Source organism: Peribacillus sp. NPDC096622 (genome assembly GCF_044762665.1).
GTDB lineage: Bacteria > Bacillota > Bacilli > Bacillales > DSM-1321 > Peribacillus > Peribacillus frigoritolerans_B.
In genome coordinates, this window is record NZ_JBIWES010000016.1 from 1 (window position 1) to 57,671 (window position 57,671).

Sequence of the window (57,671 nt, forward strand, 5' to 3'; positions counted from 1 at the left end):
CACGGTGTACCACCGACTGTCGCGCCCTTTATGGGTAGCACTCATGGGAGATTAATCCTTTTTTGGTCGTCGCGCTAGCCTCTACTTAATATGCTGTGGATGGAGGTTTTTGTTTAACGATTGACCAAACTCAATCAGATTACTCATAAGGCTCAGCCTTTTTTTAAAAAGCATTTTTACTGGGTCTATTTTGTTGTGGTTTTTTCTGGATTTTGAGCTTTTTTAATTTTCATGGGAGTTCAACAAGCATACGTTAATATTGCTATTGAGATATAAAAAACACTTGTAAAAGTACACTAAAGATTATGGCGAAAATTTTAATCCAAAGGTAATTTTTCTTTGATAAAACTGTCGAAGACCTTTCCATATATCCAACCACAACAAGCAATCCCAAAGCACCTATATATGGCTTGAAATAATTTAATTTCTCATTACTCCAATTTGTATCAATAAAACTATAAAAGAACAGAAAAAGAAAAGTATAAGTTCCAATTACGAATATAGTCTCTTTAATCTTTTCAAGTTTCATTACAATACCTACTTTTCTTGTTTTTATCAAAATTATAACTATAAATCTGCTCTTGAACAAAACTGCCCCGATTGTTGCATAAAGAAAGAGCTGCCTTAAAGACAGCTCTGATCTTCAGCTAACGCACCCGTTAGTTTTAATAAGAAATTCTTCTCTGTGACGCCCATTCTTTCGCTTTATCGGCTAATTCATTAACGAACTGCTGTTTTCCATCTTGATACTTGTGATGTTCGTTTGGAAACTGATTTGCTAAGTTGATTTTCAATTCTCCATATTTTTTAGCTTCCACAGGGTTCTTTATCAAGTATTCTTTAAAATCTAAATGGATTTTTATTTGTTCACTATCGACTTGGAAGATATGTAGATGATGTGTTCTATTATCCTTTCCTTTTGGAAAATATCTTCTTCCAGCAATCCCATTCTCACCTTTCGGTTCATACCCCAATTCCAACATTTCATTGTTGTATAAATCAACGTTCTCAATATCCTTTACAACAATTAAAATATCTATTATCGGCTTTGCGTAACCTATTGTTGGTATAGAGGTACTTCCAATATGAAAAATATCAACTAATTCATCTCTAAACACTTCTTTCAATATTTTCTCTTCTTGACTGTATGATTTTCCCCAGTCATCGGTCCAAGCAAGTATTTTGGCTTTTCTCAAAAGAAGCCCACCTTTTTTACATTATTCATTAAACATTACCATTACCTTATTTTATTCTCTTGTTCAACTATCCTGCCCCTTTAGTTCCATAAGGAAAAGCTGCCTTAAAGACAGATCCGTTATTCAGCTAACGTACCCGTTAATTGAATAACATTTGCCTGTTTACCAATAATAACAAAAAGGAGGGAATCGATGAAAAAGTTTTTGGTTTTAGCAATTTTGATGGTTTCTACGTGTCTCAATAACATTTCCGTTTGTGCTGAGAAACAGCATAAACACGATTCAAAAGGCATGGAACAAGCTATGGACCATTTTATATTAGACCAATTTACTGATGAAATGGTACAAGCAGTAAAAGATTTTTATAAAAAGGATTCAGTAAGGATTCAATATAATTGGTGGGATAAAAATTATGATGTTGTGGAATTAGACCAATCGGAAAAAGGAAGGGAATTAAGTCATCCCTATATAATAAAATTTACTGTTATAACTTACGATGGCAATAAAACGGGAAAACTTGGCACGGATACCATTACTTTTGGTGTTTCACCCCTTCAGTTTAACAAAGAACTGGATGAGAAAAATTTAGCTGCTACCAAGGTGGAGTTATTGAATTATAGTCACGTTGAACCTTCGAAAGGTAAAAAATAACTGTAAAGCACCGTATTGGTGCTTTTTTCTATAAATCTTAAGCTAAAGCACCCGTTAGCATTCCTGTAGAGCGTTAAATATCGGCTTTGAAAAAAACAGAGCCCCTCAGTATGATGAGAGTACACACAAACCAAAACTCATCTTAAGGAGGAAGCTCTACTATGAATTTTTAAAATGCAAAACAAACAAAATCAACTAATTGAAAGAATCACGAATCGTCATCTTGTTGTAGGAATTGATATTGCACAACAATTTCATGTTGCTCGAGCTGTTAACTATCGAGGAATTGTGGTCGGTCATCCTCTAACCTTTGAAAATAATGATGAGGGGTTTACTAAATTTCTAAGTTGGATCAAAGAACTTAAACGAATAAACCGTTTAGACACCGCCATCGTGGGCATGGAACCTACTGGTCATTACTGGTTGAATCTATCAAAATGGTTAGTTGAACAAAACGTTGAAGTTGTTACCGTAAATCCGCACCTTGTTAAAAGGAATAAAGAGAATCGAGATAATACCCAATCTAAGAGTGATAAAAAGGACGCTCTCGTCATCGCTGATGTAGTGAAAAATGGCTATTATACATTGATTCATCATAGCCCAGAATCCATAGAAAAACTTCGAGTTCTTATGTCTAACAGGGACATGATCGTTAAACGGCTTGTCAGCTCAATCAACCAAATAAATCGCTGGGTAGATATCGTCTTTCCTGAACTACGACAAGTCTTCAAAGATGTAACAGCTAAGGGAGCTATCGCAACCCTGCGCTTATTTCCCACTCCAGTCGAACTACGTTCGTTACAGCCTCAAGATATCATTATGGGATGGAAATCAGTAATGAATAGACATGCAGGTGTTTCAAAGGCTCATTCACTGATCGACTTAGCGAACAAATCGGTTGGTACAAAAAAAGCTCTTGATGCTTATAAACTTCATTTGAAGCAATTGCTTGAGGAATACGATCTTGTGACCGTCCAACTTGAAGCAGTTGAACAGGAAGTCACAAATATACTCATGAAAATTCCTTATGCTGAAAAAATACTAGCGATTAAAGGAATTAGCACGATTACACTGGCTGGTATTCTTGGAGAATCGGGTGATTTAAGTGGTTTCGCTCATGGCAATGCTTTATTACGTCACGCAGGACTGCACCTTTCCGAGGCAAGCTCTGGAAAATGGAAAGGTCAAATTGTTTTATCCAAACGTGGTAGGTCCCGACTTAGACGTTTCCTATTTCTTGCGACGATGAGTCTGATTATGAATAACCCAGAGTTCCAAGCCATTCACGCCACAAATGTTAAGGTGAAAAAAACAAAGAAAATGAAGTCTGTCATGAAGTTATGCGGTAAACTCGCCAGAGTTTTAGTGGGAATGGCCAGAAGTGGATCTGACTATTCCCCAGAAAAAGTTTACCCGATCACTCCAGAAGCAGCATGAAACTTACCTTTTGATATTGTCATTCACGAGCATTGGCTTATTCGTAAATTCAAAGAAAGCACGAGTACTGGATGTAATGAATAAAAGGGCAATGACCCGTTCCGTTAGCAAAACCGGCCTCCACCCCTTGGATAGGCATGACGAAGGAATGAAAGGGCATAGGAATATGACCCGTTGAGACATGGGAGGGAAAGCCTCCAGGGCAGCGTGGAAAATGCGTGCAGAATATGTAATAATATGGGATTTTCAACGGATCCCCTATTTCAATCTGCCCTCATCTTATCAAAACGGTCCTATCTCTTTCGTTCATCTAAAGTAACCTATACCATGTGGTTTGAAATCCTGCGAATAAGCGAGAATTCGTGAGCATTATTTATTAAACTGAGGGAGTTCATTAAGAAAAGCGATTCTTGAACAATATCCTTTATTACATAGATTTTCTACCATAATATATAGAAATATATCTTAATTTACTACAAAAAAATTTATTAGTTATTATAAAACAAATGATTTGACGAAAAAAATTGTTTATGCTATAATTTAAAGTTAAAATATTTGTGTGTATAATAAGGTTCTCCTGGCCAGGGGAATCTTATTTTTGTTTTATGGGAGGATTATTGTATGAAGAAAAATGAATCAAGTTTAACTTCCTTAATATCAGCCTTTGGTCGAGCATACCACAGTAAATATGACACACCCAAAATTTTTGATAATTTTATTGCAAAAGATTTAATTACCCAAAAAGAATTTACAGATATTAGTGAGAACATGATTAAAGGAATTCAATTCTTTAATCATAAAATTGCAAAGAAGTTTCAAGATCATCCAGAAGAAATTTTAAAATGGATTACACAAGTTCAACTTTCTCCAACTCCTTTAGCACGTGCTGCCTATTGCGAAAATGTATTATTTCATGAAATGTTGCTAGGCGTTAAACAGTATGTCATTCTAGGAGCTGGATTAGATACCTTTTGTTTCCGACACACAGAATTAAACGACAGCATAGAAATATTTGAAGTTGATTATCCAACCACACAAGACTTTAAAAAGAAAAGGTTAGCAAATGCTAATTATCAAATTCCGGATAATCTTCATTTTGTTTCAATGGATTTCACCAAAGAATTTACTTTTCAAAATCTTATTGAAGAAGGTTTTATGCCTAACAAAAAGACTTTGTTTAGTCTTTTAGGTGTTTCTTATTATTTAACAAAAGAGGAAAATGCCAACTTGATTAATAGATTATTTACCAAAGTTCCATCAGGAAGTTCTATCGTTTTTGATTATGCAGACGACAAACTTTTTGAAGAAAAAGGAATGTCTAATCGAGTTCAAAATATGGTTCAAATGGCTTCAGCTAGTGGTGAGCCAATGAAATCATGTTTTACTTATGATGAAATGGAGAAAATGTTAGAAAACTCAGGTTTACTCATTTTCGAACATTTATCACCTGTTACTATTAATTATGAATTCTTTCGTAGTCGTACAGACTATTTGTCTGCATTTGAAACGATTCATTACATCCATGCTGTAAAAAAATAATATTTCGGTTAATACCAGACTTACCTCCCAATCTCCCTATGATTGGGAGGTTGTACTCATTCTCATCTAAAATTTATATATTCTAATTCTCTTACTGCAAGTTATTCAACAATCTGGCCCGATTGCTGAACAAAAGGTAGAAAAGCAAACATTTCATAAATAAGTTATAATTTGTTCCATAACTCGTCCTTTTCTGAACACACCACTGTTCGATTTGAAAAGGACGTTTTTTTATTGCTGTCACTTCAGGATTTATTTTGCACCTTTTTTAAATGCTATTTTGCACATACAAGAATTCAAAAGATGTATTAATTGATAAAATTAATTTTTGAAGATTCATTTATCATCCATACAATAATCTAAACTTTATAAATGTTAAGAGCATGTTTAATCAGTTTTCAAAACATGCTTTTCTATTTGTGTACTATTGTATTAGGTTAATCAAACTTTATTTCATATGGGAAGGTCAGGACAAGAGTACCTAGGCGATAAGTAGATACAGTAAAACTTGATTTTTGGTATCATTTGTATTACCGTATTAGTAGGATGAAAATAGAAAATTTCATATGAAGGAGACTGGAGAATATGGCCAAAATACATATTCGTCAGTATCCAAATCTTGTTTTTACGGGGGAAGTAAAAAAAGGACTGGGGAACAAAGTATTATCCGAACAAGTTAGGAAAGAAATTCTTGAAACACTTTTTTTATTAGACAAGAATGGGACTAATAATGATTATTTAAGCAAAAGAATTGAAATGACACATAGGAATAAGATTTGGGAAATGAAGTTTAAAGACAAGTCTGCTACTGAGTGGAGAATTCTTTTTAAAAAAATCTCTCGTAATACTAAACCAGCACAGTATGGATTACTCAATATAATTAGAAAAACAACCCCTAAATTAATAAAACGAGATTTAGATGCTGCAGAAGGAATTGCAAAAAGAGAAGGATGGTAAACATCCTTCTCCATAGCAAGACTTTATCTGCTATCATATGAAAAAAATTAATAATCGATAAAATTGGAAGGAGTAAATTAATCTATGACCGAGAACAATGATGATAACATTGAGTTCCACGATATCTCAGAAATTATGGACATTCCTGAAGAATATTATGTAACCTCGGTTTCTAAGTTGAAAATATCAGAAAAAATTAAAGAGAGGATAGAACAAAAACAATTATCTATTCGAAAGTTATCTAAAAATATTGGGTTAAAACATCCTCAAATTATTCGTGTGACCAGTGCAAAAAATTATAATATAGATACCTTACTTAAAATATTGGACGGATTAGACTTAGAAATCGAAATTAAAGTAAAGGAAGATAAATAAAATTATAAAAAATACTTCAATAAATAATTACTTATATATATTGTAGATGCTATTAATTAATTTTAGAGAGGTTATTTCATGGAATATTGTATTATTAGATGTTATTCAATAATTGATTTTAGATAACGAGTAGAATAATTTTAAAACTCTATAAGAGATATGATTTTTTATTAAAAGTGAAAATAAATTAATTACTGTATTTTATTTCAGTAATTCAGCTGATTTGTAAGGAGATGGATGTTATCATCTCCTTTTTTAAATTTGAAACTGTGATTAAACTGTTTATCCTATGGGAAGTCACTAATATTTATGAATTAGGGCTTGAACAAAAACAAAATGATTGGAAAAATTCACCTCCTCTTTTAGATAATTTACTCTTTCTTTTTTAATCGATAAATAACCAAATGACTTTTGTATTATCTTCCAATTTATTCTTGAAGTCGATTTCTCCTTTTTTGTTTCGTCTGGTGTCTCTCCTTCGTTTAAACGTTAAAAGGATTGGGGGATCTACCCGGCACCAATCCTCTAATTACTCTTGATAAAATTTCGTTTCCGGATGTACAAGATCATGCTTCGTGGAGGCATAGTTAGATACCAGATTAGATAAAAAATTGAGTGAGTTTTTTATCATAGGTACGTTAACCTAAGACCATTATAGTTATATGTTATTAATCCATACATAAACAATTCTTTTCTCCTGATTAATAAATCATTTAATATAGTTGTATTTTGGGATTCGAGTAACATTTTACTAATTTATTAATTATATTTCCTGATATATAATCTATTAGTGTTTATTGGAAGGAGAGGGAATGATTTGTTTAGATTTAGAAAGTATTTTGCATCGATTATGATTCTGGCTTTATTATGTAGCATCTTACCTACGTATTCAGGTGCAACTGATAATCCTGAGGATAGTCAGGCAGTTCAAAAGGAAAAGGAACCAATCACCACTGATAATTTAGAGGAAGTTGTCAAAGAGCGAACGCCAAGTTCGAAAACATTCACTGATGGTGATGGAAATTTTGTTAAAGAGATTTATCAAGAAGAAGTACATAACAAAGTAGACGGAAAGTATCAGACGATTTCCGAAGATTTAGTGGAAAAAGGGAATAATGGTTATGTAGAGACAGAAACAACGAATTTACAATCTATGTTTCCTGAAAAATTAGGGGAGGATAAACCCTTAGTCTATCAGTCTGGTGAGCACAAGTTATCGTTTGAATTAAACTCTGCCTCCGATGGAGAGAAACAGACCAAACCTAATTATTCATCGGAGCTAGAAAAAAAGGAAAATTCTATAACCTATAAATCTCTATACCCTCAAATTGATTTAAGGCATGTAGCCTTAAATAATGAGGTAAAAGAAGATTGGATCATGAACGAATATAATGGAATTAATGAATTTCACTATACGATTCAAACGGATTTATACGGTCAAGTTGAAAAAGATGGATCGATAGGTTTTTATGAAAACGAATCTAAAGAAAAAACAGTTTTCACTTTACCTAAACCAGTAATGGTGGATTCAAATTATAATGAGACATTAGGCGATGGTATACGATCGACAGATATCCATTATAAGCTAAATAGAAAGTCAGACAATAGTTATGAATTAGTTTTGACTGCTAGTAAAGAATGGTTATCTTCGTCTAAGCGAGTCTTCCCTATTTATATTGATCCCTCAGTATCGATTGATTCATTGGGAGATACATTTGTGATGAGCGCCTATCCAAATAACAATTACAATAAAGAATGGGATCCATCACAAGGAGAATATGTATTAAAAACGGGATATTATGATAGTACAACAGGAACTAATTACCCGTTTATAAAATTTAGTGTAATTGGGGACTTAAAGGGAGCAACCATTGATTCAGCCCAATTAGCAGCCTATGTCACTCATTCCTATTATGCCGATATAAAAACAGGTATTTGGGTAGATGAGGTAAAAGGACAATGGTATGTAGATGAATTAACTTGGAACAATAAGCCTTCTTCGACCAATATAACCAGTACGACAGTTGCTAGAGATGAGTGGGCCTATTTTGATGTTAAGAATACCGTTCAAGCTTGGGTTAACGGCACAAGAGAAAACTATGGCTTCAAATTCCATACAAACGGAAATGGTAAAACATATTGGAAAAAAATAACCGCAGCTGAAAGTAAAAAAGCTAAACTTGTGATTGGTTATCATTATAATAAGATGACGAATCCAACGGTAAATTCTTACTCTTATGGGGAAGGAAAAGCTGATGGTTATATCGATGTAAAATGGAATGCCGTCTATGGAGCACAATCATATGATCTACAATTATTTGATGGTAAAGGATATCAAACCATTTATTCAGGTACAACTACAAGCTGGTCAACAAAAGGGAAAAAGATTTTCCCTAAATCACCTTATACAACCAGTTCTTCCTATAAAACGGATGGTACGGGTGTTGAGTTACCAGTAGATCCTAGTGATTTTTATAGTGCAAAAAGTGGAACAGCTACAACGAAAAAAGATTACGGGTTTCGTGTAGTAGCAAAGTTTGCAAGTGGTGATAGCCCAGTTTCAACAGTTATTTACAAAACTATCCCTGTTCTTCAAGTGGGGAGCCCTGAACTCCCAACCGTAACAGCTAATGCATACCCCGAAACAGATACGGTTAATAAAGGACGTGGATGGCTTAATATTTCGTGGAAACCAGTAACAAATGCAACGGGTTATAAAGTTCTCATTTGGAACGGTGAAAAGTATGAAGAGTTTTCAGTAGGTAACGTAACGAGCGTTAGTACAAAAGGAAAAAAAATCTGGCCTACTGATGCTGAAATAGCTGCTGGCAAGAACGAGCTCCATATTACGGATTTAAGTTCAACAGGAACTCCTTCTACCGGAGTAGAGTTACCGATTGATCCTGGTCCGACTTATAAAAGTTCTTCGAAACGATATAGTATTCGTGTAAAAGCCGTAACTAGTTTAGGAGATTCTCCGTCTTCGGATGTGAATTATGGATATATTCCACTACTATCACCGAAAAATGTGAAAGTAACCGGGAATGTTCTAGATTATGTACAGAATAAAGGGAAGTTAGATGTACAATGGGATGCAGTAGAAGGTGCAGGATCTTACCAGGTTGAAATAAATACAGGGGAATCCTATAAGGAGTTTACAGTAAAGGGAGATACTCACTTTGATACAACCGGTAAAACCTTATTTGATAAAATAGCAGATTTACCAGTTGATCCAACTAATTATTATAGTTCAGGCACACCTCAATCTTTAAAAGATAAAAAAGCCTACCAAGTTCGGGTTAAGGCTTATCGTTTTGATGATGAAGACGACAATGTACCTGTAACGGAAACAGAAAAAATGACAGGTCCCCGTGGTTTAAGTGCACCTTCATCCAATGTTTATGGATCGATCCCCTTTAAAGAGGATTTGATTGGATTAGAGGATTACTTTACCTATGGCGATCACCAATCAGGAAATGCCCAAACATCTGTTAATGTTACCACCGGTAATATGGTCATGGAGTTTACTGATCAATCCCTATTCACTCGAGGTGTCTTAGGATTTGATCTTACCCGTTACTATAATTCACGGTCCACTCGTGCCTCTGCTCTTGGACAAGGCTGGACATTTGCAGGAAATGAAAATTTGATTGAAGTAGCTAGTACTAGTAGTGAACCAGCAAAAGTCATATATTATGATGAAGATGGGACCAAACATGAATTCAGCTATGATTCTAGCAATCAAAAATACATCTCTCCAAAGGGTAAATACTATACGTTAACAAAGGAAACGGTTAATGGTGCTCAAGGATTTAGTCTAAAAGAAAAAGATGGATTTTCTAAAATTTTCGAGGCTAATTCAGGAAAAGCTAATGAGTATCGATTATATGCCTATAAAGATATTAATCAAAATACGATACGCTTCTTTTATAATCAAGATAAGTTATCCGAAATCTCTGAAGTAAATCAACAAGGCGAGAAAATTCGGACGAGCATTCAATTAACGTATAACAATGATGGATTAATTAATAAGATAGGATACGGAAGTCATTGGACAGAAATTGGATATGAGAGTAAGCGTATGGTATCCATAGTAACAAAAGATTCTCGGACAACGGATAGCATCACAGAAAAGCTTTCCTACAATTCACTTGGACAGTTAGCATCTTATATAGATGGCAAGGGAAATGAAACCAAATATCTTTATGATGATAATGAGTTGAAAGTATTCGATAAACAAGAAGAAAATGCGTCCATTTCTGTCTCTACTACGTACCATTATGATAATGGAAAAAATGAATTTACGGTGACAGATACTGATGACAATGAAACGGTTTATAAAAAGGATACGGAAAATGGTACGTTTGCTGTTAACAATATATTAAACAGTGATGGGACAAATTCCAGCTTCCGATATGATAATCAATATAATGTGTTAAATTCTGTTGATAAGGGGATAACGAGTTCTAATACCTATGATGCAAATGGAAATTTAAAAACTCACACTGAACCTAATGGGACAACTTCGTATGAATATGATGATAAAAATCGTGCAATTAAAGTCATCGATCCAACAGGTACTACTACGATAAACATTTATAAAGGAGAAAACCTGTCTAGTACAAAAATTGGGGAGGAAACGACTACCTATGAGTATGATTCGGTTGGTCGAGAAACGAAAGTGATCTCTCCAAATCAAACTTATGTGGAAACAATCTATGATGATGCAACAAATAAGGTAACAGTAAAAGATGCAGAAGGTCAATCCTCTAGTGCCTCTTATGACCAATTTGGTAACATAAAGAATACAACGGATGCTGGGGGAAGAAGCGTTTCTTACGACTATCACCCATTGCAGTCTAACGTAATTACTGCTGTATCGGATGGAAAAGGTAAAACAACTCAATATAAATATGATGCAAATGGGAACTTAAACACTTTAACGGATGCTTTAGGACGGAACAAAGTCTATGAATATAACGACAATGATCAAGTCATTCAAGCTACCTTACCAGGTATGGTTTTTAAATATCAATATAATTCGAATGGAAATATGGATGTAGAAGAAAAACCTTCTGGTAATACTTTAATCTATTCCTATGATTCAATGAATCAAGTTGAAAGTGTGACAGCAACTACTCCAGCAAAAGGAGAAGTATTAAAGTGGGATCAAACATATAAGGATGGACAACTATCAAGCGTAACCTATCGCGATCTAGAAAATACTAAAACACTTCTTGAAAAGGATTTAACCTATAATGATCATTCTCAACTTCAGTCTTATAATCAAGGGAAATACAGAATTGGATATACGTATGATGAAAATGAACAACCATTAAGTTCGACCATCCTTTATTCTGATGAAACAAAGCCTTGGAAGGTGGAACAATCACTAACGTATACAACTGAAGGGAAGCCTGATAGATTCACAGTTGGAGTTGACCAACAAAAATGGATGATTTTTGATTACGATGATAATCTGACTAATAATCAACAGATACTCACTGTTAATGAAAATCTATATTTAAGAACCAATACATTGAATAAAAGCAACCTTCTTGAAAGAATCGCATATACCCAAGGAACAAGTACGAAATTAAACTTTTTCTATAAATATGATGGTTCAGGAAATATTCTTGAGGAAAGAAATGAGAAAGGTTTAACAAGTTTTACCTATGATGAGAATAGTCAACTAATTCAAGAGAAATTACCAGATGACACGATTAATAAATATAGCTATGATGACGTTGGTAATCGCATTGAAAGCACACATGGTACCAAAAAAGATATTTTCACATACAACACAGCAAATAGAATCACTACCAAAAACGGAAAAGATTATAAGTATGATAATGATGGGAACTTGCTTCAAGATGAAACATACAAATATGAGTACAATGCCCTTGGCTACAACACAAGAATTACAGATTTAAATGACAATGAAGTAGCTCGCTATGAGTATGATGAAACAGGTTTGCGCACAAAAAAAATTATCGGTACCCAAATACATGAATACTATTATGATAACGATCAATTATCCCTAGAAATAGTAATTCGTAACGGATCTGTGGAACAATATCGAAATTACCAATGGGAAGGATACATTCCTTTAGGTATGGTACTTCGCGAAAAAGATGTAAGTGGTAACTGGAAGGAACAAGCATTTCATTACTGGACGAATCATCGTGGAGATGTAGTATCAATTATAGATAACGAAGGAAAAGAAGTAGGTTCTTATTCTTATGATGCTTATGGAAATATATTAACGGAAAACGGCGAAGTTGCTAAAGATAACTCAATTCGGTATGCAGGATATTACTATGATTTAGAAACAAAGAATTATTATCTCAAAGCACGTTATTATAACCCTGAGAACGGTAGTTTCTTAGCTCTCGACCCTCAACCAGGTGAAGATAATAACCCCATAACTCAAAATGGATATACTTATGCAAACAACAATCCTGTTAAATATATCGATCCTTCAGGTGAAGTATTTTGGTTAATTGGAGCTGCTATTAGTGGAGCAGTATCAGCAGTTGTTCCTTATTTTTGGGATTTATATTGGAAATACGGATATAAAAAGATGAAGAAAAAAATAGAGTGGAAAAAAGTAAGAAACATGGCCATAGTAGGTGGATTAACTGGTGCATTTGGTGGTGCTTTAGGAAGAGGACTTGCTAAAGGTGGATTTAATTTTGTGAGTAGATTAATGGGTAATTTTCAATGGGAATTGAAATCTCAACTAGCAAATCAGTATGTCTCAGATAATAAAATTAATTTTAGGAAAGCAGTTTATGATGCAGCATATGCCACTTTCCAGGGAGAAAGAAGAAACTTCATAAAAATTTCAGAAGCTTATAGACGGGGCGGTAAAAAATTAGCATATAGAGTAGCAAGGTCTGCCTAAACGAAAGGAGGGGGAAAAATGCACATAGATATTGGGTTTCTCTTTCTTATTATTTTATCATTAACAGCATTAATATTTGCTATTCGATACACTAAAGAGCAAGACAAAGAGCAAAGTGAAGTTATAAGTGGAGCAGGAATTTTCGGTAATTTCATGTATTTTTTGATAACTAAATTACCATTTAAAGTAAAAAAAACAATATATATTATAGTGTGCCTACTTATGGTCGTTCTATTTTCTATTGGTTTATGGCAACTATCCTAGTAAATGAATAACTATTTATAAAAGGAGAACGAGAGTTAATTTCGTTCTCTTTTTACTTTGAATATGATTTAATGGAAACTTCATCAAAAATCAGATAACAGTAAAAGATGCTGAATAAATGAATGGTTTATAATGGGGTACAGCCAGCAAAACGCGGAAAACGTACGCTAAGCAAAATTCAACATGAAAATAGCCATTCTTCTGTACGTTAAGGGTCACTGCCGACAAAAACGAGAGGATTATACGTTAAGCCACTTTTTTGGAAGTTAAACCCTGATTTTCCTACGCTCCCCAGCTAATCCCCTTGTCTGTAGGGGAAATTTGGAATAATAATTTGAACAGAAATAAAGCCCTTACCTCAGAGTAAGGGCCTTACCTTATTTATCGTTTATCTAGCTGTTAAAAAGTAACCGTCCAATTCCAAGTTTGAGTTGTTGCACTAAGGTTTTGGATACTGAAAGTATAGTTGCCAGACGATGTCACTGTTTTTTGACATCCTATACTACCTGCACTAGATTTAATAGAACTTAGAACAGTACCACTGCTATTCTTTATTGTATGTTCTCTTAGTTCGTCAATTCCTGTTGATCCTGTGTGTACTGTTGTACCACTAGAAGCATATTTCGTCCATAAAAGTTTCTGACCATTATACAGGGTTGCTGTTCTCGAATCTGTTGTTGCATATGTCCTAAAGCTAGGTATAGAATCCTCAACTAATTTTCCATCAGCAATCTTATACTTATGATCGTCTACAAAAATAGTCAAGTCTTCTTTATTTGCGTCATTTTTATTAACAAGCACTTCTAATTCATATGAATCTGGCACAATACTAGTATCTATGGTTACTAAATCATTTGTAGAATTACTAGATTTAGAAGCTTCAGCATTGGATGTATTAAAAACTAAGGAAATAAGAAATATGGTAAGACCCAATAAATAAAATGGTTTCTTCAAAACAAACACTCCTTCTAATTTAGAATTATTTTTCCGTTCTTCACTCCAACAGGATTTGCCATTGTCCCTAAAATACAAATAGAATAGCTTGAGTCTTCTGGAGATTTATAAGTAACTGTTAATTTATTATCAATAGACTCTGAATAAATCTTTTCTATTTCATATTTTAAATTAGAATCTGGAGAATAATCTTTAATTACTCCTATAGTCATATGATTAAACGGACTATTAGCTTGTAATTGAAACTCAATAGTTACTTTCTGTGACTTTTCTAAATACAGAGGCTCGAATATAATAACTCCAGCATTATCTAATTCTAAATCAGGAAGTTTATATTCACCTTTATCATTGTATTTTAATGGGATAAATTGGGAATACCTAAAAATGTCTAGCTTAAACCTTTCATTATTACTTTCATTTTGTTCTGATTCTTCGGATTTTATGGATTTTTCAGAATTTTTTACAGATGTTTTATTATCATCTGAATGTTCTATGTTATTTGAGGACTCACTAGGTGAATTGTTTATACACCCTGCTAATAAAAAAATACTGAGAAAATAAATAATTACTGTTTTTTTTTCACTGTATGAGCATTCAACCTCTCTAATACTGATTTTTTCATTTTTAAAAACCCCCTTTTTGAAATATAGTAAAATTATAACAATTTTAGGAATTGTAATCAAATTCTAACATAAATATCCATCGGATTAATCAAAATTGCCTTTTTACATCTAAGAAGAAATGGCTTAACGTATATTTCTTTGTTTTGTCGACAGGACCCCGTTAAGAAGAATGGCTATTTTCATGTTGAATTTTGCTTAGCGTACGTTTTCCGCGTTTTGCTGGCTGTACCCCATAATGCTTTTTTCAGTGGATAAATATAGATGTATGAAAAAGGGAAGATGCTATTAGTAGGTGATCCTTTTTTCGTTAAAAGTTTTTTTATGCCCGTAATTTTACTTGTGTAAAATCAAAATTAGTTACTTTTATTATTCAATATATTATTTTATATTTTTCAGTAGCTTCTGTTGATGACAACAATTGTACAGAAAGTCGTCCTTTTCTGAACACACCTAGATTCGAGTTAAAAAGGATGTTTTTTCTTGCTATAGACGTTACCAAACCCTGTTCATTATTCTACGTTCAATAACCTAATAAAACATATCCTATATTACAATGAAATCAAAGGAAAAATAAGAAAAGAGTAATTTTGGTGTTAATTGGATATGCACGTGTGTCAACAGGATTACAAAGTTTGGATTCAACAATTTTTCGTGATGCTTGCCCTAATTGAGTCTCTTCATTATAAAAACAGCTCTTATATATATATACCGTTTGGTTTATGTATAACTTCCACATATATTTCCAATTTGTGTTATAAGACTTCTGGCCCCGATAGTTCCATAAGAAAAAGCGATCCTTCTTAATGAAGAATCGAACCTGTTAGCTTAATAAGGAAAACATTATTTTTTCTGAATATATTTCAAAGCTCAAAACTACGAGTTACTAAAAATCCCTTAGATTCTAATCCAAGGGATTTCCAATACAACACTTATTAGCTTTCCCATTTAGTAAGTGAAGCTTTTTACTTTGCTAATAAACCGTCAATTGTAACAAATTCATAGCCTTCTGCTCTTAATTGGTCAATCATTTGGGGCAGTGCCTTCACTGTTCCTTCTAATTTTGAATTTTGGAAATTGTGCTGCAAGACAATTCCACCGGGTGATTTATCCCTATTCAAAATCGTTATAATTTCCTCTGCGGATGTACCACTCCAATCGAGTGTATCTACTGACCAAAGAATGTTTTTAAATCCTAGTCTTTTAAATACAAGGGCATCTGCAGGTGTAAAGTCGCCATATGGCGGCCTAATTAATGTAGCTTTTACGCCTGTTACTTTTTCGATTATTTCGTTCGTAGACTTAAGTTGCTGAATAACCTGGGATGTATATAGTTTGGAAAGTTCCGGATGATCCCAAGAGTGATTTGCAATGGTATGTCCCTCGTCTACCATTTGTTTTGCCAATTCTGGAAAATAGGAAACTTGCTCCCCAACAACGAAAAATGTTGCAGGAACACCTTTTTCTTTTAATATTTTTAAAATTTGAGGTGTAATAAGTTTGTCAGGACCGTCATCAAAAGTTAATGCAATTTGCTTTTTGGTTGTTTCGGCTTTTTCGTAAGCTATTGTCTTATTCGCTTCTGGTGTGTTTGTCTGAATAAAGGTTCTATAAATCTTTGGATCATAGGTAACGGTCATTCCCAATTTCTGTGCAGTCACTAATAACGGAACATATGGTCGTCCATCAATTGTGGTTGTTGTCGTAGCCAGGTACTCACGAATCCATTTGTTTTTTTCCTTATCGTAATAGTCCATATATTTTTTATCTAATGGTAGGGCAACAATATTATTTCTCTCAATAGCGATAGATTGATATTTTTCATTCCGGTCAACAGTAGCACCTGTATGTTTGAAAAATATATCTGGTACCATCAAACGGTCATTTTGCATATAATAGCTCGTTTTAATAAGCTTTCCATCAACAGAAATAGAAGCGAATGATACTGTTTCGGCTTGTGCTGGCGCTACACCAAAAAGGCCTGATACTATGAAGGAAAAGAGTAGAATTGCTAAAAGTGTTCTTTTTCCCTTCATTTTGTTTAATTTAAGCATGATTATCCCCCTGTTTTTTCTATCTTTATACAGGACTATATTATCAGGAAATTTGTCATTTCTATATAGAATATTAATGGAAATAAAAAAAGGAAACCAGGTTAAAAATGGCTGGATTAAGGTACTTAAAAAACGCTAATAACAACCTGAATAAGTGTAAGCCATAAATTCCTACAATTAGGTTTATATAAACAGATAATATAATTGTCATCTTATTCTGGCTGTTTAACATTAAAGAGTAAAGATCTGACCTTAATAGGGACAAAAACAATAAACCTTTCATTTGAGAGGTTTATTGAAGTAATCTATTTTATGTCTTGAGTATGTGCTGTTTAGACATGATTAAGACTTTTTTTGTTAAATTACGGAAGTGATTGCTATGTAATGTGGAATTATGCTATAAATTTGTAGTGATATTTTTTGACTTTTGACAGGAGGAATACGATGCACCAAGTTCGATTACTCGAAGGTACATTTAAGCCATTTATACATCTTGAAAAGATTAAGCAATCAGAAAAAGTAAAAGGATTACCTTTGAGAATAGCTGCGATAATTGGATTAAGTATATGGATTTCTGCAGTTGGTGCTTTTTTAGGAATAAGTACAGAAGAAATAATGAAAATGATGGATATAATTAGGAGAGATAAACTAGAATTTGCAAAATTATATTTTGGGGTTGGCGAGGTCTTATCAGGATTATTTTTTCCTTTATTTATCATAGTTTTTTTCTCACTTTTTTTCAGGATGTTTTTCAAACAAGTAGGATTCACCAAGCTTATTACTATTCAACTGTTTACAGCATTCGTATTTACAATTGAAAAAATGTTGACTTTTCCGATCTTTTACGTTCTTGGAATAAACTCAGAATCATCTCCATTTGGCTTAGGAGTTCTTATACAGCTCATTTCAGAGCAAACCTTTCTTGTGAATTTTATAAGTCACATAACTATTTTTCAAATATGGGCTGCTTGTTTACAAATAATTGCTTTCCGTAAGATGTCAGATAAAACAATGAAATCGATAATAGGGATTGTTCTCTTTGGTAATATTATCTTCATGTTGATATTAACTACCTCTACTATTTTAATTCAAGACCTAGGAACTTCGTTGTAGGGGGACATGATGAAAAAACAAACGTTTATAAGCCTTGTAATCATGATCATGATTTTAGCACTAGTTATAATAAATGTCGTTATTATATTAAGTACAGACCACATAAATCGTTCTAAAGCTATACTGGAGTATACAATTACTAACAAAGGAACCTTGAGGGAAGTATTACTAACTAAAGGAATTGTTATACCGGCAGCTCATTATTCTATTAAATATGATAAAACTTTAGGTTCGATAAAAGAAATTTCAGTAAAAGAGGGAGACACAGTTTTAGAAGGTGATACTCTAATTGAATACAATACTAGTCATATAAAGAATGAAATTTTATCACTTGATCAGCAACTAGAAAAATTATCAAGACAATTTAGTAAGGCTGAGGCTGATATTTCTACTTTAGAACAACAACTTAATGAGCCTGTTGATGTAGAGGAAAAAAAAGATATTGCTCAAAATAATAAAAATGTAAGCAGTCAAATTGACGAAAAAAAATACCAAATCCAGGAAATTGAAATGCAGATTGACGAGATTAACCAAAAAATCAAGCACTTACAGTTAGATAAAGAAAATTATAAAATCACAAGTAAGATTGCTGGAACAGTTACTAAAGTCAGGCCATTTGCACAAAGTGAAAATGACTTGGTTGTTTCTATTGAATCAAGTCAACCATATCTTATTGAAGGGAAACTTTCTGAAAAAGAAATGGTCAAAGTGCAAGAGGGGCAAAAAGTAATTGCATCCGCATTAGTTTTACCTAATCAGAAAAAAGAGGGTACCGTAAAAGAATTAAAAATGGCCCCGATCGGAAACCCATCTGTTGAAGATAAGGAAAGTTATTATCCATTTGTTTTAGAAATGAATAAAGCCGTACAAAATTGGCATCACGGTTATCATATGAATGTTGAAATCGTTCTTGAAGAGCGAAATGGTATTATTATCATACCTGATTCTACTATTCAGAAAGAGGACGATAAATCCTATGTTTATGTCATTAAAAATGGAAGATTAGAAAAAAGAATCATACAACTAGGAATGAAGTTAAATCACCGGCAAGAGGTTGCGAAAGGTTTAGAACTGGGTGAGAGAATTGTTAGCAAACCATCTAAAGATTTAGATAATAAAATGGAGATTTTCATGCCTATAAACCATTTTTATCTGAAGAAAGAAACAACGAAAGCTTTTACGAAAGATCAAACGATTCGTTTAGTTTTAAAAGGATTGTTTCAGTAAGAGTGTAACAACTCTCTAATACAGATATATTAAACAAATGAAAAGAATCGTTTAAAACTGAACTATATCCCAATATGAATGGTTTTATAAAAAAACTACATGCTGTTAATAAATGACCTCGGTTTCCGAGGTCATTTTCTTAAATTATCGCAATAATGTACTTGCAATTACGTAACCTGTGCTTGAGCTTTCATGCTCTATTAACACTCTACGGCCACATAGGGTATAAAACACTGTAATTTTCCTACGTTAAATAAACAATAATAAAAACATTTTTCTAATTCAGCTTATCGTAAGGTGCGTTCAAAAATGAGGTTCGGTAATATGCTTTTGTTCATGATTTAAGTAGGTTTGGACGGAATAGACCAGAAATGCGCAATGATTGGGAACCAATGATTGTGATATAGTGGTAACTCTTTAAGCTGTCAATATAAGCAAAAATCATTTGTGTTATTCTCCCCCCTTTATATTTAAAATGAGTCGGTAAACTAGCGTTAATTTCTTCAATAATTGTTTTAGCAGTCTTTGATTGTCAAAGAAGTTCTTTTTCTTCACAATTACTGAATTTGCAAATTCATATTCTTTCTCATCAGAGTAAATGCTTTAACCAAGCATTTCATGTTTTTCCTCCTTATCATTTGAACAATAAACATTCACATTTAAAAATACCATTATTTGCTCAATATCTACTTTCTGATAATTGATATATAATTTTCTAGGCTATCCAGATAGTACATAGATTGAGAGAGGAAGAAAAATATTTATGCCAATAGAATTTCGATTGTTTTATCGTTATGTTGTCATGCTATTATCAATTTGTCTTATTGTTAGTTTAATAATGCCAAATTTTGCAGAAGCAACACCAGGTGAGACAAAAAGGGTATCTAAAAAAGAAAAAGTAACAGCAAACATTGGGGAAATCCCAAATAAGCTTCCAAAGGAAAAAGTGGAGTTAACCAGTAAACGTACCCCTTTTTCAAAACGTTACTTAAATCCAGATGGAAGTTTTTCTGAAGAAATCTTCATGGAACAACAATTTTACCAAGATTCATCTGACAAAAAGTGGAAGAAAGTCAATAACAAACTAAAAAAGAGTACTAAAAGAACAGGGAAGTTTGAGAATACCTCAAGTAATGTAAGCACTTTTTTTGCGGAACAATCGGGAAATAACGAACTTGTAACGGTGGATAAAAATGAAAAAAGTGTTAGCTTCGTACCTGTAAAAGCCAATAAGGTAAAGGGAGCTATCAAAGATAACGAAGTCACGTTTAAGGAAATATTACCAGATGTAGATTTCCGTTATAGTGTACATGGCAGCGCTGTTAAAGAGGATATTGTCCTTCATCAATATCAAAACGAAAATACATTCAGTTTTGAGTTGAAGATGAAAGGTGTTACACCTCATAAAGAAAAAAACGGTACGATTATTTTCAAAGATTCAAAGGGAAAAACAATATGGTTCTTTGAAGAACCTTATATGACAGATGCAAAAGGGAAATATTCTGAAAAAGTTTCCTTGGAACTGCGTGCAGAAAAAGGGAAAACGTTTGTTGATGTCATCGCCAACCAAGAATTCTTAAAAGATCCAAAGACAGAATATCCAGTAACGATCGATCCAACCATTAATGATTGGGATGTTATTCGAGATTCATTTATTGCAAGTAGTTTTTCAAGTTCCGCCTATTCAAGCGAAACATTTATGAATACAGGATATCATGGTTATTTTGGCTCGAGTCGTGCACTGATCCAATTTGTTCTACCTAGCCTTCCTAGCGATAGTGTCATTTCAAATGCTACTTTCAATGCATATCAAGCAAAAAGTGATGCATCAACGGCTTCTATAGATTTATTCCGAGTTACAAGTAACTGGTCAGCAACTACAGCAACTTGGAATGCCCAGCCCTCCCTTGGAGGATCTCCAGAGTCTACCACGACAGACAATAAAGTAAATGCTTATTGGCAATGGGATATTACGAAATTGGCTAAGGACTGGTATAACGGAGTCCAGGCGAACTATGGAATGATGTTAAAACAGCAAAACGAAACAACTTCTCCCTATCGCTCATTTAATAGTGTCAATAGTGGAAATAATACACCACGAATTACCGTTAATTATACGGTTGCAGGCATTGGTTTGGAGTCATTTTGGATGACTACGAAAAATGGTGTAAACCCTGCAAATGGAAACCTTGTCTATCAGGATACGGATGTGGAGATTCCGGGACGTGGTCCAGAAGTAAGCCTTGCCCGAACCTTTAACAGCCGAAAATCTTCTTTTAAGGGTCTATTCGGATATGGATGGATAACGAATCTTGAACCGTTCCTCGTTGATTCGGGAAGTGGACCAATCACGTTCATTGATGGTGATAACACCCGTCATATTTTTGGAGAAAAATTGGGAGGCGGATATGAAGCAGCCGGCGGGATTTACCTTGATTTAGTGAAGAATAATGACGAAACGTATACGATTACCGAAACGGACGGAACAAAAACGAATTTTAACAAGAATGGAAAAATCAGCTCGATTGTTGACACAAATGATAACAAAACTACTTTTGTGTATGACACTTCTGGAAAATTAACGAAAATACAGGATGCTTCTGGGCGAGAAACGACTGTTACTCACAATACTAACGGATATGTATCAAGCGTCACCGATCCAGCAAACCATACAACTAGCTATGAATATGATGCCTCTGGTAACCTGACAAAAGTGACAAACCCAGAAGGAAAAGCAACAACCTTCTCGTATGATACAGATCATAACATCACAGGAATCACGGATGCTCGCAACACTAAAACAACCGTCGGTTACGATGCGTCAGACCGTGTTTCTAGTATTAGTCATCCTATTACGATTAACGGTGCTACTGAAACAAGTAAAACGACATATAGCTATGATTCCACAAATCTGGTTACATCGGAAACAGATGGAGAAGGTAAACGCATTGACTATACTACAAATACGAATGGTAATGTCGTGCAAACAACGGAAAATCCACTTGATACGGTAAATAAAGTTGTTACGACGTATAGCTACGACAATAACAACAATCTCACAAAAGTCGTCGATGCCAATACCAACAAAACAAATGGAACAGCAGCATATGTGTACACATATGACGAGAAAGGCAACATTACAGGAGTCCAATTGCCTGAAAACCAAAATTCTACTTTTGAGTATGATAGCCAAAATAACCTGACAAAAGAACAGAATTTCAATCAAAATGTCAGTTCATACGATTACGATGCGGATAACAATCAGACAGAATCGACAGATCCAAATGTACAAACGTCAGCAAGTCGGTATGATTCGAAAGGAAATCTCCTATATGATACCCATCCCATGTCAGCCGTAGATAATATGCTGGCAAATTCAAGCTTTGAGTTTGATCAGAATAGTGACAACTGGCCTGATAACTGGGAACAGCTAAAAGACACCGGCAGCACAGCCAATTTTGCTTGGTCAAGTACGAGTAAGTTTGGTGGAAAAGGTGTCAGCATCGCTAATCCAACAAGTTGGGCAGTGGTTCGTTCAGATAAGTTCGACTATACAACTGGAGAAAAATATATAGCGAGTGCTTATCTAAAAACTAGCAGTACAGTTGGTAATGCCTTATTAAAAATCGAATTTTTCGATGATCAAAATAATTGGTTAGGGCAGGAATTTTCATCTGGATTAAAGGGAACACACGATTGGACTCGCCTTCAGACCGTTATTGATAACGTACCGGCAAACACAAAGAAAATTAGTGTAGCTGTTGGGCTAAATGCGGGATCTGGAACTGCTAATTTTGAAGGGGTACAATTAGAGAAAGGAACAAACCTTTCTGCTTATAACCTTGTTGATAACTCAAGTATTGAAAGATATCAAGATGGAAAACCCACTAACTGGGTTACAAGTAGTAATTTATCTGTAAATGATAAGGTCGTTCAGAACCAGAATTCCGAAGATGACAATGTCTTTATCGGAAAATCATCCTTCCAAATGACAGGAGAAGCTGGAAAAAATAAGTATATCAAGCAGCATATTAATGTATCTGGTGATGCTAATTCAAAATACACGCTTTCAGGATGGTCCAAACAAGTTAGTGCTAATTCCAATGGTGGAGATTATGCAATACAAGTTGCGATTAATTATAAAGATGGAACTACAGATTGGGATTACGGTAACGACTTTGATAAAGCAGCATCAGGGTGGCAACACGTTGCTGCAGAAGTAAAGGCGAAAAAAGAGTTTAATTCTATTGACGTATATTATTATTATTACAACCAATCTGGAACAGCATGGTTTGACGCTATGCGTCTGGAAAATGGGGCGTCTATTAGCTCAAACACATATGATGCTAACGGCAACTATGTAATCAGTGTAAAGGACCAGATTGGGGAAAGTGTTTCATACAGTTATGACACTGTGGGTAATCGAACAAGTATAAAAGATAGCAAGGGACAAACAACATCGTTTGATTACGATTCCCGCAATTTGCTTACTAAAGTTACAGATGCCAACCTTGGTGTAATGTCTTATAGTTATGATGGTAATGGCAACCGAACAGCGGTAAATGATGCTAAAGATAATCTAACGAAGTATGATTATAACGAGTTTAATCTTTTGTCAAAAATAACTAATCCATTAAATCAGGTTACTCAATTTGAGTATGATAGAAACGGTAATCAAACAAAGGTCGTATTGCCGAAAGGTAATACCATTTCCAGTAGCTTTGATGCCCTTAATCGTTTAAACAGCACATATGTAAATGGAGTGAAAAAATGGGATTACGCTTACGATTTGAATCGCAACCTGACTTCAGTCATCGATGCATCTGGTAAACAAACAACATTTTCTTACGATAAAAACAATCTTTTAAAGCAGGAGGTCAAAGGATCTATAAAGACCGATTATGGTTACGATCCAAACGATAACTTGACTTCCGTAAAATTCACGGCCGGAACCACAAGCATTTCAACAGAATTAGCTTATAACAAGCTGGATCAGCTCACTGAATTGGCCCGAAATGGGGTAAATCAGGTGAAACTTGTTTATGATGAGCGCGGAAAAGTGACTTCCATGAAACGGGCAAACAACACCTATACCTCTCAAAACTATGATGATGCGAACCGGTTAATAGAGTCAAAAAACTACAAGAAAGACGGAACCGTTTTGGATTCATACAAGTATAGCTACGATCCAAATGGGAACCACATAAGTATCGTCACAAATAATGGAAATGTTTCATATGAATATGATTCGTTGAACCAGCTAAAAAATGAAATATTAACGGACGGAACAGTGATTTCCTACGAATATGATGCTGTTGGTAACCGTACAAAGAAAACTGTTACAAAAGGCACGACAAAAACAACAACAAGTTATACGTACAATGCTGGAAACGAGTTGACAAACGTTAACGGACAGACATATACGCATGACCAAAACGGAAACATTACCAATAACGGAGATAAAACATACATCTATAATGAGGAAAACCAATTAATTGAAGTAAAAGACAAAACTGGTGCTTCAGTTACGAAAAACAACTATGACCACGAAGGAAATCGTACAAGCATAACCACATCTACTGGAACAACTTACTTCCATTATGATGGAGATAAGGTTATTGCAGAAACCGATACAAATAATAACATTACTGCTGAATATTCTTGGGATACTGAAGGTAACCCCATTACGATGACTAGAAGTGGTAAGGTATACTATTACCATTTAAACGGTCACGGAGATGTCACGGCTTTAACAGATGAGAACGGGAATGTTGTTGCCGAGTATCAATATGATGCCTGGGGAAATGTTATTTCTCAATCGGGTACAATGGCTTCATCAAACCCCTATCGTTATGCTGGATATCGATTTGATGAAGCAACGGGATTATATTATCTATTGTCGCGATACTATGATTCAAACATAGGCCGTTTCTTAACAAGAGACACGTTCCATGGATATGTGAACACTCCATTGAGTTTAAATCAATATGCGTATTCAGAGAATAATCCTGTCATGTTAATTGATCCAGATGGTCATTCTGCTGTAGGGACGATTAAAACTGTTACTGTAAAGGTTTCAGCTGCTTCCTTAAAAAGAAAAATGAAAGCAGCAAAAATTACATCATATTTGGTTAAAGGACCTATAAATGAAATTTTAGGGGGGGCAGTGGGGCATGGTGCCAAAACTAAATTTGGAGCTGGTTTAAGAGGTCTTTCCACATATGCTCTAGTCTCAGTAATAGGTTTAGGAGCTGAAAAACAAATAGAAGAAACTAAAGCGTTCTTAAAAAAAATAAAAGCTAATCATGCAGCAGGTATCGTTATAAAGCAAAAATATAGATATTCTTATATGAATGGGGCAGGTACTGGATGGTACACTTACGGAAAAGCATCCGTAAGCCTTTATTACTAAAAATAGGAAAAGTAAAACTTGAATAATTTGGATTAAGAAAGTTTACTAAAAAAGTATGAACAACAAATATAGAGGATTGATTTATTTTGAAAAATTATATAAAGTCTTTTATTTATGCATTGTTTTGTTCCTTAATAATGACTGGAATAGACATTTTGCTTAATGGATACAAAAACTTTGTGAGTACATTCATCTTCGGATTTATTTGTATGTTTATTGTCATGTTATTTATTGATAGAAGAAAAACTAATAAGTAAAATACAAAAGTTGAACAATAATTGTATTTATGTCACTGCATACAAAAATATTTAGACCTGCATACCTGTATCACATTTTGAAGATTAACTGTGAACTAATTAGGCTAGAAATGAGAGTCCTCATTCCTTAACGGAGTGAGGACTCTGTAGTTTACTTTATGAATTCAATAGAGAGTGATAAACGATTGGGTTCTTCACAATTATATTAACTTAATTTTTGAAGAATTTTTTTCTTTATGCACTTCTTTTGCTTCAACCAATGAGTAATTAAACTAATAATAAATTTAAAAAAAGTACTCCAGTTTATCTTTTAGTCTAATATAATCACTCATACCTACTGTAAATAAGCAATTCAGAAAGTTGTAAACAAGCAGTTAACCCGTTCGTAAAAGTACACTTTTACGAACGGTTCTTTTTTTTATAAAATCAACTCATTTTCACGTTCGTTAAAGTTGAAAAACAATTTATGAACGTTCGTGATTTTGCATACACTTTTACGAACGGTTTTGGTAGAATAATAGGAAAGTAAGTAGAAAAAGGAGTAAAAAGATGGAAGTTCGTAAATTCGGATACATAAGAGTTAGTAGCAAGGATCAAAATGAAGGACGTCAACTTCAGGCCATGAAAGAAAAAGGATTAGATGAACGAGATATCTTCCTAGATAAACAAAGTGGGAAAAACTTTGACCGGGCTCAATATCAATTGTTAAAACGTATGATTCGGAAAGGGGATGTCCTATATATTCATTCACTCGATCGTTTTGGCCGGAACAAGGAAGAAATTCTACAAGAATGGAATGACATCACGAAAAATATCCAAGCAGATATCGTGGTCATGGATATGCCATTGTTGGACACTACTCAATTTAAGGATAGTTTAGGGACCTTCATCGCAGATCTTGTTCTACAAATCCTTTCCTGGATGGCGGAAGAGGAGAGGGACCGTATACGAAAACGGCAGCGTGAAGGAATTAATGTGGCTTTGCAAAATGGTGTGCCCTTCGGACGACCGAAAGCTCAAGTAACCGAAGAGCTTAAAGAAGTGTATGATCGTTGGAAAGCAGGAGAGATAACAGCCGTTAAAGCCATGGCCGAATTAGGTGTAAAAAAGACGACTTTTTATAAGTTGGTTAAGGAATATGAAAGAGACTCTAAAAAAAGCTATATAATAGAAGAAACTCGTCAAAAAAAGTAGCCTTTGCACACTAGCGAAGGCTATTTAAGTGCGCCCTGCATGGGTGCAATCTATAGGATGCAAGTCTCGAATCATGAAGGAAGCTTAACTTGAAGGGTGTCTGGGGTGACCCAGAATCTCAACTGGCTGTCTATCCGCGAATCTTTAATGAGGGGAACCTATGAACCGGCTACCCGTACGTAGGTCTCAAAAGTCTATCTCAAAGATGTGAACATCTACATCACACTTAACTGAACTGTCGTTTACAGCACGGTACAGACGGTGGTGTGAGAGGTCGGGAGTTAATCACTCCCTCCTACTAAAAATATTCAAAAGATGATTCTTTAGTCATGATTTCATGTAACAAATATTAGTACTAATAGGTATTTATGTTAAACTAAAAGAGATTATTTTTGAATAATGCAAATTTTTGACGGTTGAGTCAATCAAAAGCCTCAAAATTTGTTTGCTTAGGAGGTATTTATGGTTGAGGAAATACCTAAGGGTAAATATTATTATTTTGTTAATAAAGAAATAATTATTGTGAACAAAGTAAATCTGTTTAATTTGGCTGTAGTAAGATATGTTGATTCTATTAAGGAATTCGTAGTGGACATTAACTTTATCGACACAAAGCCTTCAAAAGAAACGTTTATATCTGTAATTGATTTAGAAGGAGGAAAAATAGGTGATTCTTGAATTTTTAGACACCTCTTTAGATGGTCCTAGTTGGGAGAAGTTATGCATATCTTGTTACACCATGAAATATCAGACTCAACATTTTACAGAAGTACCGGCTGAGCATAAAGGTGATGGTGGAATCGAGGGATTCACAAAATCAGGAGTTGTAATTCAATGTTATTGTCCTAACGATCCTAATTACTCACGTAATGATCTCTATGAGCATCAAAGAGATAAGGTTACAAATGACATCGGAAAGTTTATTGATAAAAAGAACGCAGCTGTCTTAAAAAGCTTAGGATTACCATGTATAAGTGAATGGCACTTTGTTGTTCCAGAGATTAAAGATAAAAGAATTATTCAACATATAGCTTCTAAAAGAGAAGTGGTAAGACAAACAAGAGAGGAAAATCCTGAATTTTATGACTACATTGCTGATGATTTTGACATAATTATAAAAACAGCTGAAGATTTTAGAGTTGAGCTTACAACAATTTTAAGAAGTAATTTAACTAATACGAAGTTAAGCTTTGCTATTTTACAATCACCACAGGTTGATTGGACAACATGTCCTGCTGATAAGGTGGCGAATGTTACAAGAAAATTAATTGCTATCAATCCTGACTTGACTGAAGATAAAGATGATCTTAACGACCTTTTAGAGATGTATATGTCTGCATATATCTCTGGGATTGCTTTGATAGAGCAATTAGGAGAAGGTTTTCCTGATATAAGGAAGGACATATTAGATTTAGCCGATCAATACAAAAAGCATGTTAAGGCTAAAACACTGTTAAATAGAGATAAATCTTTGAATCATAAGGTCTTTGATGAAATATCATGTGATTTTCAGCAAAAACTAAAAGCAGAGTTTAAACATATAAGTGATGCATCTATTATGAATTTGCAGATGTCTTTAATTGCTGGTTGGCTTTCTGATTGTCCTATGGAATTCAAAGGGGCAGTGAAAAATGGATAATGACAGTTTTATATTAACAGATCAAATAATTTTTGATCCTAAACCTGAAGCTGTTCCATATCAATATAGGTTGAGTTATAAGATAGCTTTAACTTGTTTAATACTTGGAATGGCATGTGGAAAGGGTGGATGTTCATTATCTAAATTACATTTAATAAGTGTATCAATGTATTCAGAGAAAGAAATGAAGAATCTATTAAACTATGTTAACAGAAAGCCTGATACATACTTAGTACTTAGATATGATCCGACTATTAATAAAACGGTTGACTTTATGCTTGTTGAAAATATTTTATTTCAACAAGGTAATGGTTTATTTCGTTTAACGAAAAGTGGGAGGAAGTTTTTAAATAAAATAAAAAAAGATAAAGAACTGTTAAAAAATGAAAAAGATTTTTTAAATCAATTATCTAATGGACTAACAGAGGATTTGATTGAATCGATAAAAAAATCACTGCTGGGGTGAATAAAATGTTACGGGTAAGGCGATTGAAAGTAGAAATAGTAACCGAGTTTGACGTAGTAGGTTTTGATGATACTTTTGATGATGATATGAATATAATTTGTAGTGATGAAAATACAAGTGGTAAGAGTTCAATAATATCTAGCATCTACTACGCTTTAGGATTAGAGGAAATCATTGGAGGTAAAGGGTATAACGTTTTAACTTCTGCATTCAAAACAAAAGTTCATTACGATAATAAGAATTTAGACGTCATTGAATCAAAAATTATCCTTGAGATATTTAATGGAAATGAAGAGGTCACTATCCTTAGAGCAGCTAAAATGGAAAATAGAGAATCAAATTTAATGACAGTTTATTATTCGAAAATGGATAAAATATATGACAAAGACACTAAAAAAGAAGATATGTACGTGCATTTGCAAAATTCCGCAACTAATAATAAAGGTTTTTTTACTTTTCTAGAAAATTTTATAGGGTTGGACTTACCTTATGTTCCAACAAATGATGATAAAGAGAGAAAGCTTTATTTGCAATTAATATTTTCAAGCATGCTAATTGAACAAAAAAGAGGATGGTCTGACTTGTTTTCGGGAATGCCCCATTTCGGAATAAAAGAACCGAAAAAGAGGGTGATAGAGTATTTATTAAATATGGATACTCTTAAAAACGAAAAATTAAAACATAACTTAAAAGTAACTAAACAGGAAATAACAGAGAATTGGAGTAGTCTATATAATAACACAGTTAGAGGTTTAGGGGATCTTGGTTTATCAATTACTGGGGTTAGCAATGAAGTGAAAATCATAGATGATCAACCGATCAATATAGTTTTTCAAGAACAAGACAAAGTTTATTTATTAGAAAAGTATATAGAAGTAAAAGAGAATGAATATAACAATTTAATCAAAACAAAACCAAGGAAAATTGAGAATTTTCAAGAACTTAAAGAAGAATTAAATAAAATCGATGAGGAAACAATTAAGTTTGAAGAAAAAATTAGAACATTAAAATTGAAATTTAATAATGAAAAAATTAGCTTAAATAAGCTGTTAAGTAGTTTGCAACTTATACAGACTGATATTGTTAATAATCAAGACGCTAAAAAATTAAGAAATCTTGGATCAACTGAAGGATTTAAATCATTTAAAGATATTTGTCCTACTTGTAATCAGACCATTTCCGACTCTTTGTTAGTTGGACAAAATAAGGATAATGAAGTAATGAGTATTGATGATAATATCAGGCATTTAAAGTCACAAGAGAATCTATTTGAGTTTGCTATTGAACAAAAGAAAGCTAATCTTATTAAGATTGAACAAGATTTGAGTAGTTTAGATAAAAACTTATCTAAACTATATCAGCTTGCAAGGGTTACAAGGAATGATATCTTTGAAATGCATGGATCGATATCAGAAGCAACTATATACAAAAAAGTAGAGCTAAGTAAAACATTAGATGAATTGAAAAAAGTAAACAGTCAAACAGAAGATATAGAATCTAGGTTTAAAGACCTTTCTGATGAATGGAAGGAATACTTAATTAATTATAAAAAACTACCTAAGAATAGACTGACTGAATTAGATGAGGAAAAAATAAAGTTGTTAAGAAATAATTTTGTAGCTAATCTTAAAGAATTTGGTTACAGAAGTTCCGCAGATATAGATAAAGTAATGATTTCTAAAGATACATATATGCCTATAATTGAGAATTTTGATCTGAAATTTGATTCTTCAGCCAGTGATCATATTAGAAGAATATGGGCATTTACTATAGCTATGGTTCAAACTTCTAATGAGTTTGATGGTAATCATCCTGGGATTTTAGTGTTTGATGAACCTGGTCAACACAGTATAATTGTTAAAGATATGGAAGCGTTTTTAGATCGTTTAATTAAAATTTCTTCAAAAAATCAAGTTATAGTTGGGATTACTATTAAAGAAACAGATACAAAAGAACTTGTATTTAAAAAAATAAATAATGGTTCTAAGGGAATTGTAGTTAAGGACAGAGCGTTTAATAAATTAAGATAAAGTACTGAAAGGAATGGTTTTAAACATTTCTCCTTCACTGAGTTAATGGATAAGTTGACTACTTTTTTAAAGCCTCTATCTGAATCTATTTTAGCTCAGGATGATTTCTTAGCGAATTAGAGAGTTGAAGGGCAAGAATGGATACCTTTAAATGAAAAAACAATTTCGTTCCGTATGAGTTATTTTTAGTGTATATAACCTGATTACAAAACGTGTTACCTAACATAAAAAACACCCGTATCCAAAAGGGATCGATTGTTTTTTACTTTTAACCATAAAGGAATTTACCTTAAACAAGCAATTACTTTTACAACAATACGGGGGCGGTATTAATGAATTGATTTAAGTGTGAATTCCACAACTCAAACTGATAGCACTCCACACATGTAGAGTATGGAACAATTGACGGCTGTTTTAAAATGGCCGGATTCGTATTAACCTTATCAAATCTAACCTGTATTAGCTTGATTAACATTTCTATCTTTTGAGAAAAATAATTACTTCAGGTTGAAAGTGAGGTAGCCATTGAATTTATATTAGTAAATCCTCGTCCAATATGTTGTACCTACCTGAGTACAAGTTTACATAATACTGATTATAAGTAGAAAAGTAGCCTGATCATCGTTTGATACAGGTTTTATTTTTCGTACCCCTTATTCACCCCGTATGTGTATAGTTTATCGATTATATTAACTTTATTTTTATAGGGGGGGGAATTTATATGATTAATAAAGAATTAATTAATTAGTAACAAACATGTAGGTGTTAATTTTTCTAAAGAGTCTAAATATTATTTGAGGTATAGGATCCAGAAAAACATTTCGACCTTCATTTAAGAGATAGAGATTAACATAAACAAAATGGAGCTAGCTTTATTCATTGATTGATTGATAGATAGCAAGAGATAAAGTGCTTAATGATTTGTATGGAAAGGTTGCTACTGATCTGATTACGCTATGCTGTTCCGTTTATATGGACGTAGACAGGGACTTTTTAGGAAATGAAGTAGATGAACATTTCGCTTATGATAATGAAGGTGAAAATCCATTTGTTCCCGTAAAAAAGCAGATAAGCACCTTTTGTATTGGTATAAATAAATTCTATACTGGGGGTATTGATCATGTTAACAGTTGACGTAATTGCGGATTCTTTTAATAACCTAAAAGAGAAAGGAAGAATATCGGTTCCTTTAGAAGATCTCGATCTTCAATTCTTTTTAGAAGATGCATTAAAGGCATGTAATATGAAATACTCCAAGGTTTTAGAGGGAAGAAAGAATAAAAAAATTGTTTATATTCTCGATAAAGTTTGATATTTCTAAACTTCGCATAATCAATTTTTAAACTCTAATAAAAGTTTGGGAAGACGCGACTTTTATTTTTACTATTTAAATCACTCCTACTGATAATCAGAGAAATAAAAAACCTACGCCTTGGGAACCCGTAGGTTTTTATTGCCCCCGTCTATCGACGTCTTTAAATTTCCTTCCAAAATAACCAGATGTTGCAGACGAATAAGCAACCGCGTATTATAGGATCTGAAAAAGTAGCCTTTTTGATATTCAGGACGTGCAGCTTCAATTACCCTAGAAAAAATAAATGAATTATTTTAAAGGCTAACAGAGTTTTTGTAAATGGCCAGTAACAGAGCATATTTCTGTTACTGGCCATTTTTAAATTTAAAAACATACGAACAAACGAATGATACTGGTCTTTTGTTTTGAAAAAACTTAATATAGCTAATCTACAAGCATTTTACCTAACTGACGTCATACCTTTTATAAAGGGGGTAATTCAAAATGACATACCGACCTACGGTAAGATATCCGTCCATTTATCAGGACTATGTAAGTGAAGTTCATAATGCCACTTCATTAGATCGCAACCAAATTTTCCGTCTGGCCTTATTTATAGCCGCCCATTCAAAAGAATATAACGATATCCTTAAAAAATATCAGAAGGGTGACGTCCCTCTCCCCTGCCCAGCATGGAGGATAGACGAAGAGAAATGTTGGCAGGAACAAAGCTATATTAAAAAAGAAGATACGCCCCAGGTCAAGATCTTTGAACAGGGAGGCATTAAACTGGTTATCGGTTGATCATTTATTTTTCCTTTCGGTACTCTTAATAGAATGGGATGCTGCTGCCTTATTTGCCAAGGCCTTAGCCAAGTCTTTTGATATTCCATCTTTACTGCTCATTCCATATCACCTCACATATCATCAAGAGCCTTGCCACGATCGTTATAAAATATACCTCCCTCCAGCTATTTAGGAGCAACCGAGTGACCAACTTACCAACCAACCCATAGATAAATGCCTTTTAGAAGGGGGAAAAGCCGATGAGAAGAGATAAACCATTGAATCCTGTTCTATCCAATGCTAAAAAAAGAGACCAGGTACCTCAAAAAAGAAAAATCCGATCCGATAAGCTTCATGACATAAAAATCCCTGTTACGGATCTTATGGAAACAATCATTTTACGTGAATCCAGAAAACAATGGAAAGGATCTAAAACTACAATAGGAACGGAATTACTTATATTTGGACTAGAAAACCTTTTCAACTACCCTGACGTCACTTATAACGACCTCCCTTCTACCGTCCATTGCAAAGTAAATCACGAGACATATCAAAGGATAGGGGAATATGCAGCCGAATGGAAATGCAGTATCAGGAAGGCAGCTCATCGAATCTTTATGGAGGCTTATAAGAAAAAACAACTAGGGGGCATAACAGATGGGGAAATATAGCCAAGCGAATCTTATAGATGAAGAACTATCCCTAATAAAATCGAATAATTTCATTGGTAAAATGCTTCATAAAATGAATAAAACATCCGTGATTTTACTATCCATACAAGTTCCCCTAAACAGTTATTTAAGGGCAGAAATATTCTGTGAAGATATTCAAGATCTTTCAGAAATGCCCTTTTCACAAAACGATTTAATGAAACTTCTATATGAAGATTTTCTTTACTTTGCAAAAATTAATCCCGATCCAAAGAAAATGTTTAAGCTTCTTTCAACCCTGGAACGTGAAAGTGGAAAAGATGCCATATTGGAAAAACAAACGGACTCAATTTTTAAACTCATTCATAAGGATCAACATCAAGAATTAGAGACCCTCGAATTAAGAATGAGACGAAAATATGCCCTGCGTGGTGAAGTCTTGCTTGCTGATTTGGAAGAACACCACCCAAACCATGGCTATACCATTGAACGTGTGATTGAGCTTCTCTACATGGATTTTATTGATACTTTTAGAAAAGGGGATAATACTGAAGCAGTACAGAAAATCATTAAATTATTGGATGTTGAAGAATAATAAATAGCCTAAAGGCGTTAGCAGGGTTAACCCTGCTTTATGTCTTTAGGCAAGAATTTATGACCTTCTGTATTTTAAATAAAATAGGTAATTATAAGCAGGTTGTGTCTTTTCTAATCCTTACAAATTTTGTAGGGAAAGTGAATTATACAGTGTTTATGTTAGAGGCTCGTCTTTAATTGCATAAGCAGGATTTATTCTTTTTAAGATGAATTTATAGAATAGTTAAAAAACAGACTATATTGTTAGATGATGTATAGGTTAATTTTAGAAAAATTGGTCACTAATTATGTTGTAACTTGATTAGTGAGAAGGGGGTTAAAAATGGATAATATATTGACTATTATCATGTGGATCATTACTTTTGAAACAATCCCAGTGGCTATAAAGCAAAAAATAAATAATGAGGTTATTAGTTTTTTCAATATTGCTACCTCCTGTTGTATTAAATCAATTTTTGATTAGTTTTCCTAAAAAGATGAAAAAAACACATATATATTTATTTCACAGTACGAATACACTGCACTTGTTGAACTATCCTGCCCCGATAGTTTAAGTACTATCATTCACAATCTCAATAGAGTAGAACCTATTGAGACACATTCAAAGTACCTCTAAATTAGGCTATATAATGTCTCATAAGACTTGTATCAAAATGCTTATCGTTGTAAATGCGCATTTTCCTGACTCTACCCTATGACCATCAAGCTAAGATTTTGAAGTACCCCCAAAATGAAAATTTTCTTTCTCTACAGTTAGTTACTTTGAGAAGTCAGCTCTTTTTTCGTTTTGGGGGTGATTACTTTTCTTATGTTGATGGCCATGTGGTGCTACCCCTTTTTGATGTTCAAGAAAATAATTTAAAGAAAAGGCTTATTTATATTTATTGATTTCATATTGAAGATAAACCGGATAATTTATTATCTGGTTATTTCTCTTTTTGATAACCCATTGTATCAATGTTTCTTATGTATTCACAAAGGATACTTTATAAATATATACTTCCTTTTTTAAAAAAAGTTTTCAAATTGAAAACCTAAGGGTATAATAATATTAAGTTAATATTATTAACATTAATAAAAGGAAGGATGTATTCCCAACATGTTTGAATATATCTGCCATGATTGTGATGTACGTGAATTCTCTTGCCAAGTGGAAGTGAAAAAGAAATGTGAGAAGTGCGGTGAAATGATGGATCACATTGAAATGGAGGAATAGATCATGAATGAAGTCGATAAGGCCAAAAAATTAAAAGTGAATCTGAATGTAAGAAGAAGATTTTATGATTTTATCGACTTGTCATTTGATTTAAAGGAAGAATCTTTATTTTTCGAATTAACCGCAGCGTTAAAAAATTTCAAGAAGGGAAAATCCAAAGGTTAAAACTTTAAGGGGGATGATGTCTATAGCAGCATTTCTTGAATTCAAATATAAAACGGTAGGACATAAAGCTTTCATTGCTAATTCAAAGGATTTGAAAGATATACTCGACCGTTATGAAATTAATCCTTATTTTCTCTTTGATATCAAGGTAAATGATAAAGATGTAACCGTTGATAATATCGTAAGGAAATTAAGCAGCTAAAATATACTGGGGAGGCTACACGTTATGTCATTCTTTTTAGTCAATAGAAATCCTGATGGAAATACCATGTTTTCTTACCTTTGCGAATTGTTTTTTCAAAACAATCTAGATGTACCAAGAAATATGGATAATTGGAGTAAGAACAAAATGAGGAATAAGATTTATCAATTTGAAAACAGATATGGTCCAGGTCAAAATTTTTAAGGGCTGAAACAAAAAGAGTAACACAGGAAAATGAACCACATCCAATGCGATAAAAAGGATTCCTGGCAGAATCCTTTTCCCTCTTTTTGTTTACAGGTTATTATTATAACAAAAAGAGGGAGTTTTGAAACATGGATAACTTTATGCATGATGCTCGTGCGACAAACCTATTGGGTGACGAATTCCCGGCTGTGGGACAAAGGCGAGTAATTGTCAAGGACGACGGTACAGAGTGGGAGGTTGAAGTCGTAGAGACCGGAAAACCTGAATGGACGTATGAAAACGGGATAATCATCGGTGCGGTAACAGATATCAAATACAAATTTATCGAAGAAGTCCGGCCATCATCTAAAGGTAAGTTGCGGCTGGTATAAAAAGGGGCCTTGCTTAATGAAAAAAGCAACTTGTCTATTTTGCGGGAATAAAGATTCAGCTAAAAAAATGGTGAAACAAATTTCTTTTATTTAAGGCCAGGATCAATGGATTCACTTTTTCTGCAAAGGGAAGGGAGTAAAATCGTGAATAGATGGACATATTGATCGGAGTTTATTATCGGATGTTGGATATTTCTTTTTATAATAATGGGAGGGGTCTTAGTCCTCTGCGTTTGGACTAATGTTTTTAATATTTCAATTCTTAAAGCGATATGGAATGCCTTTTTATATGCTTCTGCTGGTACGTTATTTAACTATATCGTTGGTGTTTTGTTTTATCCAATCATTAAGGAGCTTAATGAATAAGGGAGGTAACAATGGAAGGTAAAACACATATCGCCGGTGGCGTAGCTGCTGGCGTTTTTTATTTAACTTATGGTGAACCTGTTGATTCGGAGTTACTTTTTATAGGGAGCTGCGTCCTTGGCGCGTTAATTCCTGATATAGACCATACAGGATCCACGTTAGGCAGAAAGGTTCCTTTATTGGACGATATAATAAGTGGGGTTTTCGGTCATCGAACAATTACTCACAGCCTATTGTTCATAATCCTGGCTTTCATCCTGTTTAAATGGACCTCATGGCCTCCAGATTTAGAGTTCGGCATCTTGATAGGCCATAGCCAGCCATTTGTTGTTGGATGCTCTCACAGAGCAAGGGATTCAGTTTTTATGGCCTTTTAAAATTAAGATAGGTTTGCCCTTTGGGATTACTACTGGGGGAATGTTAGAAAAAGTATTTATGGCCATGCTTATATCATTTATAGGATATTATGGATATACAACTTATTTGTAAAATTTATACTGGGGGATAACTACAATGGGAGTCAAAATAGATAAAGCCTTTTACATTAAAACAAAAAAAATAATATCGAATTTCGAAGCTGATAAACAGGGATTGACTGGGGAAAAATTCAGTTGTCCAATTTGCAATGCAACGTTATCATTTACTAAACATTTTGAAAAGAACTACCCTAATAAAGTGGTTAAAGTATCGCCTTTTTTTTCATTAATACCAAAAGTTGTTCATAATGAAGATTGCAAGTATAACACCGCCGGACGAGTTAAAAAAATAATGAAAAAAGCCATTGAATTAAAGGATTTTATCGAAATGGATCCTTCCAAAAAGCCAATTATTCGTCTACAGGTCGTTACCGAGGAATTAGAATCCAAGGAAAACCCAAAAGACGATGTTCCAAATGAAAATGATGCTCATGAAATGGAAGTTGAAAATGATGGTTCGTTGTCTCCATATTTAAGTGCAATGAAACAAATAATGATATTACGTTCAGAAGTTGAAAATAATAACGTTTTGAAATCAGAAATTAAATTAAAGTATAAAAAGAAAATGGTGAGTTGGGATAATTTTTATTTTGGTCAAAAAGAAGTGGAATATATTAAATTAACAAAATACCTTGATAAAAAGAGCATACCCAAACATCCGGTATGTATAGAGGGTTATATAACAAAACCATTAGAATATGTTAAATTCCCTAATAAGAGTGAATTTCATAAAGTGTTTATAGAAATGCCGTATATTAATGGTCTAGATGATGAGGGAAAGAAAGAGATCCCATCTGTTTCTTTTTTAATTCCAATTGAAATGGAACACATCAAAAGAAAAATAGAAAGTGAAATGCAAAAAGGAAATAATCAAATAGTAGCATATGGTAAACCATATTTTAAAAAAAATACAGGCAGACAACCCTTAACGGAATATCATAATGTTACCCTTTATATCAATAAAAAAGCACAATTTCATTGTTTCAATGATACTATGTAAACTAAAAAAGCTGTCCTATTGGATAGCTTTTTTAGTTGACTCTGATAACAACACCTTTATATCTAGCTCCCCAGTATCCTGAGTTCATGCTGGCATAAGCTACACCTGTGCTGGATTGTGATCCGATGAATTTTCCGTTTCCTGCATAAAAACCAACATGGCCATTCTTTTTATAAGAATCAAAGAAAATCAGATCACCAACTTGGATATCCTTTGCCGGTACCCGTTTTCCTTGTGTAAGGAGGGTATCTGTGTTTCCTACAGCCCAATTAATGCCATTGGCTTTAAGCATCGCGTAAATAAATCCACTGCAGTCAAACCATCCTTTATCTATTTGTCCCTGGGTTCTTCCTCCACCCCAAACATATTTGGTCTTTTTCTTCGTCCATGCATCTGCCGATTCCATAACTCCTTTCATGCCACCATTAGCAGGAATGGAACCACCGGTATTTCCCCCGACGCTAACCTCTTTGTAACCAGAAACAAAAGCTGCAGCAAATCCCAAAACATCATTTACATACTCAGTTGAATGGTTATAAGCAAAAACGGCCTCTTTTATTCTTCCATCTGCAGCTCCACTAGCTGCTAAATATTTGGCTGCGGTATGCATGGCATCTTTTAAATTCATAGGATCTGCGCGGCCATCCCCATCACCATCCGTACCATAACCACCATATTTTTTTATCTTTTTAGGGTCCGTTAAGATGTTATTAGGAATCATGGCATTCCCAAGGTTTGTTCCTCCTGGGTATGACCATCCAATCCACGTTAATGGCATGAATTGCATGTGTCCTATAGCGCCGACTGGACTTATCATAGGGGAAATAGTCGAGAACCTTGTTTCGACCCTGTGGTGAGCTGCTAACAGGTTCCAAGGTACGTTGTATTTTGCTCCTGCTTCTTTATAGACCGGAATATATTCTGCAGGTATCTCATTAGCACCAAATTCAGTAATATTTCCAACTTGCCATCCTCCGTCTCCGCCTTCAGCATCAAAGAAATCTTTTTCATGGAAAGAAAAGGAGAGAATCAGGCCAGCAATCAAAAAAATGAAAAAAATAATACCAATCGCAATAAGGATTGGTATCTTCAAATATGTTAGGGCTATTTTTTTTACGGCCAGTTTACCTACATCAGCAGCAACACTTTGTTTCTTAGGTTTCTCTTGGAATTGAGGTTCACCCATTGCTAACATTCACTCCTTCCACTTTCCATTCTCCGAATGTTTTTTTCAAAGCGATAATCAATGAAGTTTCTAATGGTATATCTTTATCTTCAAGGGAATTAACTGTTTTTTGTTGTAAAACTACATTGTACATGAGCGTGTATTTATCAGCTGTATCAATCGGATAAGCTTCATAACTATCCACCTCACTTTTAACGAGCGCCAGGGGCCTTCTAGGAGGATTTTTATCCCATTCATGAGCCATCACTTCCGACATGTAAGGCTTCGCGTTCTGGATGAATTCTAGAGGTTTTTCACTGTCATAATTTCCATATGCCTGAGCAAAATTTTCAGCCACTTCCTGCGCTATTGCTTTATCTTCCTCTTTGATATATTCAGATCCTGGGATGCTTTCTGATTCAATTTGTTCTTGTTCTTCCGTTAATTCTAATTCTGAAGGAGAGGAATCCGGTGTATCGGACTCTTTCCCTTCGGTTTTTTCCGTTTTAGGTTCTTCTTTTGTTGTTGCTTCATCTTGATTATTGGCGGTCCATATGATGCCCATAATCAGTGTGGGAATGGCTAGTAAAGCGAAAAGGATCATTTTATGGCTTTTTTTTGTTAAATCTAATTTCATTTTCTTCACTCCTGATTTCTGTTTTTAGGTTCAATACTATGATTATTTGTTGTAGTTGGGCGGTTTCTTAATTCTGGTTTATGAGATTGATTAGCAGCTGCACGTTCAGCCAACCTATCTTTAAGAACAGGTTTTCCTTTTAATTGGACGTTTTCTCTAGCAATATGAGCGTGACCACCTTTTTCTAATGTTTTTTCAAGGCTTTCTAAATTACGGCGATCATTAAGCGTTTGTTCTGGTTGTCTATTTGTCTTTAAGTCTTTATTCAAGATTGGTTGAGCATTCACCTGGGGTTGAGTTACTTTTTCTTGATTATTTACGATGTTTTCTTGTTTTCGTTCGGCCAGTGGTGCGTTAGATGCAGCCTTTTGATTAGAATATCTTTCAAAACCGGAACCATTGGAAGCAGCAACAACTTTATTTGGTGTATTTCTTTCTTTTGTTGTATACATTGGGTGTCTCATTTGATCAACCATGCCGACTCCTGGTTTAGCTTTCAATTTATTGTAACCAGTACGTTCAGCAAGTGTTTGAGTAGGTTTTTGTGTAAATGGTTTTGTGATTTTATTGACATATTTTCTCGTTTTAAAGTATGACTTTTTAAAATCGCTAATATTTTGCCCTACATTGTTATTCACATTGGCTTTTCTGAAAGGAGTCGTTACAGCGTTCAAGATTTCATTGCGTTTAACCCAAACAGCTACAGCACAAATGATTTGGATGATGAATAAGAGAATGTAACCCTTTTTAGGGTCCATCGAATTATAGACCATGCTAGAAATGGAGAAGTAAATGGTGGTTAAAAGAGCCAAAGCAATTTTCATATAAAAAGCATGAAGTAATTTCATGATGACATTTGTTGCAGTATTGCTGAAAGCTGGTATTAATCCGATAAGGAAAGCAACCGGAGTAAACACGGCAAAGATCAAAACTAAAACCTGATAAAAAATCATGGAGCAAGCTAATAATAATAAGATGGTGCCAAGTATACCGTTAGCGATTAAAACAAAAACCAGGATAATGAACCGATCGTTTAAGGATTCAGGTTTCATATTGCCATTCTTCAATTCTTTCACTTCGTAATCAATAGCATCTTTTCTTTCCTTTGAATAAACCTTAGATTTAAGTATGGTATCAACACGAGAACCTTTTTTATCCCATTGCTTTTCGATTTTTTCCTGATCAGGACTGCCAAAATTCAATAGTAAGTATGGATTCTTAACCATGAGATTAAAAATTTGGTTTCTCATGGAGGCCATTCCTTCACTTTCATCATATTTACCTGGTGAAGTGGTAGTAAGGGAAAAGCTTAAAACGTCATTTTGCACTTCGCTAACACCATCATTAAATTCCTTTAAAATCCAATCGGAATTTGTAAAGAAACCAAGTCCAATGGTCAAGATAATAAGTGTTCCTAAAACTCCTGACATAGCAGCAGAGGTGGCTCTTTTAATAATTCCGATATAGGCGGCCCAAACGCCAACTATTACAAGAATGGAGGTAGCCAAGTAAGGCCATAATCCTTTGCTAGCAAATCCACCAGGTCCGAAACCTGAAATGGATTTAATGACGGTAGAAATATCATCTGCAAAATCCGATACAATATTTAATTCATAGGCTTCGGAAACTAAGGTTCCGACTGTAGCAGCAATAATTTTATTGAATCCCCATAATGTGGAGTTCATCATGGATATACCTTGATTCATTTGTTTTCCTACTCCATCATCCCATCCCCAAGGCATAAGATCAGAGAGTTGATCATCTTCTAATTGTGTTTCCATGCCATATCTAGATAAAGGATATTGGTTGTATTCGAGTTTTATTTTACCTTCATGATCTTTCTTTTCTTCCTGGGGAAGAAGACTATCCATCATATCCGCGGCGCCAACTGGCGCCGATGGGATAAATGTTAGAAAAAGTACAGATAAGAGAAGGATGCCTATTTGGATTTTTTTCATTTTTTTACACTCCTTAAGTTAGAACCAATTCTTTTTGAACTTCTGTTTCAGTTTCTTGGTCAATAGGTGGACGAGTATCAAAGGCATGATCCAAATCCTTGAACCAGGCGTTTAATTGAACAATTCCGATTCTTCCGTATATGTCTTGCATGAAGCATTCACCAACATTTAAATTCTGAATACGTTCGATTAATTGATCTGTAGGTTCAATTCCAAGGAATTTCAAACTATTAGCTGCTTCTTTGTGGTCTGAATTTTGAAAAACGAATTTCATTCCAACCAAATTTTTTGTATTTTCATCTATATCATTTGTTGCTTGGGTGGCCCGAATAAGTCCTGCGTTCATCGCTCGACCTTCCCTACTAACTCTATCTAAAATATCCCTTCCGATATCTGTCTTTTCCATGAACCAGGATTCATCGAAAAAGGCAATTTTCACAAGATTTCTAGGTTGGTGGATGAATTCAAGAGCGAATTCCCCGATCGGGAACATCATGGCCATCGATAACATTTCTTCCATATTGAAATCTTCGGATTTTTTATTTTTCGGTGGCATTTTTAAATTTTGGATTTGAAGAACAGTAAGAGCGTTATCGATATCAAGGGCATCAACATCGCTTCCATCCCCGAATAGAAGGGAAGCGAAAGATAAATCTCTATAAGTTTCTAAATAAGCGCCCATATCATAACCTTTTGAGCCTTCTGGATGATCTTTTAATTTGCTTATGATTTTATTCATGCATGGAGTTGGCTCCGCAGCTACATCACGAACTGCGTTTCTTATGGCCACCCAACCATTTTGATTGTTCCGTTGGTCAAGCTTGGTAAGGTATGTGCAAATAACTAAGGCTAATTTTTCAGCAGCCTTCAAATCCTTACAAATGATGAAGGGATCTAATCGTCCTTTATTGCGTTCATTCGCTTCAAGGGTAATCACGTTTACTTCATGGCCAATATCCCTAAGTAATTCTTTCCACTTTGTTCTGTCACCCTTGGGATCTACGACAAACCCTTTAGCGCCAGCCAAAATCGCCAGATATAACATAAGATCGGCTCCATATGATTTACCGGAACCTTTTGAGCCGATGAAATCCATCGATAGGGAACGGGATTTCGCTCCTGCAAGTCCTTGCGTATATCTTCTAATATCAATGTAAACGGCTTGATCATCACCATGGGTTCCTACACAGAATCCATTGCTATCGCCAATTTGAGTGGTGGCACCAAACATTCCGGCTGCTAATGCTCCTGGCTCCATCATCTGAACATAGGAATTAACGTATTGTTTAGAACCGGGTATGAATTCATTAAACAATTTGTATTGATCAGATAGTGGCTGTTCCAGTTGAAATTTAAAGTCCGCATATAAATCTTTTGTGGCTCTAATTCTTGATTTAAGTTCTTCCTCATTAGAAGCAGATACACAAAATGCTACCGTAACAAAGAGTTGAGGGTTTTTTGTAACATTCGTTGCAATCTCTAATTCTCTAGCAAGTGATACATTCTCTGAAACTTCATATGTTGATTCGTTATTGGTGCTGGCTGCGTGTTCATCAAGGTTTTTAAGTTCTTTTTTCTTATTTCTGACCATTTGCATAACTTTTCTATGATCTAAGCTGCTAGATCTGATCGATATTTCCACCGGAAAATCAAGGGTTTGAATGGCAAAAATCCATTCCGTATCGATATTGATTAATCCATCAGTTGGGATATAGGAAATGGTTAGGAAAGCACAGTGGCCATTTTTTACTTCACCATCAACAGCCTGTGTCAAAAGAATTTTTCTTGGGTTTGTAAATCCGTCAACGATTCCCTCTGTTAAATGTAATAGGTTAAGGGGTTTTCTTGCCTTGATAGTTGGTTGGTAAGATGGTTTGAAATCTTTGTTATGTGGAGGGATGCCAATCCCACGATAAAAGTTTCTGCGAATCAACCATTGATAATCGTCTTCATCGATTCTTCTTGCGTGTACATGAGAAGAAACGAATTTGAAATATAAGTTTTCTAATCGATTTGCTCTGTCAATGTCTGTTCCAGCGATATCTTGTTCTTCCAAGCCCATTTTTGCGAATATTTCATTCACAACACTTTTTACATTTTCAATGATGTTTTTTATAGTCAGTTCAAATTCATCTGTTTTTGGCAGTTTAATACCGATAAAAAAATGATAATCGCTTGATTCAGATCCAACAGCGTTTTCAATGATTGGCGCTACTTCTTCAACATGGCGAATGGCCTCATCTTTAAGTGGTCCTTTTATTGTTTTCTTAAATTGTTCATGCTTATCAAGGACCGAGTGGAATTTAGGAAGAATTAAAAGGTGGGTATCAACACCAATATTGGCGAAAAACGTTTCGAGTCGAGAAGAGATAGATGCTTTTTTGTTATCGGATAGAAAATCATATTCAAAGCCTATTAGTTCATAGAAAGCCCAGGACTCATTGTCCTGGGTGAATAAGATATTTTTTTCATAATATTTGATTGGAAATTGAATTTCGTTCATTCCGAATCAACTCCTTTTCTATATGTCACATTCGTTTTATATTGATATTTGGCAGGTTTTTCAGCTTTTTCATATTTGCTATAGGTTTTTGCAGATAGTTGGTATTGAATAAAGTTTAGTAAGAAAATATGAGGCGCTTTTCCATCAAGTTTAAATTTGGTGAAGAACCAAGTTAATCCGACTGGGATTGCAACGTAATTGATCAACCACCAGGATTCCATGAAACCGAATCCTGGTAATTTGACCAATATGACCATGGCTAGGAGAGAGGAAGCAAAGAATCCTATTTGTCTAAACGAGACAGGGAATGGAAGTTCAACATCAAGTAGAGAATATAGGATTCTTTCATACCTCACGAGAGGCGTATAAACTTTGACTTGTTTTCTCATTTCTTAAGAAAACACCACTTGCCATAATTTTTTTCCTAATTCCATTAATCCTTTTGGAGCTGCAACAATCGCACTGATTATTCCCATGAAGACTAAGAAACCGATTAAAGCAGTGAAATTTCTTTTTAAAGCCAATGTCAGAGCACCTATGATGATAATGATTAATAGCACCGGAACCAATTGACCTTGCAACCAAGTTAATAAGTTTTGACCGAAATCCATTTATAACATCCCCTTAATTTTAGTTAAATTTAGTTACTTGCCATTTATTATCAGAAGATTCCAAAACTTCCAGAGTGTATTTTTGTAGGATTTGCACTTTAGAGTTGCTATCTGTAAATATTGCATTTACTTCAACTATTGAGCTCTTTTTCTTATTTTCTAGGATTCTAAGTTCTTCTATACTTTCGAAAACAATCGTTCCGCCTAGTGGTTGGATGCTCTTATCTGTAGTTAAGTATTCTAATTCAGCAGCCGTTCCAGTTGAATATTGCTTGAAAAATGTCTGTAGGAATTTATTTATCTCGGCTGCTGTTTTTTGATCAGCTGCTGCAGATTCTGGTTTGGTTTCTAAAGGTTTGATTTTTGCTTTTTCTGGTTTGCTCGTGAAAGTAGGATTTCCATTAATTAAGAAGGATTTACCGTCTGTTATGATTGGCACCTTAATCCATCTTTCATATGGTCCATTATCCTTTTCCTCTGTGACCTTTTTCGTTCTTTTGCCGTTCTTCACATCGCGTTCTTCGGTTTTTTTCACTTTATAAGTAACTTTAAAGGTGAATTCAGCCGTATCTTTACCAGTTTCTTCGATTTTCCATAATTCAGAGGTATCAAGAAAGGCGTTTCCAGTAATGGTGTCAAAACGCAATCCTGCTTGTTCATCCATTCCTTCTCTTAAGTAAGGTTGAAGGCGTTTTTCTCTTTCCTGGAAATCATCCTTATTCCATTTGAAGTATTCATTAACGAATTTTGAAGCGAAATTTTCAGCTCCTATAGTAGTAGCGAAATTTTCCACCGTTGCCTTTTGAGTAATTTCAACAGGTTTGGTTGAATTATCATCGGCTGTATACCCTCTAATTGCTCCGACTGTCCAAAAGGCTACTAAGAGATAAATCGAGTATTTAACGTATTTCCTCGAATTTATCCTCTTAGGAGAAAAATCCTTTTTGATTTTCGGCTTTTTTGGCTTGGAATCCTTTGGCTTATTCATCATTCCCAAAAATTTTTGAATCTTCATCTTTTTGCCTCCTGTGATTCCCTCCGGCCATCTTCATTCTTAATTGATTGGGTCAGCTATACCATATAATTGTTCTGGATTGCTGGACCCTTTAGCAAAAAAGATTTTACCGTAAGGATCAGCTAGTATTTTTTCCATTGTGGTATATAGAACGCCTTTTGTAGAGGATGTATTAACATCCTTTGTGTGTAGGATCAAATTCCGCATTTCGTTTTCTTTTACTGAGATAAAAACTATACGGGGAGCTGCTATATCAACGTCTATAGATTCTTGATCAGTAAAACATTTTATTTCGCAATATCGGTTGTACCGTTTTAATTTTCCGATGCTAACATCTTTTCTTTGTTTACTTCGTTCAAGTTCAAGCATGACACCTGCGTGAATATCATGTGATTTTGCTTTAAGAAGGAGCATGCCGTCTGGTTTGATTTGACCATCCCGACCATCTGCGAATCTGTATTGACTTCTTGATTCATTCAGCCATTCATGTATTCCGAAGTGATCATTATCTATAAGTTTGAAAGAGGCGTGAACATTAGCCATTTCCAAGCAATGATAGATATGTGATGGTGTTCTATCAGTCCAGCGTGTATCCCATCTTGCTTCACCAAGTAATTCTCTGACTTCTTCTAATCCTTTGGAATCTAGGGTATAAACATTTTTACTTCTTCCTGCTGGGTTCGCTTTATCAACGATTGCAAGTCGGAATGATGTAATATAGCCATGTTCTTCAAGGAGTTTTGTTCTCCTATAGATAGCTGGTTTAGAAGATTGGTAAATCACTTTCTGTAAATAATCCACATCCAGAAAAATTAAATCATATAAGTCTAAAAATAATTCTTGTTCCCTTGGTGTTAAAAAAATCTCCTTTGCCATTGGCTTTCCCCCTCTTGTTTAGAAGAAGGAGAATGGCTTTTTGGCTTCTTCTACTTCTTCATAGTGTTCATTTTGCTTTCCGTTCTCTTTGTTTTGGTTTCTATTTGAAACCTCATGGTCATGATGAGGGGGTGTTTTATTGTTGAATAATTCATTATTCGTTTTCTCATCTTGTGAATCTTGATGAACGGCATCACCCCTTAAAGTATCATTTTGTGGTGAAATGATTTTGAAAAATTCATCCTCATCCATTTCTTCAACATCTGATATTGACATGGTAGTAAAAAGGCCGTCATCTTCAGGTGTTTGGGATTCGGATATCGAAACAAGGGAAGGAGGTTCTTCCGGTAAAGTGATTTCTGAGAAAAGACCTTCATTCTCTCGTTTTTTGTTTTTCTTGTCATACCCCAGGTAAGATTGAATGCTTTCATCAACCTTTTTATAATGTTCTCCATCTCGTTTTTGAAGATCTAAAGCAATGGATTCAAGCCAGTTGAAGGTTGACGTCATTTCCTTTTGATCCTGGTAATTGGCTGCATCACCATTTTCCTTATAAACAAATGGTGGTTCGGTTTCTACTGTACAGGTGGTGATTTTATTAACACCTCCAACCTTATCTTTAGTAAAAACAGCGACCGTATTACTCGGAAGATTCTGAACATATTGGGCTGAAAATCTTCCACCAGTCATGGATTCCACTTGTGCGGCTGATTCATCACCCTGTGTTCCTGAAAGAATCGTTCCCATGTTACCCTTGATTGCTTTCTTAAGGAACGGTTTTAACTGATCCATGTATTGAGTGATGATGCCAAGCCCTAAACCGAATTTACGGTCAAAAGCTACAATCGTATCCATGATTTCAATTTGAGCCAAATGGGCTTCATCAACCAAGAGCATATGGAGTTTAGATCCTGTTTGTCGTTTAATGGCTGTTTGATGATATTGGGTAACCATGTGACCGACTGTTAAAGTGATGTTGGTATCATCGACATCTTTCATATCAATGAGGACCAGGTGGCCTTCATCCATCCATTTACGAAGGTTCAAGCCGAATTTTGTCTGGCCGAACATCCTTCTCATATAAAGGGAAGATTGAAATGGCTGCATCCTCGTTCTAATCGCATCAAGTGTGGCATCAGTATCTTTAAGATTATAAGATAACCATTCTTCCCTTAAGACAGGATCTTTAATGTTTTCAACCACTCTGGTCCTGAATTTTGCATCTTGGAACATTCGGTTGATACCGAGAATGGAATGGGATTTTTTATCCTGCAAAAGAGCAAGTATCGCATTTTCTATCCATCTCATGGCTCTCGGAGCATTGGATGTATCAAATGCAGTTTCAATAATGTCTATGATGTTGTTTTTTACCGTATCATCTAATTCACCTGGTGCTTTGTGTAAAAGATTTAAAGCTAAAGGATGTTCATCTTTCGTTAAGCTAATGTAATGAACTTTATCCCATGGAATGGTGATTCCTTCTGCTTCAGCCTTTTTCAACCGGCTTATAACGGTGAGGGCGGTTTCTTTGGCTGGGTCAAACAGTGTAAATCCAGGGGCACTCTTCGGATCGTTTGCCCAATCATCAATCATAGATTGAAGAATCATTAATATTTCCGAAGATTTTCCGGAACCTGTTTTACCAGACATGAACCAATGTTCTCTTAGAATGTTATACGGGACCTTCACCAAACGTTTTTTAACTATTGGGTGTTTCATGTATCCAACAGTTATTCCGTTATTCATTTCAGATTTTTCAAGGGCGCGTTCACCTTGTTGTAGGTGAGGCACTTGCTCAAATATATCGTGATTAGGTGAAGGGAGCTGCAGAAGGTTTGAAAGTTCTCGGCCTATCCAATCCATTTTATAAGCGAAAGGATAGGGGTTTCTTTCTACAGCATTTCGGAACCTTCTTATGCTTAATCCGTTTTCATCATTCATGATGGATCCTAACGTGGTAGCGATTGATTGAACAACACCGCCAGCATGTTTGGATTCACTTGCAATGGAAACCGCAACTGTAAAAACTTTATCTCTTCCTGATAACCGTTTAGAAATGGATTTTAGATCAGCTTTCTCAAAACTGTCCATATCGCTCATGCGACTATGGTATTTTTTCATTTTCTTTTGAGATTTCTTTATCTTCTTCATTAATTGATAAGGAGAAGAAGGGCTAAATGTAATATCAATCCAAGATCCAGGTTCCATGTAAGAAATAAGGTTTCCAATTCCGTTCTTTCCACTAAAGGAAGCTAAAGGCTTCACTTCATGGATCCCTTTGTAATCCATAACCATTCTGCCACTATAAGCTGATTGGCTAGGAAATTGAATATGATCGGCTTCATGAATTTCTGCATCTGGGTAAGCATTTTGAATCGTCCGAAGGATTCCGGTTTTTCGGTCCTGTGGAAACCCGATATAAAATTTGATTCCCTCTTTGTCTTTGTGAACCATCCATTGAAACCATTCTCGACCTCTTATCATTCTGATGCTTCGAGGACGTTTATATCCGGCAATCTGTTCCACCATTTCAAGGATGGAAGCAGCATTTCCGGATTGGTCTTGATGGGGTAAAAGTTGATAATATTGATACCGTTTTTTCTCCCGGTTTCGATTGAAAAGGAATCTTAGTATGGCAATTATTATCGTTGCTATTACCCCTATAATCAGTGTTAAAATTCCAGTTTTTAAAGCTGGATAATAAGGTCCGAATAGTTCATGGAACTTATCAGGTTTCCAAAAATAGAAGGCAATTACCGAACCAGGAATCCAAATTGGGGCCGTTTTAGGAACCCATAATCCCACCATTTCCATGAGTTGATCATCTTGCTTACTAGCCATATTTCGTGCTATCTCCTTCCCTTTGGTTAGACCGTATATTGCGGTGTGTTCTAGCTGAATTAAGAGGCTAGGATAACACTAGAGATTTTACGGTTTTACACTTTCGGGATTTATGAAGATACGAGGCTAAGGATTCGCCGTCTGCCGGAGGGCGTGGTCAATATTAAAGTTATGGGAAATAAGGAGTACCTTATTAACATAACAGTCACCGAATTTAGAAGGGTTTCTATAATCGTTATAACTATAGAGTTTTCAAGGATCAGAGCCTTTAATGGATAGTATATTAGATTGTTATGTCCTGTTTATATCTGAATAGACAATCCAACTAACAAGTTGGCTAACATTCCAAGTAACTATCTGGCTTAATTCCATAATATCCCCATTTGATTCAAAATGCAATCTTTTTTATATAAAAAAATTTCATTTTGAAAACATTTAATATAACAACTGAAATAACAGGGGGTGTAAGTATTTAAATGGTACAAGGTTTGATAAGTTTTGGGGAGGGTAAAAAAAATACCCCTCCCCATTTTAAAACTGATATTGTATAATTTAAGTTTAGATATTAAGAAAAACCTATACTAATTAAAAAATGGCTCCCTATTTTGAGGAGCCATTTTTTAAGCATTTATTTTTTTATTAATGGACTGAATTTGTTTTTTTACCGTTCCTACGGATTTAAAAAGTGTTTCCGCAATCCTCGTTCTGCTATACCCTTTTTGTTGAAGTTTATAAATTTCCTGTTCCGAAGAGGTAAGTATCCGTATTTTCTTTTCTTCCGTTATTTTGGATAGTAAGGCTGGTGAAGCATCGGAATGTATTCGGTTTCTACCTTCAACAGCTTCCTGTATAGCTGATATGATGTCAAATATACTCGACTTGTTTATATAATTGATTGCTCCAGATTCAAAGGAATTTATAATGACTTCTTTATCAACAATTGAAGTAAGGGCAATTGTTTTAATTCCCTGATTGCTTAATATTTCTATAATCTCAATTCCATCTAAATTAGCTCTAGTTAGATTAAGATCTATTAATACAACATCTATTTCAGGTTCCTTTTTTAAAACTTCTAACATTTCTTCCTTACATAAAACAACGTCAACTACATCGATATTATCTGTCTCTTTCTTAATATACTTAGATATATTTTCCTGCCAAAAAGGGTCATCTTCTACTATTACCACTTTTATATTCTTTTCTTCCATAAAGTTTTATCCTCCATTTCAAAACTAAACGATTATTTAAGCATTCGGTTTTGTTGGATATATTCGAGATTTAGGAAACTGAATAATGACAGAAGTTCCTTTGTTCACTTCACTATGAACAAATATCTCGCCACCATGTGCTCGAATTACTCTATAGCTGAAGCTTAGACCTAATCCATGATTTTTTATTTTTTTCTTAGTTGAAAAGTATGGTTCCATGATTCGTTTCATTTCTTGTTTAGGGATTCCGATACCATTATCGCTTACCTCAATACTTATTCCATTTTTTATCTTAAACAATTGTACAAGTATCTGACCCTTTGGAACCATAATAGCTTCCATAGCATTATTTAAAATATTATTAATTGCTTCTGCTAACAGAACATTGTCACAATGTAACGTAACATCAGCTTTTAACTGAGTCTTTATTTCAATACCCTTTGAATTACAAATAGGTTGTATTTTATCGATACAATCTCTAATAAGTTCCTCTAGCTGAACACTTGTTTCTTTAAGAACAATTTCTTCCGTTTTTGACCTAATTCTATCGACCATGTTATCAATACCTTCAATTGCAGAAAAAACGGATTCGATTGAGTTTTTAGCTTCATTAAAGTCTTTTTTTTCAATTGAATCTTTAGCGATATTGAAGAAAAATTTAATTTTACTAACTTCATTCTTAATCGTGTGGTTTAAAATTGCTGTTCCTCCACTCATAATCTGCATCGACTTGTCTAATATGTGTTGTTGTTCTATTTTGACCTTGATTCCGAAAGCACCATGTAGAAATATATAGGCAACAAATAACATATAGGCTATGAAAAAAAATGTTGGGACCAAGCGAAATAATTCTGTGTGTGGGTTGATTGCTCGAAAAACGTAATTAAAGAGGAAGACACCTAACCAAGCAGGAACCAATACAATAAATACTCGAAATTTACTCTGTTTTTGATACATGTTTATTTCACTACGAAAGGTGTAGAACATTATGTAACTTGCAATTAAAAAATACGGGGCAGCCCATACTAACAATACTCGAAAATTAATTGCAATGTCTGGATAAAAATCGGTAACGAATACCATAAAAATCATTGGAATTGTCAGAATGTACGATAACTTTTTCTTAATCTCAACCTTGACTATTTTCGAATATACAATCGAGTACATAAGGATCGCATAAGGAGAAATAACTTCACCTAGAAATTGAAAATAAATATGCACTTGAAAAAGAAAAGGTAATAGAAATATTACTTCCATTTTTTGAAGCGTCGGTATAATGTCACTCACTAATGATTCTGATAGCGCACCTATGCCAGCTGACATAGCGAATCCAATCATCCAGCGATTAGCTTCATTTTCTTTAGGTTGACTAACGAATAAGATGATCGAAAATAATAAATTAAAAACGAAAATGAATAACATAGGTCACAACCTCGAAACCATATTTAAAATGTCTTTCGGCAGTTGTGCAATATAGTCTGCATGTCCTTCGTTTAAGAGTTCAATAGAATCGTAGCCCCAAGATGTTGCTATACAACAAAGTTGATTCTTTTTAGCAGCTTTAATATCTCTTAATTCGTCGCCTATATAGATGACTTCATTGCGGTTTAATCCATTACTTTTAAGAAAAGAAGAAATGTCTTTTGCTTTAGAAAAAGGATTAAACGAATAATGAGTATAATCAAAAATATTAATTGAATTATTTGTTAAAAACTGGGTAGTCACAACACGGGAATTGGTTGTCAAAAACCCTAAACGAAAGCCCTTTTTCTTTAATTCGTGAAGCACCTCATTTATGCCGTCTACAGATTTTAAATTAGGAATGTATTGTTGATACCTTTGCTTTATTTGCAACCCAACCCAAGGCATTTGATAAATTGGTACATCAAGTCTTTTACACCTATCACGTATTGATAATGTGCTTAAATAATGAATATCATTATTGTTGATTTTTTTATAACCACGTCTTTCGGCTATTTCATTAAAAATATCAATTGCTAAAGATTTTGTATTTACAAGGGTTCCATTGAAATTGAAAAGTATAACTTTGGACATAACATTCTCCTTGCGATTTATTTGTAAGTTGTAGAACATTAACTTGAACTATCCTCAGATAATCTTGGCACTTCACCCTTTCTTCCGAAGCTCAAATAATTCCATTCATGACTTTTCATGCTGCCTTTAACGCCTGGGAGACACCGATCACAATAATAACGAATCCACTCAGGCTTATTTTTTTCATACATGGGAGTTAACTGTCCTATTGGCTCACTACGGTTACAAAACATACACTTAGGCATTAACGCCCCCCCCTTATGACATTACCTCTTCTTTTTTCTTCCAAGCATCAAATTCAGCCTTTAACGCAGCTTTCTTAGCATCACCTAACGCTTTATCTAATCCAACATAATCAAATTCAGCAATACCATGTTCTTTATACTTTTCATCCATCCACACTGCTAACTGACTGTCTGGCATATCTGGGTTTTCCTCTTTAAACTTGGTTTTTAACGCCTCATAAGCTTCATTTGATTGATCATCATTAATCTTATCATCTTTTCCCAACCATTCTGGTACGGGTTCTTCCCGAACGATATGTAACGGTTTTACTTTGTTAGCTTGAGCCGATCTATTATTCATTTCACGATTACGTATTAACCAATCATTCATAACCGCACCAATTGATTCAGGTTTTTTGCTCATTTTGGTTAATAAATTGTCTAACACAAAAGCATACTCATTAGCAGGGTAAACGGTTTCTGTGTTTTTAATGTGTAATTCAATATCAAAAATATTTAAATTAAATGCAATCAATCTATCCATCTGCTTTTCTAATACTCTTTTGATTAGTGGATTAATATCCAAGCTTTCCACTTGTTCTGGATAGATAGATTCTTTTTCATTTTTCTTTTTAATATTGTCTTTTTCTCTTTTCTTTTTAGTAGGAACTTTTTGTGTACTTTCTACCGGAACTTTTTGTGTACTTTCTACCGGAACTTTTTGTGCACTTTCTACCGGAACTTTTTGTTCCGGTAGCTTTTTTTTCTTAGCCGTTTTCACCTCAACTTGTTCCTTCACCTTATTAGGCTTCATATACGCTAAACAAGCATCAATCAAGGGTTTGAAATTATATTGGTTGGATTTTCGTTTACCTTCGATATAACGGAAACTGATCTCCAATAGATTTTTATCTTCCATGCTTTTTATTAATTTCCTTAATGCTCTTTCGCTTTTACCTTCTTCATACGAATCACCATAAAAAATCTTGGCCAATGTCTCTTGGCTAGGATACGGATCTTTTACATCATGCTTAAATGAAAACAAGATGGTCAATAACGAATATTCACCATGAGTCAGACCGACTTTTCTATAATTCCTTATGATCAAATTAGGAATGGGTGTAAAACCTTCATCCAATATTGGGTTACCCCATATAATTTCAACATGTTGTGGCGATTGTTTATCTGACATAAAAAAACTCCCCTTCAAAGTGGATTAACCACAGATAAGGGAAGTTCTCAGGGTTTATATAAAAGAGTAAACTCGCAGAATTTTACAGTTAAAAAAGTTCTCAATGAGTTGTATTTCTTCACAAATTATCATATAATGAAGGTAACAACTTTACATTTTGAGATTTTTTCTGTAAATAGAGATTTTCTTTTATTGGGTTCTGAGTACCCCTTTAACCTACTGGTCGCCAAACTAACAGGTTAGAGGGGTTTTCCCTTTTTCCGGGCTCTTTAATTGCTCTAATTATAACTCAAGATATTCAAAATGAAAACCTAATTTTATAGATTAATGGAAATGTAGTGGCTATTTACACAATACAATATTTCTTAAGCGAAAAGGAGGGGTATATTTTTACCCCTCCCCAATAAAGAAATTATATGATAAAATGTTTAATTTTGTCCCGTTAGTATTGAGTATTATATTATCTTTTTTAAATCCTTTCTATGGATTAATGGATAAAAAATAATATATAAAAAAGGCTTAGGACCTTCTCCTGGGCCTTTTTTATGTTTAAAAATAGGTTTTTAAACATAAAAAACTTGCATAGTGAGGATGAATGACATATCAACATTAATATTAATAAGTTCATTAATATCTAAACATTTATTGTTTTGATTTTAAATTAAATTCATTACTGAATTCTGTATCATTATTATCTGTATTTGTATTTTCGCTTTTAACTAGTTTTTCTAAAAATTTAATTGCGAATTCTAGATCTTCATTACTTAATCTTTTACCATCAATATGATAATTGTCTGATTGTAGCAATTTTTTAAGGTCTTTAGTTGGTTTAGAAGGTTGTGGATCATCTGACATACCAATTAAATAGTCTGTAGAAGTGTTTAAGGCTTCGGCTAGTTTTTCTAAAGTTTTAAATTTAGGTGTTCTTATATTATTTTCATAACCTGCTAATGTACTTTTTGGAATTTCTACATGTTCAGATAAGGATTTTTGAGTGTAATGTAGTTTTTTTCTTAAAAGTCTTACTCTGTCTCCGAATTGTTCAGGATTTTGCATTAGTCATTCCCCCAGCTTATATAGTTAAAAATTAAAAGTCAAAAAGTTAAAAAAGATACAAACAAATGTTGAAAGTATAAATTTCAAACAAAACTCTATGTACCCATTTAAAAATATAATTCCTCAATATGCAATAGAATAACCGTTTTCTTTAGTATATAGTTTTCAAAATGAATAATTTTTTTTATGAAACGAAACATGTTTTGGGTTGATTGTAGGACAGTACGAATATACTGCAAGTCGTCTATAAAACGGTCGTTTTTTGACCTTTATAGAAAATCCTTAAAATAGTGTGAAATGGGAATTGTTTTAGTCTATAAAATCGTCCATAATTCAAAGTATATTAACATAGTTAATTACCCTATTTATACAAATGAAACTAGGCTATGCACGGGTATCAACTCAAGACCAATCTTTAGATTTACAAAAGGATACACTCATTGAAGAAGGCGTGGAAATAGAATACATATTTGAAGAAAAAGTAACAGGAACTAAATCCGACCGTCCGAAGCTAAATGAATTACTTTCATATGCTAGGAAAGGGGATCAGATTGTAGTTTACAAGTTAGACCGTCTAAGCCGTTCCACTAAGCACCTTATCGAACTATCTGAAGAACTGGAAGAACGGGGAATAGAGTTAGTCAGTATTCAAGATAAAATTGATACGACTACAGCAATAGGCAAGGCTATGTTTAAGATGTTGGCCGTCCTTAGTGAAATGGAACGGGATATCATTTCGGAGCGTACCAAGGCAGGTTTAGAGTCTGCACGGGCTAGGGGCCGCAATGGTGGTAGACCTAAAATGAGTAAGGAACAACTGGATCATGCTATTGACCTTTACGAAACTAAGAAATACAGCATTAAGGACATTACTGAAAAGACTGGGGTAAGTAAGGCAAAAATTTATAAGGAACTAGCAGAACGTAAGAAGTGACTAGCAATAGCTAATCGTCTTTTTTCCGTACAGGGAGGACCGTGGCGGCCAAAGGGGTTACTCATGTCTAAATTATCGTTAAGCACGTTGATGCCACCACATGCCCTTGTAAAATCAGAACCAATACTCAAACAGCAAAGAATCCCTATCATCATAGATAGGGATTCTTTGCTGTTTCAATACGCACATTATAGGAAAGCAGTCCAATTTTGAAATGCTTCTAAAGCAGATGGTATCAAACCAGCAGTTTGGATTAAAGGACTAATCACGCCAATTAAGCCTTTAATTTTGGATTCATCTCCATCTTCTTTTTTTGCTTCCTCCGTTACTTGATTAATCATACCTTCAATAACAGGAAAAGTTTCTGGATTTAAACCTTTTCTTAAATGTATAATTAATTCCTCAGCTGCTTTATCAATTGGCTGAATAACAGTATTAACATTGTAACTTGTAGAAGCAGTAGCATTATCTGAGGCGACATTCACACTACTACCAGTAATGTCACCCATGTTATTTTCAATGTGTTTCATTTCTATCCCACCTTTTAAGTTTATTATATTTATATAAACATTTCCATCTGGTTTTATCTTAACTTGCCCTGCATCAATACTTTGTGACAATGAGAAGTTTTGATTCACGTCACTAATTGAAGTTTTTTTTTTTCTTGTTTAGTAGAAGAACGGCTTAGTGGATTAGAAAAATTAAAAATTATATTACTGAACTCTAATGACGGAATAAATTCATTTTGACAAATATGGCAAGTTATAGATGGAG

General features: G+C 34.3%; 46 protein-coding genes (1 of these 46 running past the window's edge). 26 read left to right on the forward strand and 20 right to left on the reverse strand.

The genetic code is table 11. The features are described from left to right. Positions 1 to 665: 665 nt before the first annotated feature. Entirely contained in the window at positions 666 to 1,196 is a 531-nt protein-coding gene (locus tag ACIQYG_RS21775; RefSeq protein ID WP_402842364.1) for a GrpB family protein, read from the reverse strand. Between the two features lie 192 nt (positions 1,197 to 1,388). On the opposite strand from ACIQYG_RS21775, the gene ACIQYG_RS21780 reads away from it, so the two are divergent. From ACIQYG_RS21780 to ACIQYG_RS21810, 7 genes are all read left to right on the forward strand, one after another. Next, positions 1,389 to 1,847, forward strand: coding sequence for a DUF3888 domain-containing protein (locus ACIQYG_RS21780; RefSeq protein WP_402842367.1), 459 nt, complete (start codon positions 1,389 to 1,391; stop codon positions 1,845 to 1,847). 174 nt (positions 1,848 to 2,021) lie between these two features. Beyond that, positions 2,022 to 3,284: an IS110 family RNA-guided transposase gene (locus tag ACIQYG_RS21785; protein ID WP_402842370.1), complete on the forward strand. Its 1,263-nt coding sequence runs from the start codon at positions 2,022 to 2,024 to the stop codon at positions 3,282 to 3,284. A 621-nt stretch (positions 3,285 to 3,905) separates the two neighbouring features. Further along, positions 3,906 to 4,823: a class I SAM-dependent methyltransferase gene (locus tag ACIQYG_RS21790; protein ID WP_402842373.1), complete on the forward strand. Its 918-nt coding sequence runs from the start codon at positions 3,906 to 3,908 to the stop codon at positions 4,821 to 4,823. A gap of 585 nt (positions 4,824 to 5,408) precedes the next feature. Continuing rightward, positions 5,409 to 5,780 carry a type II toxin-antitoxin system RelE/ParE family toxin gene (locus ACIQYG_RS21795; RefSeq protein WP_402842376.1) on the forward strand — a complete coding sequence of 124 codons (372 nt, stop codon included), beginning with the start codon at positions 5,409 to 5,411 and terminating at the stop codon, positions 5,778 to 5,780. Between the two features lie 84 nt (positions 5,781 to 5,864). Then, positions 5,865 to 6,155 (forward strand): helix-turn-helix domain-containing protein, encoded by a 291-nt coding sequence (locus ACIQYG_RS21800; RefSeq protein WP_402842379.1) that lies wholly within the window; start codon positions 5,865 to 5,867, stop codon positions 6,153 to 6,155. Between the two features lie 817 nt (positions 6,156 to 6,972). Beyond that, positions 6,973 to 13,062, forward strand: coding sequence for a DNRLRE domain-containing protein (locus ACIQYG_RS21805; RefSeq protein ID WP_402842381.1), 6,090 nt, complete (start codon positions 6,973 to 6,975; stop codon positions 13,060 to 13,062). Positions 13,063 to 13,080: 18 nt separating this feature from the next. Continuing rightward, positions 13,081 to 13,326 carry a hypothetical protein gene (locus tag ACIQYG_RS21810; protein ID WP_402842384.1) on the forward strand — a complete coding sequence of 82 codons (246 nt, stop codon included), beginning with the start codon at positions 13,081 to 13,083 and terminating at the stop codon, positions 13,324 to 13,326. 399 nt (positions 13,327 to 13,725) lie between these two features. Here ACIQYG_RS21810 and ACIQYG_RS21815 read toward each other — a convergent pair whose 3' ends face one another. From ACIQYG_RS21815 to ACIQYG_RS21825, 3 genes are all read right to left on the reverse strand, one after another. Beyond that, positions 13,726 to 14,280 (reverse strand): hypothetical protein, encoded by a 555-nt coding sequence (locus ACIQYG_RS21815; RefSeq protein WP_402842387.1) that lies wholly within the window; start codon positions 14,278 to 14,280, stop codon positions 13,726 to 13,728. Between the two features lie 14 nt (positions 14,281 to 14,294). Then, complete coding sequence (locus tag ACIQYG_RS21820; protein WP_402842390.1) at positions 14,295 to 14,963, reverse strand: hypothetical protein; 669 nt, start codon at positions 14,961 to 14,963, stop codon at positions 14,295 to 14,297. 902 nt (positions 14,964 to 15,865) lie between these two features. Further along, positions 15,866 to 16,954 (reverse strand): polysaccharide deacetylase family protein, encoded by a 1,089-nt coding sequence (locus ACIQYG_RS21825; protein ID WP_402842392.1) that lies wholly within the window; start codon positions 16,952 to 16,954, stop codon positions 15,866 to 15,868. 444 nt (positions 16,955 to 17,398) lie between these two features. Here ACIQYG_RS21825 and ACIQYG_RS21830 point away from each other — a divergent pair, with 444 nt between their 5' ends. From ACIQYG_RS21830 to ACIQYG_RS21915, 18 genes are all read left to right on the forward strand, one after another. Beyond that, entirely contained in the window at positions 17,399 to 18,067 is a 669-nt protein-coding gene (locus tag ACIQYG_RS21830) for a hypothetical protein (protein WP_402842396.1), read from the forward strand. Positions 18,068 to 18,073: 6 nt separating this feature from the next. After that, complete coding sequence (locus ACIQYG_RS21835; protein ID WP_402842399.1) at positions 18,074 to 19,294, forward strand: efflux RND transporter periplasmic adaptor subunit; 1,221 nt, start codon at positions 18,074 to 18,076, stop codon at positions 19,292 to 19,294. 763 nt (positions 19,295 to 20,057) lie between these two features. Further along, positions 20,058 to 25,706, forward strand: coding sequence for a DNRLRE domain-containing protein (locus tag ACIQYG_RS21840; protein ID WP_402842402.1), 5,649 nt, complete (start codon positions 20,058 to 20,060; stop codon positions 25,704 to 25,706). 806 nt (positions 25,707 to 26,512) lie between these two features. After that, the gene (locus tag ACIQYG_RS21845; protein ID WP_402842405.1) at positions 26,513 to 27,157 is read left to right on the forward strand and encodes a recombinase family protein; all 645 of its coding nucleotides are present in this window, start codon (positions 26,513 to 26,515) and stop codon (positions 27,155 to 27,157) included. Positions 27,158 to 27,619: 462 nt separating this feature from the next. Continuing rightward, positions 27,620 to 27,835: a hypothetical protein gene (locus tag ACIQYG_RS21850; protein ID WP_402842408.1), complete on the forward strand. Its 216-nt coding sequence runs from the start codon at positions 27,620 to 27,622 to the stop codon at positions 27,833 to 27,835. Beyond that, positions 27,825 to 28,796, forward strand: coding sequence for a hypothetical protein (locus tag ACIQYG_RS21855; RefSeq protein WP_402842410.1), 972 nt, complete (start codon positions 27,825 to 27,827; stop codon positions 28,794 to 28,796). The genes ACIQYG_RS21850 and ACIQYG_RS21855 overlap by 11 nt, the downstream gene beginning before the upstream one ends. Continuing rightward, positions 28,789 to 29,262 (forward strand): hypothetical protein, encoded by a 474-nt coding sequence (locus ACIQYG_RS21860; RefSeq protein ID WP_402842413.1) that lies wholly within the window; start codon positions 28,789 to 28,791, stop codon positions 29,260 to 29,262. Before ACIQYG_RS21855 ends, ACIQYG_RS21860 begins: the two co-directional genes overlap by 8 nt. Positions 29,263 to 29,285: 23 nt before the next feature. After that, positions 29,286 to 31,292, forward strand: a complete 2,007-nt coding sequence (locus tag ACIQYG_RS21865) for a hypothetical protein (protein WP_402842416.1) — start codon at positions 29,286 to 29,288, stop codon at positions 31,290 to 31,292. 1,120 nt (positions 31,293 to 32,412) lie between these two features. Further along, positions 32,413 to 32,604: a hypothetical protein gene (locus ACIQYG_RS21870; RefSeq protein WP_402842419.1), complete on the forward strand. Its 192-nt coding sequence runs from the start codon at positions 32,413 to 32,415 to the stop codon at positions 32,602 to 32,604. Between the two features lie 486 nt (positions 32,605 to 33,090). Further along, complete coding sequence (locus ACIQYG_RS21875) at positions 33,091 to 33,390, forward strand: hypothetical protein (protein ID WP_402842422.1); 300 nt, start codon at positions 33,091 to 33,093, stop codon at positions 33,388 to 33,390. 242 nt (positions 33,391 to 33,632) lie between these two features. Further along, positions 33,633 to 34,043 carry a hypothetical protein gene (locus tag ACIQYG_RS21880; protein ID WP_402842425.1) on the forward strand — a complete coding sequence of 137 codons (411 nt, stop codon included), beginning with the start codon at positions 33,633 to 33,635 and terminating at the stop codon, positions 34,041 to 34,043. Further along, complete coding sequence (locus ACIQYG_RS21885; protein ID WP_402842428.1) at positions 34,030 to 34,617, forward strand: hypothetical protein; 588 nt, start codon at positions 34,030 to 34,032, stop codon at positions 34,615 to 34,617. The genes ACIQYG_RS21880 and ACIQYG_RS21885 overlap by 14 nt, the downstream gene beginning before the upstream one ends. A 1,221-nt stretch (positions 34,618 to 35,838) precedes the next feature. After that, positions 35,839 to 36,000 (forward strand): hypothetical protein, encoded by a 162-nt coding sequence (locus ACIQYG_RS21890; RefSeq protein WP_402842430.1) that lies wholly within the window; start codon positions 35,839 to 35,841, stop codon positions 35,998 to 36,000. Between the two features lie 13 nt (positions 36,001 to 36,013). Then, positions 36,014 to 36,202: a hypothetical protein gene (locus ACIQYG_RS21895; protein WP_402842431.1), complete on the forward strand. Its 189-nt coding sequence runs from the start codon at positions 36,014 to 36,016 to the stop codon at positions 36,200 to 36,202. Positions 36,203 to 36,549: 347 nt separating this feature from the next. Further along, on the forward strand, positions 36,550 to 36,780 hold the full coding sequence (locus ACIQYG_RS21900) for a hypothetical protein (protein ID WP_402842433.1): 231 nt from the start codon (positions 36,550 to 36,552) through the stop codon (positions 36,778 to 36,780). 377 nt (positions 36,781 to 37,157) lie between these two features. Beyond that, complete coding sequence (locus ACIQYG_RS21905) at positions 37,158 to 37,523, forward strand: metal-dependent hydrolase (RefSeq protein WP_402842436.1); 366 nt, start codon at positions 37,158 to 37,160, stop codon at positions 37,521 to 37,523. Continuing rightward, on the forward strand, positions 37,477 to 37,635 hold the full coding sequence (locus tag ACIQYG_RS21910) for a hypothetical protein (RefSeq protein ID WP_402842438.1): 159 nt from the start codon (positions 37,477 to 37,479) through the stop codon (positions 37,633 to 37,635). Before ACIQYG_RS21905 ends, ACIQYG_RS21910 begins: the two co-directional genes overlap by 47 nt. Before the next feature lie 24 nt (positions 37,636 to 37,659). Beyond that, positions 37,660 to 38,622 (forward strand): hypothetical protein, encoded by a 963-nt coding sequence (locus tag ACIQYG_RS21915; RefSeq protein WP_402842441.1) that lies wholly within the window; start codon positions 37,660 to 37,662, stop codon positions 38,620 to 38,622. A gap of 31 nt (positions 38,623 to 38,653) precedes the next feature. Here the strand turns inward: ACIQYG_RS21915 and ACIQYG_RS21920 are convergent, their stop codons facing one another. From ACIQYG_RS21920 to ACIQYG_RS21985, 14 genes are all read right to left on the reverse strand, one after another. Further along, complete coding sequence (locus ACIQYG_RS21920; protein WP_402842444.1) at positions 38,654 to 39,808, reverse strand: C40 family peptidase; 1,155 nt, start codon at positions 39,806 to 39,808, stop codon at positions 38,654 to 38,656. Then, positions 39,801 to 40,424, reverse strand: coding sequence for a hypothetical protein (locus ACIQYG_RS21925; RefSeq protein WP_402842447.1), 624 nt, complete (start codon positions 40,422 to 40,424; stop codon positions 39,801 to 39,803). Before ACIQYG_RS21925 ends, ACIQYG_RS21920 begins: the two co-directional genes overlap by 8 nt. A gap of 5 nt (positions 40,425 to 40,429) precedes the next feature. Then, entirely contained in the window at positions 40,430 to 42,382 is a 1,953-nt protein-coding gene (locus ACIQYG_RS21930; RefSeq protein WP_402842450.1) for a CD3337/EF1877 family mobilome membrane protein, read from the reverse strand. A 13-nt stretch (positions 42,383 to 42,395) separates the two neighbouring features. Further along, a complete protein-coding gene (locus tag ACIQYG_RS21935; RefSeq protein ID WP_402842453.1) occupies positions 42,396 to 44,885 on the reverse strand; it encodes an ATP-binding protein in 2,490 nt (829 codons plus the stop codon). Next, positions 44,882 to 45,274, reverse strand: coding sequence for a conjugal transfer protein (locus tag ACIQYG_RS21940; RefSeq protein WP_402842455.1), 393 nt, complete (start codon positions 45,272 to 45,274; stop codon positions 44,882 to 44,884). Before ACIQYG_RS21940 ends, ACIQYG_RS21935 begins: the two co-directional genes overlap by 4 nt. Before the next feature lie 3 nt (positions 45,275 to 45,277). Next, a complete protein-coding gene (locus ACIQYG_RS21945; RefSeq protein WP_402842458.1) occupies positions 45,278 to 45,496 on the reverse strand; it encodes a hypothetical protein in 219 nt (72 codons plus the stop codon). 19 nt (positions 45,497 to 45,515) lie between these two features. After that, positions 45,516 to 46,511, reverse strand: coding sequence for a conjugal transfer protein (locus ACIQYG_RS21950; RefSeq protein ID WP_402842461.1), 996 nt, complete (start codon positions 46,509 to 46,511; stop codon positions 45,516 to 45,518). Between the two features lie 39 nt (positions 46,512 to 46,550). After that, positions 46,551 to 47,387 (reverse strand): replication-relaxation family protein, encoded by an 837-nt coding sequence (locus ACIQYG_RS21955; protein WP_402842464.1) that lies wholly within the window; start codon positions 47,385 to 47,387, stop codon positions 46,551 to 46,553. Positions 47,388 to 47,405: 18 nt separating this feature from the next. Next, positions 47,406 to 50,228 (reverse strand): type IV secretory system conjugative DNA transfer family protein, encoded by a 2,823-nt coding sequence (locus ACIQYG_RS21960; protein ID WP_402842467.1) that lies wholly within the window; start codon positions 50,226 to 50,228, stop codon positions 47,406 to 47,408. 620 nt (positions 50,229 to 50,848) lie between these two features. Continuing rightward, positions 50,849 to 51,436, reverse strand: a complete 588-nt coding sequence (locus ACIQYG_RS21965; protein WP_402842470.1) for a response regulator transcription factor — start codon at positions 51,434 to 51,436, stop codon at positions 50,849 to 50,851. Between the two features lie 36 nt (positions 51,437 to 51,472). Further along, positions 51,473 to 52,858 carry a sensor histidine kinase gene (locus ACIQYG_RS21970; RefSeq protein WP_402842473.1) on the reverse strand — a complete coding sequence of 462 codons (1,386 nt, stop codon included), beginning with the start codon at positions 52,856 to 52,858 and terminating at the stop codon, positions 51,473 to 51,475. A gap of 3 nt (positions 52,859 to 52,861) precedes the next feature. Next, complete coding sequence (locus ACIQYG_RS21975) at positions 52,862 to 53,491, reverse strand: HAD-IA family hydrolase (RefSeq protein ID WP_402842476.1); 630 nt, start codon at positions 53,489 to 53,491, stop codon at positions 52,862 to 52,864. A gap of 258 nt (positions 53,492 to 53,749) precedes the next feature. Then, complete coding sequence (locus ACIQYG_RS21980; protein WP_402842479.1) at positions 53,750 to 54,907, reverse strand: hypothetical protein; 1,158 nt, start codon at positions 54,905 to 54,907, stop codon at positions 53,750 to 53,752. Between the two features lie 642 nt (positions 54,908 to 55,549). Then, complete coding sequence (locus ACIQYG_RS21985) at positions 55,550 to 55,963, reverse strand: helix-turn-helix domain-containing protein (protein ID WP_402842481.1); 414 nt, start codon at positions 55,961 to 55,963, stop codon at positions 55,550 to 55,552. Positions 55,964 to 56,336: 373 nt separating this feature from the next. Here ACIQYG_RS21985 and ACIQYG_RS21990 point away from each other — a divergent pair, with 373 nt between their 5' ends. Then, positions 56,337 to 56,897 carry a recombinase family protein gene (locus ACIQYG_RS21990; RefSeq protein ID WP_402842484.1) on the forward strand — a complete coding sequence of 187 codons (561 nt, stop codon included), beginning with the start codon at positions 56,337 to 56,339 and terminating at the stop codon, positions 56,895 to 56,897. A gap of 188 nt (positions 56,898 to 57,085) precedes the next feature. Here the strand turns inward: ACIQYG_RS21990 and ACIQYG_RS21995 are convergent, their stop codons facing one another. After that, complete coding sequence (locus tag ACIQYG_RS21995; RefSeq protein WP_402842487.1) at positions 57,086 to 57,427, reverse strand: hypothetical protein; 342 nt, start codon at positions 57,425 to 57,427, stop codon at positions 57,086 to 57,088. 104 nt (positions 57,428 to 57,531) lie between these two features. Then, positions 57,532 to 57,671, reverse strand: partial view of a hypothetical protein gene (locus ACIQYG_RS22000; RefSeq protein WP_402842491.1) — the 3' portion only. 229 nt of this gene lie beyond the right edge of the window; the window shows 140 of its 369 coding nt (coding positions 230–369); its start codon lies beyond the right edge, outside the window; its stop codon occupies positions 57,532 to 57,534.

Bases quoted from the DNA above. Each gene is read 5' to 3' on its own strand.
- ACIQYG_RS21790 (WP_402842373.1), top strand. From the start codon at position 3,906: ATGAAGAAAAATGAATCAAGTTTAACTTCCTTAATATCAGCCTTTGGT.
- ACIQYG_RS21880 (WP_402842425.1), top strand. From the start codon at position 33,633: ATGAGAAGAGATAAACCATTGAATCCTGTTCTATCCAATGCTAAAAAA.
- ACIQYG_RS21980 (WP_402842479.1), bottom strand. From the start codon at position 54,907: ATGTCAGATAAACAATCGCCACAACATGTTGAAATTATATGGGGTAAC.
- ACIQYG_RS21780 (WP_402842367.1), top strand. From the start codon at position 1,389: ATGAAAAAGTTTTTGGTTTTAGCAATTTTGATGGTTTCTACGTGTCTC.
- ACIQYG_RS21985 (WP_402842481.1), bottom strand. From the start codon at position 55,963: ATGCAAAATCCTGAACAATTCGGAGACAGAGTAAGACTTTTAAGAAAA.
- ACIQYG_RS21885 (WP_402842428.1), top strand. From the start codon at position 34,030: ATGGGGAAATATAGCCAAGCGAATCTTATAGATGAAGAACTATCCCTA.
- ACIQYG_RS21930 (WP_402842450.1), bottom strand. From the start codon at position 42,382: ATGAAAAAAATCCAAATAGGCATCCTTCTCTTATCTGTACTTTTTCTA.
- ACIQYG_RS21955 (WP_402842464.1), bottom strand. From the start codon at position 47,387: ATGGCAAAGGAGATTTTTTTAACACCAAGGGAACAAGAATTATTTTTA.
- ACIQYG_RS21995 (WP_402842487.1), bottom strand. From the start codon at position 57,427: ATGAAACACATTGAAAATAACATGGGTGACATTACTGGTAGTAGTGTG.
- ACIQYG_RS21800 (WP_402842379.1), top strand. From the start codon at position 5,865: ATGACCGAGAACAATGATGATAACATTGAGTTCCACGATATCTCAGAA.
- ACIQYG_RS21890 (WP_402842430.1), top strand. From the start codon at position 35,839: ATGAATGAAGTCGATAAGGCCAAAAAATTAAAAGTGAATCTGAATGTA.
- ACIQYG_RS21935 (WP_402842453.1), bottom strand. From the start codon at position 44,885: ATGAACGAAATTCAATTTCCAATCAAATATTATGAAAAAAATATCTTA.
- ACIQYG_RS21920 (WP_402842444.1), bottom strand. From the start codon at position 39,808: ATGGGTGAACCTCAATTCCAAGAGAAACCTAAGAAACAAAGTGTTGCT.
- ACIQYG_RS21835 (WP_402842399.1), top strand. From the start codon at position 18,074: ATGATGAAAAAACAAACGTTTATAAGCCTTGTAATCATGATCATGATT.
- ACIQYG_RS21970 (WP_402842473.1), bottom strand. From the start codon at position 52,858: ATGTTATTCATTTTCGTTTTTAATTTATTATTTTCGATCATCTTATTC.
- ACIQYG_RS21845 (WP_402842405.1), top strand. From the start codon at position 26,513: ATGGAAGTTCGTAAATTCGGATACATAAGAGTTAGTAGCAAGGATCAA.
- ACIQYG_RS21850 (WP_402842408.1), top strand. From the start codon at position 27,620: ATGGTTGAGGAAATACCTAAGGGTAAATATTATTATTTTGTTAATAAA.
- ACIQYG_RS21960 (WP_402842467.1), bottom strand. From the start codon at position 50,228: ATGGCTAGTAAGCAAGATGATCAACTCATGGAAATGGTGGGATTATGG.
- ACIQYG_RS21965 (WP_402842470.1), bottom strand. From the start codon at position 51,436: ATGGAAGAAAAGAATATAAAAGTGGTAATAGTAGAAGATGACCCTTTT.
- ACIQYG_RS21830 (WP_402842396.1), top strand. From the start codon at position 17,399: ATGCACCAAGTTCGATTACTCGAAGGTACATTTAAGCCATTTATACAT.
- ACIQYG_RS21905 (WP_402842436.1), top strand. From the start codon at position 37,158: ATGGAAGGTAAAACACATATCGCCGGTGGCGTAGCTGCTGGCGTTTTT.
- ACIQYG_RS21785 (WP_402842370.1), top strand. From the start codon at position 2,022: ATGCAAAACAAACAAAATCAACTAATTGAAAGAATCACGAATCGTCAT.
- ACIQYG_RS21895 (WP_402842431.1), top strand. From the start codon at position 36,014: ATGATGTCTATAGCAGCATTTCTTGAATTCAAATATAAAACGGTAGGA.
- ACIQYG_RS21940 (WP_402842455.1), bottom strand. From the start codon at position 45,274: ATGAGAAAACAAGTCAAAGTTTATACGCCTCTCGTGAGGTATGAAAGA.
- ACIQYG_RS21875 (WP_402842422.1), top strand. From the start codon at position 33,091: ATGACATACCGACCTACGGTAAGATATCCGTCCATTTATCAGGACTAT.
- ACIQYG_RS21795 (WP_402842376.1), top strand. From the start codon at position 5,409: ATGGCCAAAATACATATTCGTCAGTATCCAAATCTTGTTTTTACGGGG.
- ACIQYG_RS21975 (WP_402842476.1), bottom strand. From the start codon at position 53,491: ATGTCCAAAGTTATACTTTTCAATTTCAATGGAACCCTTGTAAATACA.
- ACIQYG_RS21925 (WP_402842447.1), bottom strand. From the start codon at position 40,424: ATGAAATTAGATTTAACAAAAAAAAGCCATAAAATGATCCTTTTCGCT.
- ACIQYG_RS21810 (WP_402842384.1), top strand. From the start codon at position 13,081: ATGCACATAGATATTGGGTTTCTCTTTCTTATTATTTTATCATTAACA.
- ACIQYG_RS21825 (WP_402842392.1), bottom strand. From the start codon at position 16,954: ATGCTTAAATTAAACAAAATGAAGGGAAAAAGAACACTTTTAGCAATT.
- ACIQYG_RS21900 (WP_402842433.1), top strand. From the start codon at position 36,550: ATGCATGATGCTCGTGCGACAAACCTATTGGGTGACGAATTCCCGGCT.
- ACIQYG_RS21945 (WP_402842458.1), bottom strand. From the start codon at position 45,496: ATGGATTTCGGTCAAAACTTATTAACTTGGTTGCAAGGTCAATTGGTT.
- ACIQYG_RS21990 (WP_402842484.1), top strand. From the start codon at position 56,337: ATGAAACTAGGCTATGCACGGGTATCAACTCAAGACCAATCTTTAGAT.
- ACIQYG_RS21950 (WP_402842461.1), bottom strand. From the start codon at position 46,511: ATGAAGATTCAAAAATTTTTGGGAATGATGAATAAGCCAAAGGATTCC.
- ACIQYG_RS21860 (WP_402842413.1), top strand. From the start codon at position 28,789: ATGGATAATGACAGTTTTATATTAACAGATCAAATAATTTTTGATCCT.
- ACIQYG_RS21840 (WP_402842402.1), top strand. From the start codon at position 20,058: ATGCCAATAGAATTTCGATTGTTTTATCGTTATGTTGTCATGCTATTA.
- ACIQYG_RS21870 (WP_402842419.1), top strand. From the start codon at position 32,413: ATGTTAACAGTTGACGTAATTGCGGATTCTTTTAATAACCTAAAAGAG.
- ACIQYG_RS21915 (WP_402842441.1), top strand. From the start codon at position 37,660: ATGGGAGTCAAAATAGATAAAGCCTTTTACATTAAAACAAAAAAAATA.